Consider the following 56,586-nt stretch of genomic DNA (forward strand, 5'->3'; position numbering starts at 1 on the left):
ACCCCAGGAGCAGCACGCAGATACTCAGCAAACGGGCGGTGGCACCGGCCCAGAACCGGTAGTCGGCCACGGCCAGCCAAGGTCCGGCGAACCAGATGAACAGGGCCATGCCCAGCACCAACAAGAGGCTCCAGCACCAGGTCTGGCATAGCCCGGCGATCAGGCTCATCAACAACTTCTTCATTTCACGTCCTTGCGCAGATCGATCGGCGGGTTCTGGGGTGGGTAATGTTGCAGAACCAGCGTTCTCTGTTCCCCCAGTACCCAGGCAAACCCGGAATACATGACGCCCAGGCAGGTCAGGGTAAAGAGCGGCACCAGCCATCCGGGAACCGAGCGAACCCGTCTGGCCGGTTGCCGCCCCAATCCCTGCCAGCAAGGCGACAGCTCTCGGGCTGGCTCGCCGCGGACCTGGCGGATCTGTCGATACAGGCTATCCCGGGTAGCGTCCAGCGCCTGGGAGCCCCGGTTGGCGATGCGGTATTTGCCCTCGAAGCCCAGTGCCAGACAGAGGTACATGAGTTCCAGCAGGGAAAGGTGCTTGACCGGGTCCTGCAGCAAGCGCTCCAGCAACTGGAAGAACTTCTCGCCACCGAAGGTCTCGTTGTGAAAGCGGCTGAGCAGGCTCATCTTCGACCAATGACTCTCCTGGCCGGCGGCGGCGCTCATGACCGCCTCATCCAACGCGGTACAAAGCACGTAACGGGCGCTCATCACCTGGCTGGCCTCCAGTTCCAGCCGCAGGGCCTGCGCCTCGAAGGCCTCGAGCTTCAACACCAGGCGCTCATGCAGGGCGCCCAAGCCGCGGTCGCTTTCGTTACGGCTGATGGCCGCCAGTTCGCCCAGCAGGTCCGACGCTGCGATGACCAGGCAGTTGATGCCCTGAGTGACGGTCTCTTGCGGCCGGGCACGCGAGGCATGAATCATCCGCGCCTGCAACTGTTCGACCTTCGGCATGGGGCCGGCGTCCGTCAACGGCCCCTGGAACACGTTGCCCTCGTCAATCCCGACCAGTACCGTCAAGTCGTCCCGAGGAGCATGGGTTTCGCCCTTGTGCATGCTCAACTCCTGATAGCCCAGAAATGCAGTTCGAGCTCACCGAGCTCGCCCGACGGGTGAAAGGCGAACCCGCCTGAACGGGCCAACTGCGCCAGTTCCTGGGCATTGGGTTCCAGGCTGAAATAGGTCTGGCTTGAATCGAAGGGAATCTGTCGCGGCGCGACGGGCAGCGGCGTCACGCGTATACCGGGCAAATGCAGGTTGACCAGATCGCGAATCCCCTCGACGGTGCCGACCTTCAGGTGGGCGGGCAGACGCTGGCGCAATTGCTCGCGGCCACAACCGGCGCTGGCGGCGATAACGAAGGTGGCCGAACCGATGAGCTCCGAGTCCACCAGGGGAGAGACCAGGATGCCGTAATGACGGGGCTCCAGGATCAGTTCGATGGCGTGCTGCTCGAGGACCATGGACAGCAACTGACGCACCTCGACCATCAAGATGCGAAAACTGCCGCCCTGGTCGCCGTGCCGATAAGCGGGGACGAACTCGGGGCGTCGGAAACCGGCGGAGAACGTGGTCAATTCACCGAGCACTTCGAGCAGCAAGCGATACAGTCGCTCAGGGTGCAGGCCGGCCTGCTCCTGATAGTGCCGCAGCAGCAGCTCGGTGCGGTTGATCATCTGCAGCATGATGAACTCTCCCACCTCTGCCCCGCCCACCTTGCCGTTGGAACACATCCGCTCGGCAAGGCAGTGACCTCGGTTGCCCAGCAAGGCGATCACTTCTCTCAGGCAGGCGCTCAGAAACTCGCAAGACTGCACTTCGATCACCGTCGGCATGAACTCGGGGTCGAGGCTGATGGCCCGCTCGGCATTGCTGCCCTGTACCTGGCATAACGGCAGCTTTACCCAGGCCTGGTCGTTGCCCGCCTCGCCCGGCAGCAGGTGCAGATCGGGTTGAGCACAGAGGATCGAACTGCGGGTCTGTGCCCCGGCATTGGAGTCCATGACCTGGGCTTCATAGCTGCAGTAGCGCGCCAGTACCTCCTCCTGGCTCGCTGCCCTGGCCTCGATGTGATTGCCCGTGACCAGTGGCAATGCCAGGTAGACCGGCATCGGCCCACTGTTGGCGGGGACCTCCAGCATCAGTGGCTGGTGACTGCCCTCGCTGTCGAACAAGCTGCCGTCGGGCAGTACGCCGGCGGCCCGGTTGACCACGATCTGGCCGATGCGCAGAAACTGCGGGTCGATCTCCACCTGGGTGAACCCCCAGAAATGCGGGCCCAGCAAACGGGTCCGGGTCTTGAGCTGGTGGTCGTAGTAGCGATCGTTGTGCTGCAGGTGCTGAGGACGCAACAGCATCCCTTCCTGCCAGATGACCTTGTGTCTGTTCATGGGCGCTGCTCCGTTCCCTCGGGTAATCCGGAAGCCTGATGAATGCCGGTGTGATCAAGTACCAGTCGGCCCTCGCTGCGCTGGGCGGCGAGCAAGGTCAGGACATGACGCCAGCGCGTGTGAGGCAGATCGCGGTAGGCCGCCAACAGCCCCACGTAGCGACTGCCGGGGGCGACGCGCAGTTTCAGTGCCAAGTCTTCCCCGGGGCGCAACTCCAGCTCCTGGGTGGCGATCAGGTCCTGGGGAAGCGACTCCCTGGCGCGGTCGTAGAGACTGAAGAAGTCGGCGTTCTCGAAGGCAACCGGGTGCCTGAGCTCGAACAAGCGCAGCACGATGGGAGATGGCCGTCCATTGAGGTCGTGGTTCAACTGCTCACTGGCCGTCAGTTGCAGGTCCAGCTTGGTCACTGACGAGAAAGGCGATAATGCCGAACAGCCCGACAGCAGCCAGATACTCGTGCAAAGTAGCAATGAGCGAGCCTCAAACATGCTCGTCCCTCCGGCGCGCGGAGTGGGAGAAGCTGTCGGTCAGGCGAGCGATTTGCGAACTGGCCGCCAGGAACTCCGTAGCCCTCAGGTGCCGGGCCAGTCGGGCAGTCTGCAGTGCCAGGTCCTCGCGATCCTGTTCATTGAAATCGGTGAGGTCGACACCCAGTGCACAGCCGAAACGCGGCCAGAAATCGGCCAGTGGCTGCCCTGGCCGGTGTCCGCCGGCGATGACGGTCGACGTGTTCCACTCGGGCAGCGGCACACGCTCCCTGATGCCTGGAGCATGATCCGAATACATGGCGGCCCGGCCGTTGGCAACAGCGCTCAATTGGTCCAGTTCACTGTAGATGCGCTCCTGCTGATCCAGCGCACGCAAGGGGTCGAGATCGAGCAGGACCGCCTCCCCCAACTCCTGGCCGGGTTGGGGCAGTCGTCCAGCCGCCGCAGAAGGTTGACGCAGACTGGCACGTAGCTCGATGCCCGCCAGCACATATACATCGCCGTCCTCGATACGTTGCTCCCGCCCTCTGGCGAGGTAGGCGCCGCTGTGTTTGAGCTGGATGCCATTACGGCTGGTATCGGTCAGGTAGAAGGCCGCATCGTGATAGCTGACCAACCCGTGAAAACCAGAGAGATGTCGCGCGGGATCGACGAGGCTCAAATGGCATTCGGGGGCACGCCCTATGGTGCCGCCAGCACGCGTGAAAGGCCGGCTTTGCAAGGGGCTGCCTGCGTCCCCTGGTCCACCGGACACATAAAAAATCAGTTCCATGAAACAGCACTCCTTGAACTATGAGCGGCGCTTGACAGCCGTGGCCTCACCCAACGAGTGGTAGGCCTCATCGTCAAACCTGTAGTTGCCGTTACAACCGTAAAGCGCAGCGATAGTCATCAACAGACAAACACTCGATAACCAATGACGAACAGACATTGTTTTCTCCATGAACAAAAACGAATACGCAGGCAAAACCGCTCAGCTCGCACGCTGGGCAAGGTCGATGTTCAAACGCGCCATGCGATACAACAGGGTGCGACGAGGCAGTTCCAACTCACGGGCCACCCGGGATTTGTTGCCGTCATTCTCGCGAAGGGCCGTCAGCAGGAGATTGCGCTCTATCTGGTCCATCCGTTCGCGCAGGCTTTTGCGGCCAGGGGTGTGACGCCCGGGGTGCAAGGCAAAATGCCCGGCCAGCAGGACATCGCCCTCGCAGAGCAGGACGGCGCGCTCCACCAGCGCCTTGAGTTCGCGGACATTGCCGGGAAAGGCATAGGTGCAGAGTTGTTCGATAGCGGCGGGCGACCATTGCAACGGCGCTCGGCCCAGCCGCTGGCAGGTGCTTTGCGCAAAGTGCCGGGCCAGTTGCACGATGTCGCCGTCCCGTTCGCGCAAGGGCGGCAGCTCGATGGGGAACTGTGCCAGGCGGTAGTAGAGATCCTCGCGAAAGCGCCCGGCAGCCACCAGAGCCGCCAGGTCGTGGTGAGTCGCCGCGAGGATCCGCACATCAACACGATGGCTGTCGTTGCAGCCCAAGGGACGGATCTCGCCGTCCTGCAACACCCGTAGAAGCTTGGCCTGCAACGGCAACGCCAAGTCGCCGACCTCATCGAGCAGCAAGGTCCCGCCATCCGCCAGGTCGAACAGGCCGCGCCGATCCCGATCGGCACCCGTAAAGGCGCCCTTGCGAAAACCGAACAGCTCGCTTTCCAGCAGGTTGTCAGGAACAGCGGCGCAGTTCTGAACGACGAAGGCACGGTTACGCCGAGCGCCATGTTCGTGGATCGCCCGTGCCACCAGTTCCTTGCCGGTACCCGTCTCACCGCCCAGCAGGACGGTGAAATTGTTGTCCAGCACCTTCCCGATCAGCCGCCAGGTCCGCTGCATGGCCGCGCTGCTGCCGATCATCCCGAAGTAGCCGGCGCCCGGCACGGCAAAGCGCGTCGATGTGCGCGGCGCATGCTTCAACAGTGGCAGTTGGGCCAATACCAGCGTCCCCAGTGCGCCCAGCGCCTCCTCAAGTCCTGCCGGGTCGATGCTCCGGGCGCTCGCACAGACCAACACTCCCTGCACCTTGTGCAGGTGCCCAGGCAGCGCAATGCAAAGCAATGAGTGCCAGGGCTGTTCATTCCCCGGTAGAAAACCGGTGTCGTGGAGCCTGTCATCGAGTTCGGCCAGGTAGAGCGATCGACCCTGCTCAAGGACATAACGCAGCAACGGCGGCACTGCCTGCGGCTGCAACGCTATGGCAAGCGCACCGCTATTGGTCTGCGGGGTGTATTCATGACTCAGGTGCAATGTCGAGTCCTGTTCATCCAGCAGGTACAGTTGGCATAACTCGCAGAGACTCAGTTGACCCGCCATGCAAACGAACTCTTGCAATAGCAAGACGCTATCTTCTGCACGTGCCAGGTAAGCCAGTTTGGCCACCAGCGCCCTAGCCTCGTTAATCAACATAGTTGCCACGCTCAATAAAAGGTGTGATCAACAGTGACAGCACCGTCGGATTTTTCCGGCGCCAGCCAACTTGACCAGCCCAGACGACAACTGTTTTTGTCGCCCAGATGCAAGTCTCGCCGCTGCGTCTCGCACAAGACCAAACGAACATCGAAGTTCAAGGGATCGCGCAAGGTAAAACGCACCAATGCATTCAATATCGGGTGATTGGGACCACCGGGAAGAAAGTCATGAAAACCCAGCCAATCCAGGTTTCCGATATGAATACGAAACTTTCCACTGCAATCGGACACACAGGTTCCCAGCACCAGGTCATGTCCCAATGAACTGTTGGCAAGGCTCAAGCTATTCTGTTGGCCCTCCACAATAATCAGTGTTCGTTTGACACATTGCTCTATGGTTATTTCAACCCGCTTGAAGTAATAACGCAGCACCGCCTCGATCAGCGCCGCGCAATGGGCCCGCTGACTCAATAGCCCCAGATAAGGCAGCAGGCGCTTCCAGTCCAGTTCTTCGGCCTGGCGGATATCCTCTCCCCCCAGGCCGGCCAGGGCATAGAGTTGCTCGGAAACCGGATCCGTGGCGCCACGGCGGAAACGGGTGTAATAACGGTACTTCTGCCATACGGGCAATATCAGCCGTTGCAGGCGATGATGAAACACATCCAGAAAAGCACGGGTTGCCTGTCCGCTTTCTGTTTCCTGAAGTACCTGCTCGGCATAAAACACGGGCAATGGAGAACTGGCGCCGAACAAAGCAATCAGGTTGAAGCGTAAACAGGCACGTAACGAGCCGGCCTCTTCAAAAAACATCACCGTATCAACATCACTGCCGGGAAAAGCAAAACTCGGGTTGGCCTGAAACTCAAGTTTCTCGTACAGGCTGTCTTCATCCAGATCGGGGTAGGCTTCCCGTAGCCTGGCAATGACCGTCAAAACAGCTTGGAACAGCGTGTATTCACGAATCGTGCACGTCAGTGGATTCAAAACAGCGGTTGTTGTCCCAGGCGCGGTGTCCATTTATAAACCTCTCCCTTGACACTGAGAACGTTCAATTCGTGAAATGAATTGAGACCGACATACAGTGCAAAAAACTCATTGAGTACCGTGGCAAACAGGAACAGGTCCCCTTCTCCCCCAAAGTGTTGCGGGTCCATCGTCAACTCGGTGCTCAGGCCTCGGAGGGGAAGACCGCCATAGAGTCGATCGGCCGCTTGATGGCGGATGGATTTGAGACCGGCGAGTCGCTGTTGACTGACCTCCTGCGCTCGCGGGTCGTGGTGACTGGCAAAGTCATAGGTCTCGAGCACCTTGCGCAATGCCACGATATTGGCAAGCGACAGGTAATTCAGTGACATGTTGCTGATGAGTTTCCAGAGCATTCCCTGCCCCAGGGGCGGCGGATAAAAGCGGCTGGCCGGGATGATATTGCGAAAGCTCAACGACTCCGCAAGACCGCTGCCGGCCCGGCAGATATCGCCCACCGAAAGACGTTGGGGCAGGTTCTGATTGGTGCAGATGAGCTCGGTGGAAAGCGTTTCAGCCAGCAACGCCCCCTCGGTGGTAAAGCGGACATAGGTGTCCAGGCCGTCGTGCGCCAACGAAGGGCGCTGACGCATCGTGTAGTGCGCAACCGACTGCCCCTGGCCGCCATGGCTATCGTGCTCAAAGGATTCGAAAGGCACGAAATCACGATAACCCAACCCACCGGCGCGCCAGCCTGTCATGCGCTCCACCGAATAGACGCCGCACTGACCGGACTCATACTCGGCCGGCAACAACAGGTATTCGTCCTGCTTGCCGTCCAGTTGCAGGGGCAGCCCATCGTGCGGGAACAAATTGACGATGGGTGTGCAGTACAGCCTGATGTTCTCAAGCGTGGGCCGTAGCTCCCGCGTCTCATCCGCCGCCTTGATCGTGAAGCGGATCTCCAGCCCCCGCACGTTGGCCAGGATATCCTGAGGAAACTGCCTCAACGCTTCGAGGCCGAGCAGATCGACAAAGAGGAATTTATCCTTGAAGGAGAAATACTCCTGCAACAGGCGATAACCGCGGAAGGTGTTGAGCGGATACGGGATCAATGCCTCGTCTTCAGCGAAGCCCACGGGCACCATCGATTGAACCGGCAGGGGAAACGATTGGGGCAACCCGCCGTCATCCAGCAGTGCCTGCCGGTCGCGCCCCAGCAACACGAGGCTGATGCCTTCCAGATGACGTGAGAAGTTGAGGTACAGCATCTGGCTGATATAACGCTCGCCCGCCAGGTGCAGACGTAAACGCTTGAGGTCCAGTTGCCCCAGATGCCCCTCGCCCGTCATGTTCAACTGCACGCTCAACAGGCTCCGATCACCCTTTGTCGAATAGCTCAAGGCACTCAGTGCAAGCGGCAACACCTCGGTGGGATAGCAAGTGCGAAAACGACAGCGCACCCCTTCGACATTGCAGCTCTCGACCGGCGAATGGCGGGGCACCGCCAGTGCCGGCGCGGCCAACGACAACGGTTCGAATTCAAGCACGCTGAAAGCCGGCAACGGCCGCATGTAGTTGGGCCATAACAGGTGCATGAGTGAATGCGTCAGCTCCGGCAGGTCGTCATCCAAGCGCTCTCGCAAGCGTCCGGTCAAAAACGCGAACCCTTCGAACAAACGCTCGACATCCGGATCACTGCCACTTTCCCCGAGGAAAGGTGCGAGGGCCGGATTGCGCTCGGCAAAACGTCGGCCGAGGGTGCGCAAGGCACTCAACTCACTCTGGTAATATCGATTGAACGACGACACGCCTCATCCCTCGTCCGTTCTGACGGTCACTTCGCAGCGCTCATCCAGCGCCGCCAGAAAACGGACTCTGTGTTTTAGATTGCCCACCCCCAGCATCCCCTCGATGCTGAAAGACAGCCTGAGTGAGCCCGGCGCGCACGGCCTGGGCACCACGGAAACGGCAGACAGCCGCGGCTCATAGGTTTCGATGAATTGCCCTATGGCCCGGGCGGTTTCGACCAACGCGTCGTATTGGCTCAAGCGCATATCGTTGATATCCGGCAGGCCATAATCAGGCAGCGCCTGGACGCTGCCCCTTCGGCTGCCCAGCATCCGCGTCAAGTGGTTGGCCACCGACGCGTTGGCGGCGCTTTCCAGGCTCGAGCCTTGGCGATACCGGGTCTGACCACTCAACCGCTCGAACAGACTGCCATAGCCCATGGCCTCAGACCGGCTTGTCTATATCGAGCTTGCCGACCAGGGACAGCGTGAAGTCGGCCCCCATGTATTTGAAGTGCGGTCGAACGCTCAAGCCGATCCGGTACCAACCAGGTTCCCCCTCGACATCGCTGACCGTGATGTTGACCGCCCGCAAGGGTCGCCGCCCACGCACTTCCGCACTGGGGTTGTCCTGATCGGCCACATACTGGCGTATCCACTTGTTCAGTTCCGATTCCAGGTCCGTGCGTTCCTTCCAGGAGCCGAGTTGCTCACGCTGCAGGACCTTCAGGTAATGCGCCAGGCGGTTGACGATAAACAGATAAGGCAGCTGCGCACCCAGCTTGTAGTTCAGCTCGGCATCCTTGCCTTCTTCGCTATTGCCGAAGAACTTTGGCTGCTGGACGGAGTTGGCCGAAAAGAACGCGGCATTGTCACTGCCCTTGCGCATCGCCAATGAAATGAACCCTTGCTCGGCCAATTCATACTCACGCCGGTCCGACACCAGGATCTCGGTAGGGATCTTGGTCTCGATTTCGCCCATGCTTTCAAAATGGTGCAGAGGCAGGTCTTCCACCGCCCCGCCGCTTTGCGGCCCGATGATGTTCGGGCACCAGCGGTAGCGGGCAAAACTGTCGGTCAGTCGGGTGGCAAAGGTATAGGCGGTATTGCCCCACAGATAATGCTCGTGGTCGCCGCTCACGTTCTCCTTGTAGACGAAGGTCTTCACCGGGTTGTTTTCCGGATCGTAGGGACTGCGCAGCAGGAATCGCGGCAGCGTCAGGGCCAGGTGGCGAGCATTTTCCTCTTGCCGGAAGCTCTGCCATTTGGCGAATTGCGGCCCTTCGAAGTGGTCGCGCAGATCTTTTATGTCGGGTAGCCCGGTAAAGCTTTCCAGCCCGAAGAAACGCGGGCCGGCGGCGGCAATGAACGGTGCGTGGGCCATGGATGCGACGCTGGCGACATACTGCATCGTGCGCACATCGGGTGCGCTGGGCGAGAACGCATAGTTACCGATGATCGCCCCGACCGGCTCGCCACCGAACTGGCCGTACTCCGCTGTGTACACATGCTTGTAAAGACCCGACTGGGTCACTTCCGGGGAGTCTTCGAAGTCCTCCAGCAGATCCTGCTTGGAGACATTCATCAGTTCGATCTTGATATTTTCGCGGAAGTTCGTCCGGTCCACCAACAGGTGCAGGCCTCGCCAGGACGACTCCAACGACTGGAACTGTGCATGGTGCAGGATCTCATCCATCTGCCGGCTGAGCTTCATGTCGATTTGCGCGATCATGCGATCGACCAGGGCCTTTTTTACCGGCTCGCCACTGTTCTGTGGCTTGAGCAACTCCTCCACAAACGCGCAGATGCCGCGCTTGGCCACCTCATAGGCGTCGTCCTCGGGTGTCAGTTTCGTCTCGGCGATGATGCAATCGAGCACGCCATAGTCCGAGGTCAACTCACTGTGCTGCTGTACGGTATCGTTAATGATCACAATGGCTTCCTTGTTATCAGGCAGGTTCGGCGGGCGAATGATCCAGGCCGAGTTCAATCAGTGCTCGGTCACGCAGTTGCCCATCGGCAAGCACACCCTCTATGGCGCGCCTGAACGCCGGCGCATTCCCCAGTGGTCCCTTGAGGGCAACCAGTGCCTCGCGCAAGGCCATCAGTTCCTTGAGCTCGGGGATCTGTTCGACGAGATGGGCCGGGCCGAAATCCTTCATACCGCGCACACTCAGATCGACCGCCAGCTCTGAACTACCGTGGTTGTCCTTGAGTACATTGCGAACATTAAACTGAAGACGTAGTTGTTGCTTTTCCATGACATCGTCAAAGCTGTTCTTGTCGATGCTGATTGGCTTTCGATCCTCAACTTTCCGCTCATCCGGGCGTTGGACAAAATCGCCGACCACCAGAAGTTTCAAGGGAAGTTCCACGTCCTCCACGGCCCCGCCCTGGGCAGGCTTGAATGTAATGTTGATGCGTTCCTTCAAGGGTTGAGATGATTCTCGAGCCATGGGCTACTCTCTTTTCCATTTTAAATAATGACCGCATCAAGATTCAGATGACAAAGGCGGCGATACACCCGTGCCTTGTCCTCTAGCGTGGCGGTGGTTTCAGGCAGTGTTTCAAAACACCGATACAACAAAGTCAAAACTTCCGTGGCCAGATCCGGCTCCCAAGCCAACAGTCCGCCAGCCTGTAGTTGTTGATCCAGGGCATCGAGTTTCAGCCTGGCCAACTCGTACTGCCTGGCTTGAAAGCACAACTTGACCAGCGCCAGTTGCCAGAAAAACGCCGCACGCTCCCCCCGGGCCACCTGCATACCCTGGATCAGCAGCTGGACCGCGGACTTGAAACCGTCCTTGAGCAATACCGGCTGAACATCCCGCAGCGCCTGTTCCCAGGCAGCGTCGGCAGATGTTCCATCACTGGTACTCGGCGCTACAGCCGGCCGTAAATGCAATGAGATCTGGCTACTGATCCAGCTTCGGGTCACGCTATCCGCAAAGGGCGCACCATCGTGGAAGCGCAGTTCGGCAATACCGGGAAGTCGCTCGAGAAACAGCGCAAAGTGCAACTCCAGCTCCCGCATCGCCCGTGCAAGGCCCAGTGCCTGAAGGCATTCCCACAACATGCGCAGGCCATCGAACCAGAATGGCGCGCTCGCCAGCGTGGCTTCCAACTTGGGCAACAGCGCCTCATGGTCGCCCCGCGTCGACGCCTCGGCATAGACCCTGAGCGTGTCCGCGGGTGGCGCTCGCAAGGCCGTCACGCGCTCGCCGTCATGTTCCGGCAGCCGCTCTATGGGCAACCAGAGCAGCGTGCGGCTCAAGCCCAGGGCCTTGGCCGTCGCTACCTTCTGGCGCAACCACCAGGCACACAATGGACGGGCCAGTTCCTGTAGCTGGCGCAGGCTTTTCTGCGCATCCTTCTCGCTATCAATGCGAGTTGCGTGAGTGGATGAGCCGGAAGGTGCCAAGGGCGCCTGGGGGCTGATATTCGGTGCCTGCCCCGACTCAAGCCGACGGGAAGCGGGACGATTGGCCCAGGTCGACAGACGCCGTGCAATCGGGCTGATCGCCGGCGCTTCGCCAGCCAGCCGCTCATCAAGCAGCTTGTCCAGCTCGGCGAGACGTGCCGCCAGCGCAATAAAAACGGACGATTGCTCGACCTCCCCGCACTCACCTTCCAGCGCCTTTTCAACTTGAGCGATCAACCAGTTGATCGCCGCCGAACGAGTACGCGACTTGAGCGGATGCAGCACGTGCCAGTGGTGTTCACACAGGTGGCCGATCAACCCCAGCCCGGCCAGCAAGCCTGGGAACGATGCCTGCTTGTAGAGCGCCCAGGCCATCCAGCAGGCGACTCTCAGGTCCTTGGAGTGGCGACGCAGGATCACCTCGCTTTCGACCTTGACCTTGCCCCAATCCACTCCGGTCGAGGCATAAGGGGAAAGCGCCTTGCCCAGTTCTCGCTCCAGACTTTCGTACTCGTCGGAAAAGCGCACATCGTCGCCGGCAAAGTTATCGGCAAAGACCGGAACACTCGCCAACTCGAGACAATAAGATTGCAATACGTTCGAACAGGTCATCCTTGGCCCACATTAAATCAACAATTAAAAAAGCCGAATACTCAACAACCAAATATTACAAGCCCACAATAAAACGCGATTTTTCCTAACCGCCAAATAAGCTTAGAAGTTGATCGTTATGTTCACAATGGAAAAAACCACAGCGGAGTGTAGGAAATATCTACATGACAAATAAGATCTCGTGTAACGCTCAACCCCCTAAACCATCCACTTCAAACATCAAGGTCCTGTAATACAAAAAAATAAAATCAAACGCACATAGAGCAACCAGGCGTCCAGAGCGACAGTTTAAAAATCGGAGGCGCAGAAAACGGGGGGAATGACCACACGCGTCGCCACAATTGGACTACGCTGATGCCCGAAACGGTGCCACTCACCGCTCAGGGACCTCACTCAAGGAACAGACTATGTGCGACTGGGGGCTGCCATTCGGCCGCAAGGACATTCTCAAGGCCATCGACGTACAGGTCGATGGCTATTGTACGAGCGCCGGAAGGACAGGCACGTTGCTCTATCCCGGCTCCGGTGACGATATCGCCAACCCCTTGTTCGCAGCGGCCAGCCGGATCGAAACCTTCGTGTTCGTGGACAACTGGCAGGGGCCTGGTGCACAGGCGCCGACATACGAGATCGCCAACAGCCTGCGCGGCAAGTTTCCCGACAGCGCCACCCCCGAAGAGATAGCACCGGCCGAGCTTGCCAGGGATCTCGGCATCACCATGCAGTGCCCGATGCTGGCCTACCGATTCACGTTCGACGGATCGACCAAGCGCCTTCTGTTCCTGCGAACGTCACTGGAGGTATTCCTCGCTGGTAATGACGATTTCAAATGCCACGTATTTTTCGTGAAGGACCTGGCGGGTACCGACTCGAGCGTGAGTTACCAGAGCGCTTTACCGCACGTTTTCCCACAAGGATTGCTGATTTCCAATGCGCTCAACGACTACGATGTGCCGTTTCTCCCACTGTTCGGCCTCAGGCACCGGCTGACTTCAGCCGTAGTGGGCTTTGGCGAGATGATCGTGGCGCACAAGGTTCAGGAGTTGGACTGCAGCGGCTTGGTGCTGAAGCAACTACTCGTGAACGACCTGCAAATGTCTGCCGCGGCATTCTTCTCCGACTACGATGACGAGCACGACTTCCTGAGCAGTAGTTACGAAGACATCAGACCCAAGGAGGTGGATCTGCTCGCCGTCGCCATGGGGCAAGTGCTGGATATACTGAAAGGAGCCTTGGCACTCGAACCCCAGGAACAGTTCGAGATCTGCAGGGCCTGCGTGCAGAAACAGAGTTGGGTAGGAGCCTGGAAATACGACAGCGCCAACTATGAGGGCGCCTGGCAGAGACTGAACACACTGCGCTACACCCGGATCCTGCTGAGCCGCCCGAGTCCATCGGGCCGGCGCAAACCACGCTCGCGACCGATCTTCAAGCAATAGTGGAAACACCGTGAAAGGAGGCGTTTGAGATGCAACTCATCACGTTGAAAATCGATAAGCCGGATGTGACGAACTTCATCTTGGGTCAGACGCACTTCATCAAGTCCGTCGAGGATATCCATGAAGCGCTGGTCAATGCCGTGCCGGGCATCCCGTTTGGCGTGGCCTTTTGTGAAGCCTCCGGCAAATGCCTGGTGCGATGGTCTGGCACCGATACCTCAATGATCGAACTTGCACAGAAGAATGCGAAAGCCATCGGCGCAGGCCATAGCTTCATCATTTTCCTGGGCGAGGGTTTCTATCCACTGAACGTGTTGAACACCCTCAAAATGGTTCCAGAGGTGTGCCGTATTTTTTGTGCAACAGCCAATCCAACTGAAGTGATTCTCGCCGAGACGGAACAAGGGCGAGCGATCCTGGGCGTAGTGGATGGTTTCTGTGCCCATGACCTTGAAGACGACGCAGACATCCTGTGGCGCAAGAGCCTGTTGCGGCAGATCGGCTATAAACTGTGATAAGCCCATTCATCGGACAACCGGACGTCTGATACTTATGCAAAAAACCTTACTGTTCTGCCTAGTAGCCCTCTCCCCCCTGGCCCACGCCGACCTGGCCGGCGTCTGGAAAGGCACGCTGGGCAAAAGCCCCGTCACTGTCTGTTTCAACGCAGCGCCTAACCAGGGCGCCAGTTACTACTACCAGCGTTTCCTGACGCCCATTCAACTGACCCGGGACAAGGCTGATGAGCCATGGGTCGAAGAAGGCAAAACCGGTATCTGGCGGCTGGAAGCGCCACAGGGTGATGCGTTGACCGGGGCGTGGAGCAAGAACCAGGACAGCCAACCAGTCCCCCTGCACCTTGAGCGCATCGGCACCCCATCGAACACCGACGGCTGTGCCAGCGAGACCTACAACGCCCCCATCGAAGCCGTACCGCCGACAGCCAAGGTCGAGAAAAAAATCTTCCAGGACCACCCCTATCAGGTGAAGACCCAAGGTGCGCAAGTCACCTTGAAGCTCGAAGGGGATGGACCGGCAATGGCCAAGGTCAATAAAGACTTGGCACGCCTGGCGATCAGCCCTGAAGGCCAAAAGGATTTTTACCAGGAGCGGCGCAACGCCCTGGGTAACAACGGCGGTACCTCCACCAGTGAAATCCTTGTCGAGCCCATGTACTGGTCGTCGCAATGGATCACCGTCAGGTTCTACCGCTGGGCCGCCGGTTCCGGCCGTAACGGTATCAGCTGGGGCCTGCACACCTGGAACCTGCAAACCGGTGAAAGCGTTGATCCGTGGTCCTGGCTGGGCGGACGCTACGAGTGGGACAGTCCCTACTCCGGCTCTATCCAATTGCCCGCCAAGTTCAGCGCCTGGCTGACCAAGCAAGCTACCGTGGACGAGGGCTGCCCGGCCGTGACCAGCTACTCGGACTTCGACCTGACCTTCGATACCCAAGGCATGAAATTCTCCACACCCGCCACGGGTGACGGTTGCGACAATGAACTGAGCTTTACCTGGGACCAGTTACAGCCGGTTCTGACCGCCAAAGGCGAGGCAGCACTGCCCGGTTTGAAAATGCCCTGAATGTCCCCCCACCCGGGAGGCGTCACCCAGTACAGAGGCAGGGGAACAGCGGGGCTTACTCGCCGATGAAATCCAGGCGCTGGCTCATCCATTGCCGAACGATCTCCCGCGCAGCCTGTTGCGCCTCGCCCGCCGATAAACCGCGCTCGTGCTGCAACCAGGTGCTGGTCACCTGTCGGGCGGGCTCGACCGCAGCCAGGGCCTGCTGACGCTGCTTTTTCGGCCAGGACTTGTCGTCGGCCCAATCACGCACGATCTGTTCGGGATCATCCGCCTGTGCGGCCGGCGCCTTGAGAAAGTCTCGGGGAGACGTCGTAGCTCGCAGCGCCATCAAGTGCCAGTCGGCATAGCTGGCAAAGCGGATGGTGCCGGCATTCTCGCTCGCCGCAGACACCACCTCGTCAAAGCTGCTGCTCAGTTGCTTCCAGGGACGTTGCTCGAACAGGTTGCCCTGAGGGACGCAGATCGGTGCAAAAGTGTCGCGAGTAGAACCGTAGAGCGGGCCAAAGGCGTCGTAGGCGGCCTCGCCCTGGCGCGAGAAAATAAAGCAGTGGACATAGGCGCGCTGGTCAGCGAATAACGCGTACTCTGCCCGCTCGATCATCATGCGCAGCAACGTCAGTTCAACTCGGTCGCGACTCACCGACTGATCATTCTCCAGGTCGCTGAACACCGAGCGCGGAAAGTCGTCGTCAGCCAATACCTTGAGTACCTGTTGACGGTTCTTTTCGGCCTCCTCTTTCGTCACCCCGCTGGCCGGCTCAAAACGATGCAGATAAACCAGCCAGGCCGCGGCTAACTCACTGCTCGGATAATGCCTCAGCCCTTGTGCCGCCTCAGCCGGGTGGTAGGGAATGCTGGCGATAATCGCGTCCAGGGCCGCCGTGTCCGGCTGGGTCAGCTTGCCCACCTCGATCACCCGCTGGCTCAGCACCGGTTGCAGGCAAGCCGTCAGTTTGTCCAGGTCAGCGGCGCAGGCGTTGCGAGTTTGCAACCAGGCACGTTGGCCACTGCGCAAAGCATCGCGCTGATCAGGTGCCAGCTTCGCTATTGCCCTGCTGTAGTGTGCACCGAGAGTGCCGTCCAGCTCGCTCAATTCGGGACTGGCACAGATGGCCCGCTCCACCGTTGTCGACGCTTTCTGACAATCGAAGGATGCCGCCACTGCGGGTGTGCCCACACTCAACAGCAATCCGGCAAGCAACAATAGTGAACGCAGGGGCTGTACGGGGCGGGCCATGGGGTTCCTTGGGTGAGTTCCTTTCCAGGTGCGCATTGTGCCAAGACCGCTGATTCCAAGTCTATCGGCCGTTCAGCTCGCTGAAACTCAGCACACCTCTGCGCAACCGTCAGCGTTGCGAAAACTGAGCCATTAGCGCGGGATAATCTTGCGGCTCAGGAAAAGCCTCGTAACTGACGAGTGCCCCCGTATTAGCCCACGATAATTTTTCACGGGTCCAGGTTTCCATGAATGGGGCGTAATGCTCCGGGTTGTCCAGCAGGCTGCTGCGCACACCAATGTACGCCTCGTTTCCGGCAGGGCGAGTGAACAGCCAGGTCAGGCAATATGGGCAGAAGAAATGCCGGGTCGTGCCATGCAGGCCGCCGATGACCGGGATGCCCTGTGTGATCACGAAGCCTTCGGCCGGGAAAAGCGCGGTCAGGGAGAATGCGCTCGAGGACATTTTCTGGCAGCCCACGCAGTGGCATGCGCTGGTGATAACAGGTCCGCAATGGGTTTCAAAGGTCACTTGTCCGCAACGGCAGGTACCGGTGGCATGGGGTGTCTGGTTGTTCATGGAGACCTCGTTTCAGTGTCGGTCATCGAGCGATAAGATACGGCGCCACAGCGGCATCCACCGGCAAGGCTCATGAGTCAAGTCTCTTGTTGGCGCGACAGGGCACTTGATGGGGGTGTTGATTTCGGTAAAGCATGCGCGAGTGTCGACCTGATTAAAACTGATCAAACCTGCTTATCTGCTCATAGGAAATGTATGAACGCCCCACAGCTCCAATGGGAAACCCAGCGGGTTTTCCTGGCTGTCCTTCGAACCGGTAGTCTTTCTGCTGCCGCGCGCGCGTTGGGCATCGCGCAGGCCACTGCAAGGCGCCGTATAGATGCACTTGAGCACAGCGTCGGGATGAGCCTGTTTGTCCGCTCCCCGTCGGGATTGATGCCCACCGATACGGCTAGAGAGCTGATCGGCCACGTTGAATCCATGGCCTTGGCCGCCGAGGCGTTCACCCGTGCCGCGTCTGCCGAAGCGAGCGTGCCTGGGGGGACGGTGCGCGTCACCAGCAGCCAGTTGCTTGGCGTTGAGGTGCTTCCTTCGATGCTGCGCGAGATTCGCACGGCCCAGCCACAATTGACCCTTGAGCTCAGCGTCTCGAACCGCCTGGAGGCCCTGGCGTTGCAGGAGTCCGATGTGGCGGTGCGTATTCGTCGTCCTACCGAGGCGGCCGTGGTCACGCGCCATGTGGGGGATTTGCACATAGGCCTGTACGCGACTGCGGAACTGCTTGCGCAGAGCGGCGTACCCCACCATGCAAGCGAATTGAGTCACTATCCACTGATCGGCCCTGATCGCAACCTGGCGGAAGTGGCGTTTCTGGGGCAACAGGGTTTCCTCTGCACGTCGGAACACGCAGTCATTCGCACTGATGACCATCTGGCCCAGTTTGCGGCGCTCAGGGCCGGGTTGGGAATCGGCGTGTGTTCGAGCCAGTTGGCGCGCCGCCATGGGCTGGTGCGGGTGCTGCCGGAACAGGTCGATTTCCGTGTAGATGTCTGGATCGCCATGCACCACGACCTACGGCGAGTACGACGTATCGCGCTGGTGTTCGATGCGTTGGCGCAATCACTGTCGCGTTTTCTGGCGGATCGCTGATAAAGGTTACTGTTGAGCGGCGACTTTCGGCCGACTAGCCTCGCTCATACTGCAGCCCTGCCATACTGTTCAGCATGACCAGCGCAACCTTCCGCTTCTACGAGGAGCTTAACGATTTCCTGCCGGCCGAACGGCGGCGGCAGTCCTTCACTTGCGAGTGCGCGCGAGGGGCGACGGTCAAGCACATGATCGAGGCGCTCGGGATACCGCACACCGAGGTCGAGTTGGTGCTGCTCAACGGCGAGTCGGTGGGCTTCGAGCGGGTGATCTTCGACAATGACCGGCTGGCGGTGTATCCCAAGTTCGAAGCGCTGGACATCAGCCCACTGCTCAAGGTTCGTGCGCAACCTTTACGGGTGCTGCGCTTCGTCGCTGATGCGCACCTTGGCGGGCTGGCCAGCCTGCTGCGCATGAGCGGCTTCGACACCCTCTACGACAATGGCTTCGAGGATGGCCAGATCGCCGAGATCGCTTCGCAGCAAGGACGCATCGTGCTAACCCGCGACCGCGAACTGCTCAAGCGCAAGATCATCAGCCACGGCTGTTACGTGCATGCCCTGAAACCGTCGCTGCAGCTGCGCGAATTGTACGAGCGCCTCGACCTGGCACGTAGCGCGCGGCCCTTCAGCCTGTGCCTTCATTGCAACCTGCCGCTGCACGAGATCAGCCCGGAACTGGCCCGGCCGCTGGTGCCGCCGCGCGTCAGCGCCCTCTATTCGCACTTCCTGCGCTGCGACACCTGCCAACGGGTTTACTGGGAGGGTTCGCACTGGCGCGGCATGTGTGCACTGCTGGCACCTCTGCTGGACCGATAGCCGAGCGTTCAGCCCCCTGAAACTCTACGTCATGGCGTCCCGTTTCTTCCGTACAGGCGGTAGCCCGGTCGACGACTCAAGCGTTCGTAATAGTCGCTCACGGCCGGAAGATTCGGATGAGCAAGCGGTGTTTCGAACCACCGATTAACCGACAGGCCGATCGGCACGTCCGCCAGAGAAAACTCGTCGCCGCTGACGTAGGCCCCGGTTGAGTCCAGCTGTCGATCGAGGATCTCCATATGCCTCGACCAGTTGCTGCACGCGGCGGCCAATGCTTGGCTGTCCTGATGCTCAGGCGAATGCCTGACCAGCGACATGAAGGCATAACTCCACGACTTGTTGAGATCTGACGCTTGCCAATCGATCCATTGATCCACCCGCGCTTTGGCTCTCGCTTCAGTCGGGTAAAGGTGAGCGCCGTTGTAACGAGACGCCAGGTAGCGAATGATCGAGTTTGACTCCCAAAGAATGAAGTCATCGTCCTGAATGACCGGCACCATCGCGTTGGGATTCAGCGCCAGGAATTCAGGTGTCTGCGTCGACCTGAAACCCGTCCCCCAATCTTCCCGTTCAAAGGGAATGCCAATCTCGACGCAGGCCCAGAGTACCTTTCGTACGTTGATCGACGATGCCTTACCCAATATACGCAACATTCCATGTCCTCATCGCTCAGGAGGGTGGGTCTGATCGACTGACGCTATCGCCTTGTAGGGCGGGTTGTCCAGCTTCTGCTTTGGCCGATAGCAGTCCTTGGGACGCTGAACAAGAATACGTGTATTCATTGCCCGATACGTTGACTGTACCGATCCTGGATGCGCGCCAGTTCGCCCGAGTGGCGCAGTTGCTCCAGGGCGTCGGCCCAGGCGGCGACCAGTTTGTCATCACAGTCGCGACTGAAGGCGATGTACAGCGATGAGCGATAGATCTCGACGGGAATCTGCCGCAGCGTGCCGGGGGCGATGTTCAACTGTCGACTGTAGTAGGCCACCCCCGCCGCGGTGTCGCCTACGATGATGTCGGTGCGCCCGGCCAGCAGCAGGCGATAGAGCTGCCGGCTCTCGGTTGCAATTCTCTGGAGGTTGTTGAAGCCCCGCGCCTGCAGAATGTCGGGGATCAGGCCGGCCTGTCTCGTCGTGATCCGTGGGGCGTGCAGCAGTTGCTCCAGGGAATTCACCGGCGGCTGCGCATTGGCTAACTGATAGGGGTAAATGGACTCCTCAACGATCGGTCCGACCCACTTGTATAACGGTTCGCGCTCCGCCGTGCGGAATAGGGAATAAATGATGGTCTTGGGCCGGGTCTTCGATTCGCGGATGCCTCGCATACTGGGCAGCAGCACCACCTCGAAGTTATCCCCGGTCAGCGCCATGATGCCCCGAACGATCTCCGTGGACATGCCGGTGAGCTGATTGTTCTCCAGGTAGTTGTACGGTGCCCACTCTTCAGTAACGACCTGATACTGCTCGGCCCTGACGGGAGAGCCGAGCAATAGACAGAGCAGCGCTACAGTAAATATCGAATGCTTCACGTGTCCTGCCTGGTGGGCTGTGGTGATCAAGGGTGGATCTGATTGTGTCGTGAAATCAATCAGAACGGCACGCTATTTGATCTGCACAATGACCGGACCTTCCGTTACGATCGGCGGGTTCGCGCGGATATGCGAGGCATTCTTCTGAATCCAGTCGCGCGCGACTTTCAAGCTCGCATCGCTGCCGGTCTTGTCCGTGCAAACCGTCACCGACGTGCCGCCATCACCCGTATTGAGCAGTGTGTAGCTGACGAGGCCAGGCACTGTCCGCAGGGTCGCTTCGATGTCGGCATTGCGTTCTTCCAAAAACTCGAAAAGCTGCCGTGCTCCAACACCCAGGTAGGTTCTTATCACCGCATACATGGTCGTCTCCTTCGGGAGTACCGTCTTGATGCCAATCCAGATCCGCTGATGGCCGCTATCACTCAGGTTTCACTTCCCCCCGATCTATTCAGCTTAGCCAAACGCCGGCGACAAGCGAAATACAACGACCACCGGCCACTATTGGCCCCAGGCTAGCGGTAACCGAAACAACGGCAAGCGATACGCTACACTCCCTTGGCTGCGCCGCGGCACCTGAGGTGCCAGAACCCTGTCTCCTGACCTGGAGGTATCCAATGAGCGATAACACCGAACTCACTTCCTTCACCGGCTGGGCCGCAACGGCGGCCGGCGCTCCGCTGGAGCGCTATAGCTACGATCCCGGCCCTTTGGGTGAAGAGGAAGTGGAAGTCGCCGTGGAGTATTGCGGCGTCTGCCACTCCGACCAGTCGATGATCGATAACGAATGGGGACTCAGCCATTACCCCTTCATCCCCGGCCACGAGGTGGTCGGCAGTATCGTGCGGGTAGGCGCACAGGTACGCAATCTCGAAGTCGGGCAACGGGTCGGCATTGGTTGGTACAAGGGCAGCTGCATGCATTGCTCCTCGTGTGTCGAAGGCTCCCACCAGCTATGCGGCACCGCCCAACCCACCATAGTCGGCAGCAACGGAGGCTTCGCCGACCGACTGCGCTCGCACTGGGCCTGGGCTCTTCCGATACCCAACAGTCTCGATCCGGCCATGGCCGGACCACTGTTCTGCGCAGGCTCGACAGTGTTCAACCCACTGGTGGAGTTCGGCGTCAAGCCCACCGACCGGGTCGGTGTGGTGGGAATCGGCGGCCTCGGTCACCTGGCACTGCGCTTCCTCAACGCCTGGGGTTGCGAAGTCACGGCCTTTACTTCGTCGTTGAGCAAGGCGGACGAAGCCAGGAAACTGGGCGCACACAAGGTAGTCGCCTCTACCGACAGTCACGCCCTCAAGTCCATTGCCGGCACCCTGGATTTTCTCCTGGTGACTGCCAATGCCGACCTCGACTGGTCGGCCATGCTCGGTACACTGCGCGGCAAGGGCCGCCTGCACCTTGTGGGCGCCGTGCCTGGTGCTATTCCCGTGCACGTGTTCGACCTGCTTCTCCAACAGAAGAGTTTGTCCGCCTCGCCGGTGGGCTCACCCAGCACCACGGCGACCATGCTGGAATTTTGCGCCCGTCATCAGATTCTGCCGCAGGTCGAGCACTTTCCCATGAGCCGGGTCAACGAAGCCGTCGATCGCCTGCGCAGTGGCAAGGCCCGTTACCGCGTCGTGCTGGACGCCAGCAAATGACAGACTGGCGCGCCGGGTAACACCGCGCGCGCCTTCAACTGCTGCTATTACAGCCCCCTTGGATACGAATCGAGCCATGACCCCGGTCGCAGGCATTTGAAATGCACGCCGTAGCTCGATAGAGTCGCGCCCCGATCCGGCCAAAGGTGCCGGACGCTCGTGGTGAAAAGGGGCTGCAGTTGAACGAACAGACATTGTCCATGCGCCTGGAACGCGTGGCGGCGCATGTGCCAGCCGGTGCGCGCCTGGCCGATATCGGCTCGGATCACGGCTACCTGCCGGTGGCGTTGATGCGCCGTGGCGCCATCGCGGCGGCGGTGGCCGGCGAAGTGGCACTGACACCGTTCCGCTCGGCCGAACGCACCGTGCGCGAGAACGGCCTCGACCAGCGGATCAGCGTGCGCCTGGCCAACGGTCTGGCAGCGATCGAACCTGAAGACGGGATCACGGCGATCAGCCTCTGTGGCATGGGCGGCGAGACGATCCGCGACATCCTCGACAGCGGCAAGGCACGTCTGAGCGGCCAGGAGCGCCTGATCCTGCAGCCCAACGGCGGCGAGCAGCCACTGCGCCAATGGCTGATGGAAAACGGCTATCGCATCCTCTGCGAGGAAGTGCTGCGGGAAAACCGCTTCGACTACGAAATCATCATCGCCGAGCGCGCCGGGCCGGTGATGTACACCGCCGAGGAGCTGTACTTCGGCCCGCTGCAGATGCAGGCACGCAGCCCGGCGTTCCTGCTCAAGTGGCAACGCAGGCTGCGCCAGAAGCAGCGGACCCTGACCCACTTCGCCCGGGCGCGGCAGGCCGTGCCCGAGGAAAAGGTGCAGGACATCGCCCGGCAAGCACGCTGGATCAGCGAACTGTTGGCCTGAGCCCCTTGAGCCAGCGCTACGGTTCGGGGAATGGCAGTGGCGAGTCGGTATCTCGCCGAACCGCAAAGACATTGAGTGTCATCGCCACCAGTGCGTAGTAGCCGAAGACACCGATCAGCTCGACCACCGCAGCCTCGCCAAAGGCATCAACGGCTTCGGTGTACAACGTCTCATCAACACGACGGTGCTTATAGAGCGCCTTGCCGATGCGATAAACGATCCGTTCGTCGTCGTGCTGGAACTCAGGTACAACCTGTTTGCGCAGGGCCCTTATGACACTGTCGGAAATACCGGCCTCGCGGGCAATGGGCTCGTGGATCTGCCACTCGGCCTGGGACTGCCACCAAGCCGCAGTGACGAGGATCGCCAGCTCGGTCAAGCGCGGATCCAGGCGAGTGCCATAGCGACAGAATGCGCCGAGCTGCTGTGCACGACTGGCAAGTTCGGGACTGTGAATCCAGGCCAGGAATGGACCGTCGAGATTGCCGCGCGGGCCACTCAGAATGTCCTTGAGAACCGCCCGCTGAGCGTCGTCCATCTGATCTTCGGTCAGAGGGCCAAGGCGTGATTGGATGACCATATCTGAAACTCCTTAAAGCCCTGACAGCGTACGGTTGATAGCCTTGAGCAACTTGCTTGCGATCTCGTCCAGGTGGCTATCGTCGACAATGAATGGCGGCGCCAGAAGGATGTGATCGCCGTACTGCCCATCGACCGTGCCCCCCATCGGGTAGCACATGAGGCCTTCAGCCATGGCGGCTTGCTTGATTTTCGCGTGGAGTTTAAGTGCTGGATCGAAAGGTTGCTTGGTGGCTCGATCTGCCACCAGCTCAATGCCCTGGAACAGACCGCGCCCTCGGATATCACCGACATTCGAGTGCGTTCCCAGCAACTCGACCAGGCGATCTTGCAGACCACGGCCCAGCACATTGACCCGCGCCAGCAAGCCCTGCCCTTCGATGACTTTCTGCACGGCAAGTGCCGCGGCACACGCCGTGGCGTGACCGATATAGGTGTGTCCGTGCTGGAAAAAGCCCGAGCCCTGGGCAATCGCGTCACGGATTTTCTTGCTCACCAGCGTCGCACCAATGGGTTGGTAACCGGCGCCCAGGCCTTTGGCAATGATGATCAGATCGGCACTGATACCCTCCTGTTCAGCCGCAAACAAGGTACCGGTACGGCCCATGCCGCACATCACTTCATCAAGGATCAACAGCACACCGTACCGGTCGCACACCTCGCGAATGGCCTTGAAATAACCGGGCACCGCGGTCACTGCGCCCAGCGTCGCGCCGACCACCGGCTCGGCGACGAAGGCCATGACGTTTTCGGCGCCCAACCGCAGAATTTCCGCCTCAAGTTCTGCCGCCAGACGCAGGCCCATGGCTGGCGCAGTTTCGCCGGCAAGTTGTTCACGATAGGCATAACAAGGGCTGACATGGCTGACGTCGATCAGCAGCGGCTCGAACTGCTTGCGCCGCCCTTCATTGCCGCCCGTGGCCAGGGCGCCAAGGGTATTGCCGTGATAGCTCTGACGACGCGCGATCAGGTGTTTGCGCTGTGGTTGACCGATTTCGATGAAGTATTGCCGGGCCAGTTTCAGCGCCGCTTCCACTCCTTCCGAACCGCCTGAGACGAAATACACCGATTCGATGCCTTCCGGCGCGCGCGCCACCAGAAAATCGGCGAGCTCCTCCATGACATCCGTGGTGAAGAATGACGTGTGCGCATAGGCCAACTGTCCGACCTGCTGGCGAATAGCTTCAATCACGTGCGGATCACTGTGACCCAGACACGAAACGGCGGCGCCGCCACAGGCGTCCAGATAGCGGCGCCCGTTGCTATCGATCAGGTAGGGGCCATCACCTTTGACGGCCGTCGGGTAACGCTGCGTAAGGCTGCGGTGAAATACGTGGCTCATGATCCCTCCTGATTTTTTGCAAATAATAATTGCACAAAATTCAAATGCAACGCTTATTTGCCAATTTTTTTGCAGCCTTCGGCTAGATCCATGGGGGGAAACGGAGGATTGCCCAATAAACAGGGCATTCTACTGAAAACCAGAAATGCATTTTTTTATTGCACAATTCAAATATGCAGGTGTATTTTGCACAAAGGCGTCATTTTCGTGCACCCTCGTTCCTCGTGGGTAGCCGGGTTTCTAATAAAAACAGATGTAGGTACGGGTTTCCCTGTCGCAAAAACTGCCGGTATCCACGCGCTCAGCCTCTGCGGCCAGCGCATCACAGTGAAATGAGGAAAAACCAATGAAAAGACTGCTAAAGGCCTCTCTGGCTGCCCTGCTGCTCACTTGCGCCTCCCATTCCTTCGCCGCCGGCAAAGAGCTGCTGGTCGCGACCGACACCGCCTTCGTGCCGTTCGAGTTCAAGCAGGGCAATGAATACGTCGGCTTCGACATCGACCTGTGGGCGGCAATCGCCAAGGAAATGGGTCTGAGCTATCAGCTCAAGCCCATGGATTTCAATGGGATCATTCCTGCCCTGCAAACCCACAACGTCGACGTTGCGCTGGCCGGTATCACCATCAAGGAAGAACGCAAGAAAGCCATCGATTTCTCGGATGGCTACTACAACAGCGGTTTCCTGCTGATGGTCAAAAGCGACAATGACAGCATCAAGGGTGAGGCGGACATTGCGGGCAAAACCCTAGCGGTCAAGAGCGGCACCTCCGCCGCGGATTATGCAAAGGCCAATCTGAAGGCCCAGGACCTCCGTCAGTTCCCGAACATCGACAACGCCTACCTGGAACTCAGGACCGGTCGTGTGGACGCTGCGATGCACGACACGCCAAACGTCCTGTACTACATCAAGACCGCAGGCGAGGGCCAGGTCAAAGCCGTCGGCCAGCAAATGATGGCCCAGCAGTACGGCATCGCCTTTCCCAAAGGCAGCGAGCTGCGTGAACCGGTGAATGCCGCGCTGAAGAAAATCAGCGAGAACGGCACCTACGCGCAGATCTATCGCAAATGGTTCGGCACCGATCCTCAGTAATCACCCTCGCCTTCAGACAGAGAGTTCTTGACCATGGATTTCCAATGGAGCGCTATCTGGGATGCGCTGCCTGTTCTGCTGGAAGGTGCCAAGCTGACACTGTGGATTTCGGTCCTGGGGTTGTTGGGTGGCGCAGTCATCGGCGTAGTCGCGGGCTTTGCCCGCGCCTACGGCGACTTTATCAGCAGCCGGCTCGCACTGGTTTTCATCGAACTGATTCGTGGCACCCCGATCATGGTGCAGGTCATGTTCATCTACTTCGCCCTGCCCCTGATGATCCCGGTGCGCATCGATCCGTTCAGCGCCGCAGTGGTCACCATCATGTTCAACTCCGGTGCCTATATCGCAGAGATCACCCGTGGCGCCGTGCTTTCGATCAATCGCGGCTTCCGTGAAGCCGGCCTCGCGCTGGGCCTGTCAAAACGCGACACCTTGCGCTACGTCATCGCACCGCTGGCCTTCCGCCGAATGATCCCGGCCCTGGGCAACCAGTGGATCGTCAGCATCAAGGACACCTCACTGTTTATCGTGATCGGCGTTGCCGAGCTGACTCGCCAAGGCCAGGAAATCATTGCCGGCAACTTCAGGGCCATGGAAATCTGGTCGGCGGTGGCCATCATCTATTTGATCATTACCCTGGTACTGAGCCATGTCCTGCGACGCATGGAATCGAGGTTGAAAATCCTATGATCGAGTTCAAAGGCGTTTCCAAGCACTTTGGCAGCACCCAGGTACTGCATGACATCAACCTGAACATTGCCTGCGGTGAGGTGGTGGTCATCATCGGCCCCTCGGGGTCGGGAAAATCCACCCTGTTGCGCTGTATCAACAAGCTCGAGGACGTCACCTCCGGCCAGCTGACCGTGGACGGCCTGGTGGTCAACGATCCGAAGGTGGATGAACGACTGATTCGCCAGGAAGCGGGCATGGTGTTTCAGCAGTTCCATCTTTTTCCGCAGATGACCGCGCTGCAAAATGTCGCATTCGGTCCGATCCGGGTCCGCGGCGCCAGCAAGGCCGAGGCCGAAAGACTCGCCCGCGAGTTGCTCGCCAAGGTCGGGCTGGCAGATCGCGCCAACCATTTCCCTTCCGAACTGTCCGGAGGTCAGCAGCAACGCGTTGCGATCGCCCGGGCGCTGGCAGTCAAACCGAAAATGATGCTGTTCGACGAGCCGACCTCAGCGCTCGACCCGGAGTTGCGCCACGAGGTACTGACGGTGATGAAAGCCCTGGCCGAAGAAGGCATGACCATGGTGATCGTGACCCATGAAGTGGACTTCGCGCGCAAGGTGGCCACCCGGCTGATCTTCATCGACAAGGGGCGGATAGCAGAGGACGGCCCGCCTGCCGAACTCATCGCCAATCCACCCAGCTCTCGCCTGCGAGAGTTTCTCCAGCACGTATCCTGAAGAGGCCACCATGTCTTTAGCTCGACTGAATCTTGCCGGCAGCAACTACGAAATCGGATACGGCCTGGGTGTGTTCGGCAGGACCGCGGTAGAGAATCACCTGCGCCCCCATGCACTTTGGCGCCACCTGGCCGATCTGGTCGGCACCCCCACTGCAATCCGGATGCGCGGCCTGGTGCAGACAGCGTTCCCGAGCTATTGGCAGGAAATCGAGGGGCTGGCCGCCGGCCTGCAATTACCGGTGGAGGAAGTCTTTCTCTGGAATTGTCGTGGCGATTTCGTCAACCCGTCCAGCGTGGATGGCTGTACCACCGTCTTTTGCCCTACCCCAGGTGGCAGCCTGATCGCCCACAACGAAGACGGCTTGCCACAACTGCGAGGCCATTGCGCAATCCTCAGTACGAGCCCCGACACGGGCCTGGCATTTACAAGCTTCGTGTATCCCGGTTCGATACCGGGCCACACATTCGCAGTGAACGAAAGAGGCCTGGTCGCGACGGTCAACAACATCCGCCCCGCCACTATTCCAGTGGGTATGCCCAGGCAGATTCTTGGACGCGCGACACTCGATGCAACCACCCTCGACGAGGCACTGGCGGTGGTATCGCAGCCGGGGCGCGCGGGGGCCTTCCATCATACGTTCGGGCAGTTGGGCAGTACCCGCCTGGTGAGCGTGGAAGCAACAGCCGAAGGGGTCGCTGTCATCGAGATCGAGCAGCCAGCAGGTCATTCGAACCATCTGATCGGCGAACCACTCAGTCAGGTCCCGCAGCGCATCACAGGCAGCTCATCGGCACGCCAACACCGCGTCGACCAGTACTTGAACCGATCAACCACCGCCCTCTCGCCTGAAAAGGCCTTGGCCATCCTGCGCGATGAGTCGGACAGGGATCTACCGGTCTACCGCTGTGCCGCCGACGATCCCGACGATGAAAATACCTTGGCGACGGCCCTCTTCTCCATAGGGGCAAGCACTGTAGAATGGCGGGTTTACATCCGTCGGGAAACCGACGCCCCGGACGTCGAGGGCGTGGTTCCCGCTTTCCACTCGTGAATGGACTTTCTCAATGACCAAGCCCAATGAAGTATTGCCCGATACCGTCACCGGCTTGAAGCAACTGCTGGATGCCATTGAGCGTCGCGAAGTGGACATCGCCTTGGGCAGCAGCTCCCGGCGTGTACTGATGGCACTGATCGAATCACCGCAACGGACGGCAGTCTCCTCCATCAGCGAGTTGGCGCAGCAATTGGCCGTCAATGCCTCCACCCTGTCAAGGCTGGCACAGCGCCTTGGGTATGGCGGCTTCAGCAAGCTGCAGGATGTCTTTCGTCGCGAGATCACTGAAGGCAAGCACTTCTACAGCGACCAGGCTTCGCGCCTGGTCGTGAATACCAGCGACATGGACACCATGAACCAGCTGACCCGACTGGGCCGACAGGAAAGCGCCAATATCGCCAGCATGATCGAGCAGGTTGATCCAACGGTCTTTTTAAAAACGATCGACTTGCTATCGACCGCAAAGAGGGTTCGCGTACACGGCATGCGCCAGTTCAACTCCCTGGCGCTGTTCATGTCCTACGGCCTGGGCATGTTGCGTCCCGACGTTTCGGCGCTGGACAGCAGTCGACAGGGGGTTGCCGATGCCCTGGCGCAACTGGATGAGGGCGATGTGCTGGTGGTTGCAAGCTGCTTCCCCTATACCCCCAGTGTGATAGCCACCGCCGAAGTGGCCGCCCGACATGGTGTGAAAGTCATTGCCCTGACGGATTCGGCAAGCTCGCCGCTGGCGAAGGCAGCACTCCATAGTTTCTATGTTCCCAATCACAGCCTGTTCTACAGCAACAGCATGTGCGCGTTCATGTTGTTGGCCCAAGGACTCCTGAGCGCTGTCGCCAGTCATCTGGGCGAAGATTCGGTCTCGGCCCTGAAATATCGGGAAACCCTTATCAGCGAGCTTAACGCCTCGCTCTGACACCTCCCGTCATACCCCCACTGGTGAAGCACAAAACGGCCGGCCCAACTCATTACATCACGTCATCAATGATGTTCTCCACCCCATCTTTATCCCTCAAGACCGGCCTGATACATTGACTCCACTGTCTGCCCACCATGCCGATGGGCAAGCCACTGGAGAGTTGTCATGCCTTTTGTCAGCGTACGCATTACCCGCGATGGCGTTACCTCGGAGCAGAAAGCCCAGGTCATTGCCGAAATCACCGAAACCCTGCAACGGGTCCTCAACAAACGCCCGGACCAGACCCACATCGTGATCGAGGAAGTCGATACCGATAACTGGGGTTACTCCGGCATCACCACGACCCAATACCGCAAGCAGTTGGCGGAAAAGCCATCATGAGCGCGCCCGTCAAGCTCGACTTCATCTCCGATGTGGTCTGCCCCTGGTGCGCCTGGGCGTAACGGCCCTGGAGCAGGCGATCGCCAACCTGGCCGGGGAAGTCGCCACCGGCAAGCAGATGTTGATGGGTCGTGGTCGGGCCATTGGTTTTCAGTTCGACCTGGAAAAGCGCAGCCATTTCTACAACACCTTTGATGCCCATCGGCTGTTGCTCTGAGCCTTGCAGGAAGGCAGGCAGATCGAGCTGAAGAAAGCCTTGCTGCGCGCCTACTTCAGCGACGGCCAGAACCCGAGCGACCGCGAAACCCTGGTACGTCTGGCGGCCGAAGCGGGACTGGAGGCTGCCCGGGCCCGTGAAGTGCTGGCGTCTGGTGCGTTTGCCGAGGAGGTCCGTGAACTTGAAGGGTTCTACCGCGAACGTGGGATCAACTCGGTACCGGCCATGATCCTCAACGACCGCCACCTGGTGTCCGGTTCGCAATCGGTCGAATACTACGAACAGATGCTGCGGGAAATAGCCGCGGCTTGATTGATCGCGCCCTACTCCCCTTACTTTCCGTAGAGGTTTCATCATGAGCAATGCAAAAAAAGTCGTTGTGATCACCGGCGCTTCCCAAGGTATCGGCGCGGCGGTGGTCAAGGCCTTCCGCGACCTCGATTACCGGGTGGTCGCCACCTCCCGCTCGATCCAGGCGTCCAGCGACCCGGACATCCTCACCGTCGCCGGCGACATCGCCGACCCGGCCACCGCCGAGCGCGTCATCCGTGAAGGCGTGGCCCGTTTCGGTCGCATCGACAGCCTGATCAACAACGCCGGCGTGTTCCTCGCCAAGCCGTTCACCGCCTACACCCATGAGGACTACACCAACGTGCTGGCGGTGAACCTGAATGGTTTCTTCTATATCACCCAGCTGGCGATTACCGAGATGGAGAAACATGGCAAAGGCCATATCGTCAACGTCACCACCAGCCTGGTGGATCATGCGGTGGAAGGCGTGCCATCGGTGCTGGCATCGCTGACCAAGGGTGGGCTCAATTCGGCGACCAAGTCCCTGGCCATCGAGTACGCCAAGCGTGGGATCCGGGTCAATGCGGTCAGCCCCGGGATCATCAAGACGCCGATGCACGCTGAAGAAACCCATGAGGCACTGGGGCGCTTGCATCCGGTTGGGCGGATGGGGGAAATCAGCGATATCGCCCAGGCCATTGTCTACCTAGAGTCCGCCGGATTCGTGACCGGTGAGATCCTGCATGTGGACGGCGGGCAGAGCGCCGGGCACTAAACGCTTCAGCTGAAGAGCAACGCCCCGGCCTTGATGGTTCGGGGCGTTTTCGCCTGCGCGGTCAACACCCGCGGATCCAACTGCATCATGGCGTGGGGTGGGTACGGTTTGTGGTCTATAGTTTCCAGCGGATCGGTTGATCCTCTCTTTCGCAGGGACGCCACAAGGAGCGGCAGCCGCTCTCTTGAGCCATCACCCCGGCGGATGCCCGCCAACCTAGAGTATTGCTACAACGCAGGGAGCACAGTATGTCGATCCACGGGGCAAATGGACTGAGATCGGCTCCCGGTATCGCAAAGTCCGTAGACGCCACTGCCGAGGCCACGGGCAGCCTCTTTCGCTATGTGCGCGAGCATATAAAGGAAGCCTACCTCTTATTCCCGCTATCGGCCGTTCTGCTGTTGCTGGCCATCTGGTCGGCCACCCTCTACTTCATCAGACTCGAACAGACTCGGGCTCAACGCAACGCCGCCACGGTCAGCCTGGAGATCGGTGCCACCTACGAAGCACAGATGCTGCGCGCCGTTCGTGAAATCGATCAAACCCTCAAGCTGGTCAAATACGCCTATGAGGCCGAGGGTGAGCGCAATCCCCTCCCCCGGCTCAAGGAACGCGCGTTATTGCCGCCACCGCTGCTGTTTGACGTCAGCGTGGTCAGCCCGGACGGAGGACTGGTGGCAAGCACCCGGGCAAGCGAGACGGGCAATATCAGCGACCCGGATGAACTGCAGACGCTGCGACACAACGATACGCTGTCGATCAGTCGCCCCTGGAAAGACCCGCTCACGGGGGAATGGCGATTGCGCTTCAGTCGTCGCCTCAATGCGGCGAATGGCACGTTTTCGGGCATCGTCAGGGTCGAGGTCGATGCGGCCTATTTCGTCAGCAGTTACGACGCCTCGAAACTCGGCGACCAGGGTGTACTCGGACTGTTGGGAACCGATGGCCTCTTCCGGGTACAGCGCACCGGGGAGTCGGTGCTGGCTGGCGACTCCGTCGATTACGCGGCCTTGGTGCCTGACACCGAGGACACCCAGGCGCTGCTGTTGACCAATAGCTGGGATGGCGTGCGCCGCTACACCAGCGCCCGCCAGCTCTATGACTTCCCCCTCGCGGTGATTGTCGGGTTATCCGAAGAGGAACAACTGGCCGCCGTGACCCGGCAAGCGCATACCTACCTGTGGCGGGCCGCAACGGGCAGCCTGCTGCTGGTGTTGCTGGTCGGCCTGCTGAGCCGGATGAGCTGGCAGCTGGCGCAAAGCCGCTTGCAGGCCGCCGAAGCCAAAGTGGCCTATGCCGAGCGCGTTGAGTATCTCGCCTATCACGACGGTCTCACGGCGCTGCCCAATCGAAGCCTGTTCAGCAAGCTGTTGATCCAGAACATCCAGGAAGCCAGCCGTTATCACCGGCAACTGGCGGTGCTTTTCCTCGACCTCGACCGCTTCAAACAAATCAACGACACCCTTGGTCACGATGCCGGCGACCAGTTGCTGCAAGAGGTCGCGGTCCGCCTCAAGGCGTGCGTGCGGGCCAGTGATACCGTCGCCCGACTGGGCGGCGACGAATTCGTGATATTGCTGCCGGAGCTGTCCGAGGACACGTATGTCGCGACCACCGCCCAGAAAATCCTTTCCGCGGTGGCCAGGCCGTTCAACCTGCGCGGGAAAGAATTCCGGGTCACCGCCAGCATCGGCATCAGCATCTTTGCGCAGGATGGCCTGGACGAACAGACACTGAAGAAAAACGCCGATATCGCGATGTACCAGGCCAAGCAGCGCGGTAAAAACAACTTCCAGTTCTACTCCGAGAAACTGAACGCCGAGTCGCTGGAACGGCAGACGCTGGAAATCGGCTTGCGCCATGCGTTGGAACGCAATGAGTTCCGGCTGCACTATCAGGCCAAGCGAGATATCCGCAGCGGCCAGATCACCGGCATGGAAGCCCTCTTGCGCTGGGAACACCCCGACCTGGGGCTGGTGGCCCCCATGCAATTCATCCCCGTCGCCGAGGAAACCGGCTTGATCGTGCCCATCGGCAAGTGGGTACTCAGGACGGCCTGCCTGCAGAACGTCGCCTGGCAGCAGCAGGGGCTGCCGCACCTGGGTATCGCGGTGAACCTGACGGCTCGTCAGTTTGTCGATGAGCATCTACTGACCGACCTCGCCACGATACTGGCGGACACCGGCATGGATGCCCGTTTGCTGGAACTGGAGATCGCCGAGAGCCTGCTCATGCAAGACGTCAAAAAAGCGCTACAGGTGTTGACCGGGCTGAAAAAACTGAACGTCCGGATTGCCATCGACGATTTCGGTACGGGTTACTCTTCGCTCTCGGCACTCAAGCAGTTCCCGCTCGATGCAATCAAGATCGATCGCTCGTTCATCCGTGATGTCGCCAACGCGACGGAGGATAAAGCCTTGACCGAGGCCATCATTACGATGGGCAGGACCCTCAGCCTGACCGTGGTCGCCCAGGGCGTGGAAACCAAGGAGCAAGCCGATTTCCTGCGTGACAACGCCTGTGACGAATTCCAGGGGTTTTACTTCAACAAGCCGGTCCCGGCCGATCAGTTCAAGGTATTGCTGCAAGCGCAGACGGCCCGTCCAACCAGGGACAGCTAACTCATTGCGGGTCGGCGGGGACCACCCTGACGCTGCCATCCACTTCTCGCGCCTCGATATAGCCGATGGTATTGGGGTTCTCGGCGATATGTCTTTTGACTTCCGCGCTATTTGAAACCGTTTCCGGAGGCTGGCCCCTGCCGGTGAAAATGATCTTCGACCAGTGAGCCTTGAGTTGCGCGGCGGATTTGCCGGTGAACTTGGTATAGAACTCATCGCGGGTCACGGAGCCTTCGGGCTGATCGATCGGAACGGCCTGTGCACCGCTGGGAAAGCGATTGGCCTTGCCCAGGAAAATATCCGCCACCTGATTGCTCGCCAGCGCCTTCACCGGACTGGCAGTGGCGACGACCACCACCACATCAGCCATGACGAGCGTGCTGCCGACGTACAGAACGACCCCTGCCATCGCGCATCCAGTACGTTTGAGAAACCGCATGATCGGCCTCATCAGAAGACAAAATCGACAGCGAGACTAAGCAGGCTGAAGGTGCCGCCCGGCTCGAAGCCCGGCTGAAGGTTGATCAACGGGCCGCTTGCGCTGCTGCCTAAACGAGTGTGGTCATACTGCAGCTTGGCGTCCATATTTTTCGTGAAATCCCAACGTACGCCCACGGACAGGGTTTGCTGGCTGCTACTCGATGCCAGGATGGTATTGAGTGCGCCGTTGAGGCCTGTCGCCGCCCCCACCAAGTCTGGCGGTAAAGCCGATGTGGTCAAACCCGCGGAGGACGTTTCGCTGAGCGTCCTGGACCGCGCATAGGTGACATAAGGCGTGAACGCATCCATCCTGTAGCCGGCGCTGAGATACCAGGCGCTTAGCGTGCCGATGACCGAATGGCTGTCGAGACGCCCCCATTCGCCCATGGCGAACCACTTGCCCGGGTCATAGATAGCCCCCACACCGACGAACTCAAAGCGCTTGCCATTACTGTCGTAGCGATCCGCGATGGCATTGCCCTCCTCGCCGAACGCTCTGAAGCTGTCGAACAGTGGGTTGAAGGACTCTACGGTCAAGCGGGTCTGCTGGTAGGTGACGCGGGTGGTCAGGGCGCCGTATTCGGTCAGGTTGGATACGCCCCACGAGTCCCTGGCCAGCGTTTTCCCCGTGTTATGGGGCAGCCGCGGCTCGCTCTGACCGTAATTGCCCTGCACGGTGTTGGTGAGATCGCCAAAGTGCAACCGGTAGCTGAGGTCCATGCCATCGGTACTGGTGACGGGCACCATGCTATAGACCTCCCCCGGCGGACGTACCCATGGCAGGGTGTAACCCACCTTGCGGCTATCGGAGAACAGGAAAGCCGGCTGCACCGTGCGCCCGACACGCATACTGAAATCGGGGGTGAACTGATACTTGAAGTTCGCCCATTCGAGGCCGGGACGGTAGCTGTCGTCATAACGCTGCTCCGAGATGACCTGCACCACGGCCGAGAGCTGCGAGGTGAAATTGGCCGTCAGCTGTGCACCGACCAGACTGTCGACATCGGCATCCCAGTTGCGGGTGTGGCCGGCACCGTTGGGCTTATAGATGCTGGAGGTGAAGTCGGCATTTTTCTCGCTGGAATGAACGATACCTACGGTGCCAAAACTGCTCAGTGAAAACATGGACGGGGTGGAATCGTCGGCGTCGACGGCGCCGGCATACAAGGTCATCACCGCCAGCGCCAGCCTGTTGAGTCTTGGCGTCATAGGATCAACAGTCCTTGATGGGCAGTTCCAGGGTGAAGATCGCACCCTGTCCCGGTCCGTCGCTTTGGGCCTTCAACGCACCGCCCATCTCCATGGCGGCCAGGACGCAACTGTGCAAACCGAAGCCATGGCCATCCTTGCGCGTGGTGAAGCCATGGGCAAAGATTCGCGTCAGGTTCTCCGCGGCAATACCCTCGCCATTGTCGATCACCCTGATCACCAAGGTATGCTCCGGCATCATCTCGGTATGCAGAGTGATCAGCGGCTGGCGATCCGGCTTGTTGTCCATCGCACTGCCGGCATTTTTAATCAGGTTGACCAGGATCATCAGCACACGGTGCTTGTCCAGTTGCAACAAGGGCGTGTCGGCAAACTCCTTCACCACGGTGATCTGACGGGCCGCAATGAGGCTGGCGTTCATACGCACCGCATCCTCTATCAACTGCTGGACCTGCACGGCCTCGCAGAGACTGGAGGCGCCTGAATAGGACTGCTGCGCCGCAACGATTTCCTTGATGTGATCGACGCTTTTGGTCAATTGCTCAAGTTCGTCGACCATGCTCTTCTGTTCGACCGCCAAAGCATCCACCAACTGACTCAGATAGGCCGGCAGCAGCTTGCCTTTCTCGTCAAGGGAGATGAAGTGGCCCAGGTCCGCGGCATGCTGGTTCATCAGCTGCACCGCTTTACCGAGTCCCAGGGCCTTGCTGTTGCGCAGTTTGCGGGTAATGACTTCGGCGGAGACATTCACGCTATTGAGGACATTGCCCACGTTATGCAGCACGTTGGTCGCGATTTCGGCCATGCCGGCCTGACGGGCGATCGCGACGAGCTGGGCCTGGGCTTCGGCGGTGCGCAAGCGACTTTGCGCCAGTTGCCAGCTCATCCGGCTCAGCAGGCCGACCAGCAGCACCAACAGCAGGCTGCCCGCCGCGGCCCGCCACAGGTAGGTGTGCGCTTGCCGGGTCACGGCGGCCAGTTGCTCTTCTTCGGATAACCCGACAATCACCGCCAGGGGCAGGTCATAGAGCTGACGGGCACTGGTGTAGCGGCGCACGCCGTCCCAGCCGTTGGCCGAGAGCAGCGCCCGGGTGTCCTCGGTATCGGGAACCAGGGCCGCGTAGTCGACGGAATCGCCGGCCAGCACCGACTCCCCGGTGCGCCGCACCCGGAAGATGCCATCGGTTCCCAGGAGTGCGAGTACGCCCTGGTCGCCGAGTTTCGAGGCGTCATAACTGCTGACGAAATAGGCGGCATCGACCTCGACCCTGGCGATGCCCGAAAACGTGCCATTCGCCGCATTGAGGCGACGACTGAAACGCAATCGCCATTCCCCTGTCAGCGGATTTTTCCAGGGGCGACTGATCGACAGCGTATCGTCGTGCCGCAGCGTCTGCAGTTCATCCGAGTCAGAGGCGTTTCCCGTCGCCCGGATGCCCGCCACAAGTCCGCCCTCCGGGTTGACCACACTCACGTCAAACAGCAGGGCCGGCGGCAACAACGCCCGCTCCTTGAGCCGGGGGAGCGGATTGGGCTCACCCTCGGCCTCATAGATGTATTTGACCAGCTTGAGGGTTTGATCGATTTCGTGAACGGCGCGCAGCATCTGCGCTTCGTAGGTGGCGCCGATCTCCAGGCTGGCCATGGCGGCACTGTGCTGCGCACGGGTCAGTTCGCTGTTGATGAGGTACAGCGTCGTCGTCCAGATGACCAGCAGCAGGAGCGCGGCCAACAAGGGAAACAGGATGTAGGCTTCCTTGACCTGCTCCAGTCCATGCCGAAAGAGACCGCTCGTGGCCTTGGAAAGGACCTCCGCGGACTTTGCGATAGCCGGGGCCGACCTCAGTCCATCTGGCCGTTGGATCGACATCGTGTGCTCCCTGCGTTGTACCAACACTCTAGGCTAGCGGGCATCCGCCGGATGTCATGGCCCAAGGAGACGACTGGTTCTCCTTGTAGCGTCCGTGCGAAAGAGATAATCAACAGGTCCGCTAAGGAATATAGATCACAAACGATAGGAACGAGCCAGCATGTCGAGTCAGTCAGAAAGCCCCGCTCAAGCGGGGCTCTGGCCAAATGATCGGTAGAATTGGTCGAAAACCGGCCGGGGTCATTTCCCCGCGTGCTTGGCCTGCGTCTCCGGCATCGCCGAAGAGTGGTGGTTGAGGATCTTCCACTGCCCCTCGACCTGTTCGTAGACGAAGGTGTAACGCGCCTGCACCTGGCGGGTCTTGCCGTTCGCTTCGGTCAGGGTGAAGGTGTAGACGCCGCTGTCCATGGCAACGTTGCTGCCCAGTTGGTGGATATCGCGGTAGTTGATCTGGCCCACCGGCTTGAGTGCCAGGAAGTGTTCGAAGTAGTCCTTGATCTCCGCCGGCGTGGTGCGCACCTTGTTGGACACCGTCGGTTGCAGCACCGCGTCCGGGGCATACAGGTCGACCACGGCCTGGGCATTACCCGTCTGCAACGCCGTGTTCCAGCGGTCGAACAGCCCGGCAATTTCACGATCCTTCACATTCTCCGGCTGTGCGGCCACGCCGGTGTAGACATACGGCTCCGTCTCTGCCGCCTGTACAAACGGGGCACTCAGGGCAACAAACAGGACGATGGCCAAGGTCTTCAGTTTCATCACAACGCTCCAGTGGTGTTCGATAAGCCCACTTTGCCGATCAGGAAGCCGTCCGCCATCGGCCAACCGGAGCCATCGACCTATGCCATTCGGCAGATAGCCCCTGCCCCGTTTACAAGGTTTAATGACGCCCTCGCCCGCACGGGCGCGCCACTCGTAAGCGCCGGAGCCGTAGCATGCAGAACCCGCCCCATGACCCCGGCAGTGCCCTGGCCATTCGGACCCAGTATCGACAATCGCAAGGTCGCGCGGCGCGCCTGCGGCTGTTGGTGGATACCGGGCAGGAGCTGACCCAGCTGACCCCTGCTGCCATGCGCGAGCGCGTGCTGGCCCGAGCCTGCGCCTTCCTGGCGATGGACCATGGGATCCTGCTGGAACGGGACGCCGACGCACAGGTCAGGACCACCGCCAGCCAGGGCAGCCATGAACGCCTGAGCAGCCTGGACTGCCGCGTGGACACCTCGATGCACGCGCCGTGCTGGCATGAACAGCCGGGAGCGCTCCTGTCCAATGTGCTGCGGGTGCCGTTGCGCGGCGGTGATGGCGATACCTTCGGCACCTTGGTGTTGGCCAACAGCGTCGGCATCAACGCGCCGGACAACGAGGACATCGAGTCCCTGCAACTGCTCGCCACCCTGCTGGCCGCGCACCTGGAAAACGACCGCCTGCTGACCGCGCTGATCGCGCGGGATCGCACCCTGTCGGACCTGGTCAATCGGTTGTTCAGGGCACAGGAAGATGAACGCAAACGCATGGCCTATGACCTGCACGACGGCCTGGCCCAGACCCTCGCCGGACTGCATCAGCGCCTGCAGGGTTTTGCCGGCCGCTGCCCGCCACTGCCCGATGCGCTGGACGCGGACTTGCAGGCCATCCTGACCCTGGCCCAGCATTGCGTGGGTGAAGGCCGGCAATTGATCGGCGGCCTGCGCCCGACCGTACTCGACGATTTCGGCTTGCTGACGGCGCTCGACAAGGAAGCCGATCGCCTGCGGGAGGCCGGGATCGTCGTGCACTGGACGGAGCGTTGCGAAACCCGCTTGCCCCACTCGGTGGAGATCGCCTTGTTCCGGATTGCCCAGGAAGGGATCAACAACATTCTCAAGCATGCCCAGGCCAGCCAGGTCCGGCTTGCACTGGCGCTGCACGAAGGCCAGGCCTCGTTGCGGGTGGACGATAACGGCAAAGGTTTTGCCATGGAGCAACCGCTCGACACCGGCGGCAGCCGGCACCTGGGCCTGGCGGCGATGCAGGAACGCGCCAGCCTGCTGGGCGGACGGCTCACTTGCGCCAGCCGCGCAGGATGCGGAACGCAACTGCATGTCAGCGTACCTTTCGACCTGGAGCAAGCCACCCAATGACTCAAGCCCTGCGCCTGGTGCTGGCCGACGACCACGAGGTCACCCGCACCGGCTTCGTTTCATTGCTGGCCGGCCATCCGCAGTTCGACGTGGTCGGCCAGGCCTGCAATGGTCAGGAAGCCGTGGAGCTGTGTGAACAGTTGCTGCCCGACCTTGTCATCCTCGACATTCGCATGCCGGTGCTTAACGGCTTGGGCGCGGCACGGCTGCTTCAGCAGCGCCTGCCCGCCTTGAAAGTGGTGATCTTCACCATGGACGACAGCCCGGATCACCTGGAGGCGGCGATGAATGCCGGCGCCGTGGGCTATCTGCTCAAGGACGCCAGCCGCGCTGAAGTGATCGACGCCCTGCAGCGCGTCGCCGCAGGCGAGGAAGCCCTCAATAACGCCGTCAGTACCCGCTTGCTACGGCGCATGACCGAACGCAATGCCAACGGTGCAACAACATCCTGCACAAACCTGACCGCCCGCGAATGCCAGGTGCTCGGGCTGGTGGCCAACGGCATGAGTAACCGTGAAATCGGCGAGACACTGGGCATTACCACCGGCACGGCCAAGGCCCATGTCGAACGGGTCATCGGCAAACTCGGTGCGGCCGACCGAACCCAGGCCGCGGTCCGGGGCATTGCACTGGGGCTGGTGACGCAACCATGAAAGTGTTCTACGCCAGACGCTGGGCCGACCTGCCGCTACGGGGCAAGGCCCTGGTGGTGATTTCCCTGCCCCTGGTGATCCTGTTGCTGTCGCTGGTGTTGATCTACATCACCGAACGCCAGACCGCACACGCTGAAGAAGACGTACGCCGGGTATTGCGGGTGCAAGGCGATATCCAGACCGTACACACCTTGCTCGCCGAGGCCGCCGCCAGCGTGCGCGGCTATCTGTTGACCCACCGGGAGGATTTCCTGCCGGGCTATCTGAAGGCCAAGCCGCTGATCGAATCGGCCCTGCGCCGGCTGGACGGCAACGTGCGCGATGAACGGGTGCGCGAGCAACTGAAAGCCATTACGCCGCTGATCAACAGCAAAATCGGTGGCCTGGAGGAAATGCTCGCTGACCGTGAGGCGAGTCCCGAGTCGATCACGAGCATCCTGATCAACAACAAATACATCCTCGACGAACTGCGCGAGCACATCGGCAGCATCCTGACCCTTGAGGACACGCTGCTGGCCGAACGCACCGCCGCCGCTGCCGCGACCCGCCAGCGCCTGCTGCTCTCGACCTTGCTGGCCGCCCTCTGCGGGCTGTTCGGCGCCGTCGTTGCGGTGCTGCTCCTGTCCAAAGGCATCGTCGCCCGGGTACAGCACGTACAGGGCAACGCCCAACGCCTGGCCCTCGGCCAGCCGTTACTGCCGCAACCGCCGGAGAACGATGAGATCGGCCAACTGGGCAGCCGCCTGGTGGAGGCCGGGCTGCTGCTGGCCGAACGCGAGCGGGCGCTGCGCGACAATGAAGAGCGTTTGCGGCTGATCATCGACGGCGTGAAGGACTATGGGATCTTCGCCCTCGATACCCGGGGCTTCGTCACCAGCTGGAACGCCGGCGCCGAGCGGATCAAGGGCTACACGGAACAGGAAATCATCGGCCAACACTTCTCGGTGTTCTACCTGGCGCAGGAGTGCCCGCAGCATCCCGAACTGGCACTGCGCGAGGCCACTCGCGACGGTCACTACATGGAGGAGGCCTGGCGCAGGCGCAAGGATGGCAGCCGCTTCTGGGCCAGCGTGGTGATCACCGCGCAATACGACAACAGCGGTGCCTTGCGCGGTTTTTCCAAGATCACCCGGGACATTACCGATCGCCGCGCGGCCGAGATTGAGCTGAGCACCGCTCGCGAGGAAGCGGAGCGTGCCAGCCGGGCGAAAAGCGAGTTCCTATCGCGCATGAGCCACGAACTGCGCACACCGCTCAATTCGATCCTGGGCTTTGCACAACTGCTGGAAATGGACTCGACCCAAGGGCAAAAGGCGCAGATCGGACATATTCTGCGGGCCGGCAAACACCTGCTGACCCTGATCAACGAAGTGCTGGACATCGCCAGGATCGAATCCGGGAACCTGCCGCTGAACATCGAGTCCGTGCCCTTGGCGATCGCCCTGCAGGAAGCCCTGACACTGGTCTCGCCGATGGCCGCCGACGCCGGCATCCACCTGCTGCCATTGCCGACGCTGACCGTCGACAGCGGGATCGTCGCGGATCGACAACGCCTGACCCAGGTGCTGCTGAACCTGCTGTCCAACGCCATCAAGTACAACCGGCCCCAGGGTCAAGTCAGCATCGACGTCAAGCTGGAGCAACAGCGCATCGCCGTGTCGGTCAGCGATACCGGCAAGGGCATTGCCGCCGATCGCCTCGATCAACTGTTCAAGCCGTTCGAACGCCTGGAAATCGACCCGAACGTGGAAGGCAGCGGCCTTGGCCTGGCGCTGAGCAAGAATCTGCTGGAAATGATGCAAGGCAGCCTGACCGTGCAAAGCCAGGCTGGCGTCGGCTCCAGATTCACCCTGGAGCTGCCTTTTGTACGCTTGCAGCAAAGCGTCGCGCCGACCGCCCCGCCCGTTGACAACCGCCCGGGAATCCCCGCCCTCGCCGGCCCGGACTTCCGTGGCCAGGTCTTGTACATCGAGGACAATCTCTCCAGCCTGGCGCTGATCGAAACACTGTTGCAACGCCGACCCGGGATCAAACTGCTGTCCAGCATGCAAGGGCAACTGGGACTCGACCTCGCGGCGCAACACGCGCCACAACTGATTCTGCTGGATGTTTCCTTGCCGGATATCGACGGATTGAACGTCCTGCAGCGCTTGCGCCAGTCATCGATCACCCGAACCACCCCGGTGCTGATGATCACCGCCGACGCCAGCGAGCTCACTCGCCAGGCCCTGTGCGAAGCGGGCGCCACGGCGGTGCTGAGCAAACCGATTCACATTCCCTCATTCCTTGCCCACCTCGACCAGCACCTTCCGGAGCGCGCGTGAACACCGACCTACGCATTCTGATCATCGATGACCAACGCCCCAATCTCGATCTGATGGAGCAACTGCTGGTGCGCGAGGGGCTGACCAACGTGCTGAGCAGCACCCAACCGCTGCGCACCCTGGACCTGTTCAACAGCTTCGAGCCGGACCTGGTGATTCTCGACCTGCACATGCCCGAGTTCGACGGGTTCGCCATCCTTGAACAGCTCAATCGCCGCATCCCGAGCGGCGAATACCTGCCGATCCTCGTGCTCACCGCCGATGCCACCCGCGACACCCGCCTGCGGGCACTGTCGCTGGGGGCCAAGGACTTCATCAGCAAGCCACTGGATGCAGTGGAAACCATGCTGCGGGTGTGGAACCTTTTGGAAACCCGCGCGCTCTACAAGACCCTGCGCACGCTGGTGCCGGCGCATCAGATAGATCTGCTGCGCCAGTCACCCACCCTGGAACCCTTGCTCTGAGATTGTGTTGATTTCACTGATCGAGACGAAAATTTGCTCAAGCATTGTGCCGCTGATTCGAGTCACCTCAAGTGTGCTGGATGCCCGTTCGCTGTTTAGCTGAATCGAATCGACCGCGATGCCAGTGCTGCTCTGGATATTGGCAATCATTTTTTCGATTTCCAGCGTCGACTGCTGAGTACGGTGGGCCAGTGTTCGCACCTCATCGGCAACCACTGCAAAACCACGACCGGCCTCACCGGCACGCACGGCTTCAATGGCCGCATTAAGTGCAAGCAGATTGGTCTGTTCAGAAACCGACCGGAGCACCTGTTCGCGGCTGGCAGGCGTTGCTGCAGGATCAACTGGATTTGGTGCTCGGCAGGATTCCGCCCGGCGCACGGGCTGAGGAGTTGGTCTTCGACAGCCTGGGTGAAGAAGCCCTGTGTGTCATCGCCGGGGCGCAGAACCCCTTGGCCCAGGACACGCAATTGACCTGGGGCGAACTGCGGAACATGACCTGGGTGCTGCAACAACAGCCCAGTCCGATGCGCACCATCATCAACCAGGTCTTTCATAATGCGCGGATCGATGTCCCGAGCAGCATCGTCGAAACCACGTCGATCATGACCCTGCTGTCGCTGGTCCAGCAGACCGACATGCTCGGCGTGACGCCGCTCTCGGTCGTCAACGACTATCCCGGTCGCCATCTGCTCGCGGCACTGCCGATCAATTTCGAACCGCGTCTGCCACCCTTCGGGCTGATCACCCGGCACCATCGGATCATGTCATCGGCGATGCAAGCCTTCATCAACACCGTGAAGACAGAACATCAGTTGCAAGTCGGCGCCAGGTAATAGGCCTGGGCCAGACTGTCGCCGGCGCCCTCACCGAGGATGAACAAGCCGCCAACGACCAGTTCCCCCCTTGCTGCTCGCGCTCGAAAACGCCAGTGCTGGTACTTGACCTCTAGTGATCAGTCAATCAAGCCATGAGCGTCATAGAACGGATACGGCCCTGGGTATTCACCAAATACGGCGTTATGGGTCACCAACGCCTGCTCATGCCAGTGATGCAGCAGATACCCCGGCGGTTCCAGATTGAAATGCGCCGGGGCGGTTGGCTGCAGATCCAGCACGATCTGATGTGAGGTACCGGGGCACACACAAATCAGGCTGGCGCCGAAACGCCGCTGCATCGGCCGATGCAAGTGCCCGCACAACAAGCGCTCCACCTGCGGGTGACGGCCGATAAGCCGTTCCAGTGCCGCCGCGTTGATGAACGGCTCGCGGTCCATATGACCGATGCCGCTGGTAAAGGGCGGATGATGCAGAATCAAGAGCGTCGGGGCATCGGGACGACAGGCCAGTTGTTCATCGAGCCAGCGCAACTGACTGTCCAGCAACTGGCCGCCATGAGCACCGGGGATGGTGGTGTCCAGGCCGATCAGGCGCAGCGGATGCTCCTCGACCACCCAATCCAGCGGTTCACCGGCCGATCTCGGCAAGTAGGTGTGATCGGCAAATGCCGCCAACAGATGTTCTCGATGGTCGTGGTTACCGGGCACCAGGTAGCAAGACATGTGCAGGCGTGCCAGTTCGGGGTGCAGCACGGCATACTCATCAGGACGACCGAAGTCGACCAGGTCGCCACTGACCAGCACGATGTCAGGGCGCGGCTGAAGTGCATTCAGATGATCGACCGCACGCCGCAATGCACCCAGGGTATCGACGACGCCATAACTCAGTCGTTGAGCGGCTTTGAGATGCAGATCGCTGATCTGCGCAATGAGAAATGAACGATTCAAAATAAGCTCTCTGGAAATCAGGACATCAGGATTGCAGGGTGAACAGCACCTGTGGCTCGACGGCCAAGGCAATCGGCGCGCCTGCGGCATGGATGACGCCATCGGTGCTGTCCACCAACAATGGCTGGGCGGCGCCGACATCCACCAGGAGGCGGCTTTGGGCTCCCTGGAAAAACTGACCGACAAGACGTCCGCGTAGATGCCCCTGGCACGCCATCACCCGTAGATGTTCAGGGCGGCAATACACGGTGGCGGGCAGACTGGCGCCGTTCCATGGCAGTTCGCCGCCGTTGACTTTCAAACCCTCGGTCGTGCGCTCGATCACCGAAAAGGCATTGAGGTTGCCGACAAAACTGGCGACGAAAGCATTGGCCGGCTGCTGATAGATTTCCCGCGGGCTGGCCAATTGCGCGACGCGGCCCTGCTCCATCACCAGAATGCGATTCCCCAGCGCCATGGCTTCTCCCTGGTCGTGGGTGACGAACACGGCGGTAATTCCCAGGCTGCGCAACAGCTGATCCAACTCGCCGCGCAAGCGCTCGCGCAACTGCGCATCCAGCGCCGCCAAGGGCTCGTCGAGCAGCAACACCCGAGGCCGGGGGGCCAGGGCCCGGGCCAGGGCGACTCGTTGGCGTTGACCGCCGGACAACTCGTGAATGCTGCGTTTGCCGTGGTCATGCAGGCCGACCAGCTCCAGCAGCTCCGCACAACGCTTGTTGCGCTCGGCGGGCGACAGGCCGCGAATCTTCAAGCCGTAAACGATGTTGCCGGCCACATCCAGGTTCGGAAACAAGGCGTAGTTCTGGAACACCATGCCCACATTGCGGCGCTCGATGGGCAGGTGCGTGACCTCGTTGTCGCCAAAAAATATCTGCCCCACATCCGGACGTTCCAGACCGGCGATCAGGCGTAGGGTCGTGGTTTTACCGCAGCCGGACGGGCCGAGAACCGCCAGGGTCTCCCCCGCCGCTATGGTCAGGTCCAGGTCATGCACGGCGACTGTGCCGTCAGCGAACGCCTTGCGGCACCCCTGTAGGCGAATGGTGGTCCCGGTCATCGATGTTCTCCACGGGAAAGACGGGCGCTGATGGCCTGCAACGCAATCAGCAGCGGTACGATCATCATCAGGAAAATGAGGGTGTAGGCGCTGGCGACTTCCAGCCTGGCCGAGGCATAGCTGTCGGCGAGTCCCACCGGCAAGGTCTTGGTCATCGGGGTGTGGAGCATCCAGGTCAGGTTGAACTCACCCAACGACAGGGTGACGACCATCAACACGCCGGCGAGGATCCCCGCTCGGCAGTTGGGTAGCACCACACTGAAGAAACGCCGGATCGGCCCGGCGCCAAGGCTGGCCGCCGCCTCTTCCAGGACCGGCAGATGCTGGCGTTGCATCACCGCCATCACCGGGCGCACCAGAAACGGCAGGGTGAACAGCACATGGCCGACCAGAATGAACACCCAGCTGCCGCGAAACTCGCCAAACTGGCCATAGGTCAACAACAATGCCAGGGCGCTGGCCAGACCGGGCATGGCGACCGGTAGCACCATCAGCTCCTCGAAGGCGCGGCTGAAGCGATTGTTCATCCGTACCAACGCATAAGCCGCCGGCACGCCCAGCACACAGACACATAGCGCACAGGCTAGCGCCAGTTGCAGGGAGAGCCAGACGGTCGGAGAGTAGGCCTGCCAGACTTGCCCCAGCCAATCGAGCGTCAGGCCGCTGGACAGCCCCTGGAAATAATTACGGGTCAACCCGGCCAATAGCGACATCAGCACGGGCACCAGCATGAAGGCGCAAACCAGCAGGGTAAAAGCCAGTTGCCCGATAAACAACGCCGAGCGCTTCACAGGACTGCCCCCGATTCCTTGACCAGCCGACGGACCAGCAACAGCACAGCCCAGGTCACCGCGCCCAGCACCACCGACAGGGCAGCGGCCAGCGCGAAATTGGCGTAGTTGGTGAACACGTTATAAATCGCTACCGGGGTCACGTTCAGCCGTGTGCCCAGGGTGAAGGCCGTGCCAAAGGCGCCCATGGACGTCGCAAAGCAGATCGCCCCGCAAGAAACCAGCGCAGGCGCCAAACCGGGAACGATGACATCACAGACCACTCGCCAATGACCCGCCCCCAGTGAATGGGCAGCTTCTTCCAGGCTGCGATCCAGGCTTTCACACGCCGCCATCACCGTGAGAATCACCCGCGGAATCGAGAAGTACAGGTAGCCGATGAACAATCCCACCAGCGAGTAGGCAAAAATCCAGCGCTCACCCGCCAGCTCAAGGCCAAGGGTGGCGAACAATCCTTGGCGGCCGGCCAGCAGGATCACCAGGAAGCCGACCACCACGCCGGGAAACGCCAGTGGGAAGGTCAACAAGGCGACCAACGCCGAACGGCCGAAGAAGCGCTGGCGAGCAAGAAACACCCCGCTGAAGCCGCCCACCAACAGCGCCGCTAGGGTCACCACCAGCGCAAGCATGCAGGTCTGCGCCAGGCTGCCCAGGTATTGCGCGCTGGTCAGCACCTGCCAATAGCCACTGTCGCTGCCATCGCGACCTTGCCCACCCAGCACGATCAGGTGCGCCAGTGGCAATAACCAGAACGCCGACAGCACGGTTGCTGCCGGCGCCAGCGCCCAGGCAGCGGTCGGTCGCAAGCGTGGCACGAGGGTCCGACCCGAACGGCCTTCCTGAGCGTTTACCTGCGAAGCCATCACTTACTTGACCTCGCTCAGATAACGCGCGGAGAAGGCTTCCTGCACCGCCGCCATGTGTTCGTAATTGACCACGCCGGCCCGGGCGTAGTCGCTGTCCGGCAGGAACTGCGCGGCGACGTCCGCAGGCATCTTTATGGCCCGAACCGGCCGCAGGTACGCCTTGGCCCACAGGGCCTGGCCTTGATCGGACAGGACGAAATCCAACACTTTCTCGGCGTTGGCCCGATGCGGGGCCTTACCGACCATGCTCATCACATAGGGCACGCTGATGCTGCCCTCCCTGGGAATCACGAACGCGACGTTGGCATGGTCCTTGTACCGCGCCCGATAGGCGTTGAAGTCGTAATCGACCAGAATCGGCAATTCACCGGACAACACCCGGGCGTAGGCGGTCTGCTTGGGCACGATGGGCGCGTTTTTCGCCAGTTTCTGGAAGTAATCGATGGCTGGCGCGAAGTTATCCAGGTTGCCACCCATGGCCTGGTTGATGGCCACCGCCGTAACGTAACCGACAAAGGCGCTGGATGGATCGAGGTAGCCCACCATGCCTTTATATTCCGGCTTGAGCAGGTCGCTCCAGCTTTGTGGCGCGGGCAAGCCGCCCAGCGCATCGACGTTGACCATGATGCCCAAGGTGCCGGAATGAATCGCAAACCAGTGACCTTCCGGGTCTTTCAGGCCGGCGGGAATCTGTTCCCAGTCCTTGGGTTTATAGGTACCGACCACGCCGGCCTTTTGCGCCTGCAAGCCGAAGGTGACGCCGTAATACACCACGTCAGCCACCGGTGCGGCTTGTTCGGCGACCAACTGCGCCAGTGACTGACCGGAGTTCTTGTTGTCCTGCGGGACCTGCACGCCGGTCGTATCGGCAATCGCCTTGAGTTGCGTGCCCCAGTCCGCCCACTCCGGCGGGCAGTTGTAGCAAATGGCCGTTTCCACGGCTTGCGCCAGGTTGACCACGCCGCATAGCAGCAACGCTGTCAGGGTTTTACTGATGCGGATCATCACATGTCTCCTCGTAGGGTCGAGTACTTTCGCCTGGCCGGATATGGCAAGGCAGGCAATGGGAAGCCGGTGCGGCACCGGCGATCTGCGCCAGCAATTGATCGATCACGGTATTAGCCAGCGTCGCGATGGGTTGAACGACGCTGCACAGCGTCGGGTGTATCTGGGTGCCGAGGGCGATGCCGTCGAAGCCAATGACCGAGAGCTGCCGGGGTACGCTCCAGCCGTTGCGGCGCAGTTGCGCAATCAGGCTGATCGCCAGCAAATCGTTGGAACAGACCAGCGCACTGAGTGCCTGCGGGCCGTGCAGTAACGGCTCGAGAGCGGCGAAGTCGGCCTGGGTGTGGGCGGGCATTTCGATCACCGGCAGGCTGTCGAGGCCCGCCTCACGCATCGCCTCGCAATAACCGGCGTAACGCAGGCGAGCGCGGTCGGACTGCAAGGCGGGACCTGCGACCATGCCGATCCGCCGATGCCCTGCGTCCAGCAGATAACGGGTGGCAAGCGCCATGCCCGCGCGGTTATCCACGGACACGGTGCTGTAGTCGGGATTACCGGGCTGGTGATAGGCCAGGACAAAAGGCGTGTCTTCGCCGGCAAGGCTTTGCAGCACCCGGCTCCGATCAGCATCGGTCACCGTCAGGACCAGGCCATCGACGCGCTGACGCAACAGTTCCTCGACCACCGCGCTTTCGCGCTCGCTGCTGTAGTCGGTGGTTGCCAGCAACAGGTTGTAACCACGCAGGCGTGCAGCGCGTTCCATCGACTGGAATTGCTCGGCGAACACCGGGTTGAGCAGATTGGGAACCACGACACCAATCAGGTTGGTGGTTTGCAGGCGCAGTTGGCGGCCGAGACGATTGGGCCGAAAACCCAGTTGCCGCGCCGCGGCGAACACTTGTTCCCGAGTGGTCGGACGCACCACATCAGGGGAGGCAAAGACTCGCGCCGCGGTCGCCCGCGAAACCCCTGCCAGTCGTGCAACCTCTTTCAAATCAGTCATTTTTGCTCGCTTGAGATCGATCTCATTGGAGAGATGCTACTCAGGGAACATGGCGTTCCCGCGATCAAAAAATGACGATTCGATGTCAGCCCGCCTCAACTGTAGGAGCAGCCGGTCGACGCTCGATTGCTCGCAATGGACTCAAGAACGCCGCGTTTACCTGATAAACACGCGCCATCGTTAACGACCATCGCGAGCAAGCTCGCTCCTACAGACCGGTATGGGGCAACGTTGAAGTCCGCGGGGTTGCATGCGCGGTGCTGATCCTCACGACTGCGCATCCATCTCCTCCCAGACCGCTTCGGCCAGATGGAAGGTGGCATTGGCCGCTGGAATGCCGCAATAGATCGCGCTCTGCATCAACACTTCCTTGATCTCGTCGCGGGTCACGCCGTTGTTTTTCGCGGCGCGCAGGTGCAGGCGCAACTCACCCTCGCGGTTCATGCCGATCAACATGGCGATGGTGATCAGGCTGCGGGTGTGGCGTGGCAAGCCGGGACGAGTCCAGATGTCACCCCAGGCATGCCGGGTGATCATCTCCTGGAACTCGCCATTGAACGGGGTCAGATTTTCGAGACTGCGGTCCACGTGGGCATCGCCGAGCACTTCGCGGCGCACTTTCATGCCCGCTTCGTAACGTTGTTGTTCGTCCATTTCCGGATCCTTTTCTAAGGTTTCAAGGCGTGATGTTCGGCCACCGCACGCTGCACCCAGCGCTGCGACTGTCCCAGGTAATGGGCCGGGTCCAGCAGGCGGTCCAGCTCCTCGGCGGACAGTTGAGCGGTCACTTGCGCTTCGGCACCGAGCACCTGGCGCAGGTGCGCGCCCTGCTCCACCGCACGGCGGCAGCATTGTTCGACCAGATGGTGCGCCGCATCACGGCCGATACGCTGGGACAAGGCGATGTTCACGGCTTCCGCCAGCACCAGCCCCTTGGTCAACTCCAGGTTGTGCAGCATGCGGCCCGCGTCGACTTGCAACCCAGGGATCACCTGCAACGCCTGCTGCAGCGCGCCGGAGACCAGGCAGCACAGCTCCGGCAGGGTTTCCCATTCGGCATGCCACAGGCCGAGGCTGCGCTCATGTTCTTGCGGCATTGCGCTGAACATCGTCGACACCAGCCCCGGCGCCCGGGTCGCCGCACCGATCATGACCGCCGCGCCGACCGGATTGCGCTTGTGCGGCATGGTCGAGGAACCGCCTTTACCGGGTGCGGCGGGCTCGAACACCTCACCGGCCTCGGTCTGCATCAGCAAGCTGAGATCGCGGCCCACCTTGCCCAGGCTGCCGGCGATCATGCCCAGCAGGCCGGCGAACTCCACCAGACGATCACGCTGGGTGTGCCACGGCTGGTCGGGCAGGTTCAGGTTCAATTCAGCGGCCAGGGCTTCGGCCACCGCAAAAGCCGGCTCGCCCAAGGCGGCCAGGCTGCCGGACGCCCCGCCGAATTGCAGGCACAGCAAACGCGGCCTGATTTCAGCCAGGCGCCGGCGATGACGGGTGACAGCGCCCAGCCAACCGGCGATTTTCATGCCCAGGGTGACGGGAGTCGCCTGTTGCAGCCAGGTGCGCCCGGCCAGCGGCGTGCTCGCATGGCCCGTGGCCTGATCGGCCAGCGCATCGGCCAGTCGCGCCAGATCGCGCTCCAGCAGGTCGACGGCCGAACGCAGTTGCAGCACCAGGCCGCTGTCCATCACGTCCTGGCTGGTGGCGCCCAGGTGCACGTAACGCTCGGCGGTCGGGTTGGCCACGGCAATCTGCTTGCCCAACGCCTTGACCAGCGGGATCGCCGAATTACCGGCATTGCCGATGGCGACGGCCAATTCGTCGACATCGAACAGCTCTGCGCGACAGGCCGCTGCGATATCGCCGACCACCTCCCCGGGAATCAGCCCGGTGCTGGCTTCGGCACGCGCCAGGGCGGCCTCGAAATCGAGCATGCCCTGCAAACGGCCCTGATCGGAAAAAATCGCCCGCATCGCCGGCTGCGTGAAATAGGCATCGAAAAGTTGATTCGTCGGTCTGTTCAAACCACAGCTCCAGGATTCGAAAAAATCAGTGAGGGACTCTCAGGTGGCGTCCGCATGGCTGACCAGCCCCTTGATCACCACCGCGAAGGTCGCCAGCGTCGCCGGAACCACCAGAGCCGTCAGCACCTGCTCGAAGTTCCAGCCCAGTCCCAACAGCGTCGCTCCGGCCCAGGCCCCAAGGATCGCGCCGAAACGGCCAATGCCGAGCATCCACGACACACCGGTGGCGCGGCCCTGGGTGGGGTAAAAGCGCGCGGCCAGCGATGGCATCGCCGATTGCGCGCCGTTGATGCACATGCCCGCCAACAGCACCAGGGTGGCCAGTACGCCGACATGGCCGAGGCTCTGCCCCACCAGCCAGGCGAATACGCCCGCCAACAGGTAGGCGCTGCCGATGACCTTGTGCGGATTGAATCTGTCCATCGCCCAGCCCACCCCCACCGCGCTGAGCACGCCGCCGAACTGAAACAGCGCGCCGATGAAGGCCGATTGCTCCAGGCTTGCACCGCTGTCACGCATCAGGGTCGGCAACCAGCTGGTCAGCAGGTAAACGATCACCAGGCCCATGAAGTAGGTCAGCCACAGCAACAAGGTACCGGCGCTATAGCTGCCGGAGAAAATCACCTTCAACACGTTGCGGCTCTGTACCACCTTCTGTTCCGGCACGCTGAAGCCCGTGGCCGCCGCGACCTCCAGCGGCGCAATCGGTGCCAGCAACTGGCGAATCCGCTCCACGCCCCGATGGCGTACCACCAGAAAGCGCGCCGACTCCGGCAGCCAGAACAACAGCACCACGGCCAGCGCCAGGGGCAGGATCCCGCCGAGCATCAGCAGGCTGTGCCAGCCCAGCACGGGAATCATCTTCGCCGAGACGAACCCGCCGCAGGCCATGCCCAGGTTGAAGCCGCAGAACATGCTGGTCACCAACAGCGACTTGAGCCGCTCCGGGGTGTATTCGGACAACAGCGTGGTAGCGTTGGGCATCGCCGCCCCCAGCCCCAGTCCGGTCAGCAAACGCAAGGCCAGCAGTTGGTCGATGTTGCTGCTGTAGGCCGACAGCAGACTGAACACGCCGAACAGGAACACCGCCACCACCAGCACCACCTTGCGCCCGAATCGGTCGGCCAGGGGGCCGGATCCCAGCGCCCCGAAGACCATGCCGATCAGCGCGGCGCTCATCACCGGCCCCAGGCTCGCGCGATCGATGCCCCAGTCCTGGCTCAAGGCCGGGGCGATGAAGCCCATGGCCGCCGTGTCCAGGCCGTCGAGAAACACGATCAGAAAACACAGCAGCACCACCCGCCATTGATAGCCTGACAGGGGCTTGGCGTTGATCAACGCCTGAACATCCAGCGTGCCGACCACGGGCACGGGGGCTAATAACGACATGGGAATTTCCTTCTTATTTTTATAGGGTCGCTTGCCTTGGCAAACGCCATGAACCGCACGCACGCCAGACCGTCAGAAGTCGAAGAACACCGTTTCCGCTTCGCCTTGAACCCGAATGTCAAAACGATAGGCCAGCTTGCCGTCCACCGTGCACCGCTTGGCAATCAGGGTCTCGCGGCGCTGCGGCTGCTCGATCAGGTTGAGTACCGGGTCGAGCGCATTGGCCTCGGCCTCGTCGTCGAAGTACAGGCGGGTCTGCAAGTGAATGTTGATGCCCCGGGCAAACAGCGACACATTGATGTGCGCCGCCATGGGCACTCCGGCGGCGTTATTCAGCGTGCCGGGCTTGATGGTTTTCAGCGTCCACTCGCCGACATCCGTGGTCGCGGTACGGCCAAAGCTGTTGAAGGGCTTGTCCAGATCGTAGTCGCTGTCGTAGACGCCTTCGTGGTTGGCCTGCCAGAACTCCAGGAACGAATCGCGAATCAGGTGGCCATTGCCGTCGTAGACATGGCCCATCAGCAGGATATGTTCGCCCGGCGCACCGGGCTTGGCCATCTCGTTCCAGATTTCCTGCTCGCGGGGCGGGTTGCCCGCCGCCTCCAGCGCCAGGCCGATATGCACGTAGGGACCGGCGGTCTGCGAAGGGGTTTCAGGCAGAAGTTGAACGGGCATGCGCGTGCCTCCTCAGCGGTTTTCGAAGTGGGTCTTGCGCTGGCCGCGCAGGACGATATCAAAGCGATAAGCCAGGCAATCCATGGGATTGGCCATGCTCATGTCGAGCCTGGCGATCAGGCTCTGCACCGCTTCCGGATCGGCGATCGACTTGACGATCGGGCACATCGGGATGAGCGGGTCACCTTCGAAATACAGCTGGGTGATCAATCGCGTGGCAATCGACGGGCCGCTGATGGAGAAATGGATATGCGCCGGACGCCAGTCGTTGGGACCGTTGCGCCACGGGTACGGACCGGGTTTGACGGTGCGGAAACTGTAGTTGCCATCGCGGTCGGTCAAGGCACGGCCGACACCGCCGAAATTCGGGTCGATGGGCGCCAGGTAGCTGTCTTTCTTGTGCCGATAACGGCCACCGGCGTTGGCTTGCCACATCTCCACCAGCGTATGGGGGATCGGCTTGCCGTACTGGTCGCAGACCCGACCGGCAACGATGATCCGCTCGCCGATGGGCAGGCCGCCGCGATTGAAGTTCAACAGCAGATCGTTATCGTGCTGGCCCATCTTCAGGTGGGAGAAGTCCGGGCCGCTGGTTTCCGACAAGGACTGGGGAATGCTCACCAGGGCCTGGCGCGGGGAACGCAGGATCGAGGTCTTGTAGTCGGGCGTCAGGGCTTTGGGGTGCCAATTACGGTCACGAATGACGAAGCGGCTGTTGTCCGCATCAGACATGTCGGTCTCCTTGTTGTTAGAGGTAAAGGCTGCGTGGAGGGCAGCCCGTGGCCCCAGTCTCCCCTGATAGCGCCTCCTCCAAAACTGAAAAAACCGACCCTATCCATATCCAGATGGTTATGGATAACGGCCTTCGCGATAGTCCTGCCCCACCTCGCGCAGCACCTCCACACACCATTGCGCCGCCAGTGGCATCGGCAGCGCCGGATTGCTGCACAGTCCCACCGAACCACCCGGTTCGCGAATGCCCAACTCCAGCTCCACCAGCTCACCTCGACTCAGGTCCTGCCTGACCGCGTCGAAAGGCGCGACCCAGATCGCCTGGCTGCATTGCACGTAACGCCGGCTCAGGGTCAAGGACAGGGTCTCCAGGCGCTGGCGCGGGGGGCTGATGCCGTGCTGCACGAACAGGCTGTCGGCGAATTGGCGAATCGTCGTCCCCGCCAGCGGCAGCACCAGCGGGTAGTTCTCGAGGTTCTTATGGGCCTGCGGATCGGTCAACAAAGGATGGCCGCTGCGCACCACCAGGGTCATGGACTCACTGTACAGGTGCTCGAAGGCCAGCCCGAGGATCTGCGGACTGTCGGTCATGCGCCCGACCACCAGATCCAGCTCCCCCACCCGCAGCCGGGACAGCAGGTACGCGCTCGGCCCGGTCACCACGCTGACCACCAGCGCGGGATGCCGGGCGTGCAACCGGCAGACGACTTCGGGCACCAGCAGGCTTTCCACGGTCGACAGGACCCCGAGCCTCGCGGTGATCGGCTCGTGCTCGCCGGAGCGCAGGCTGTTGACCCCTTCACGCAGCGCCTGGACGCTGGGACCGGCGTAACGCAGAAAGGCCACCCCGGCCTCGGTCAGCGCCGCACCGCTTTTACTGCGCACGAAGAGGATGGCGGCCAGCAGGGTTTCCAGCTCCTTGAGGGTCTTGGACAGCGCCGGCTGGCTGATCGCCAGTTTGTCCGCGGCACGCGCCAGGCTGCCCTGACGCGCCACTTCGAGAAAACACACCAGGTGGCGGAATTTGATTCGGGTATCGATATTCACCGCGGTTCACTGCCTTCGAGGTCTGGCATCCGCTAACGCTGGATACGGAATTGTTTCGGCGACTGCCCCGTGCCGCGCTTGAAAAAGCGCGAGAAGTAGGCCGGTTCGGAAAAGCCCAGGCGGTCGGACACCTGGTTGATGGTCATGGCGGTGTAGACCAGGTCGCGCTTGGCTTCCAGCAGCAGTCGCTGGTTGATCATCTGCAGCGCCGATTGCCCGCAGAGTCGCCGGCACAGGGCATTGAGGTGAGCGGTACTGATCCCCAACGTCGCCGCATAGTGCTCAATGGGCAGGTGCTCCCGAAAGTGTCGTTCCAAAGTCCGGGTGAACACCTGCAAATGCTCGCGACCTCGTTCGAGCGGCAGCGCGTCCGGCGACGCCCGCTCCAGGCTACGGCGACTGAGCCAGATGGTCAGCACCGTGATCAAGGATTGCAGCATCGGATCACGGCCGGGTCGGTGCTGGCTGTATTCCTGGGTGATGGCGGAAAACAGCGTGTCCAGATACTGCTGCGCGGAACCGATCGGGTAACAGGCCGCCGTGCTCAACACCGGACTGTTGAGCGAGGCGCCGAGCTGTTCGGCCAAGGGCTGCGCGAGGCTGAGCACGTGGCCTTGAATGTCCTCGGAGAACTTGAAGGTGTGCACGCTCAGCGCAGGCACGACTTGCAGCGAGGCGCAATCGATGGGGTGGATTTCGTCTTCGACTTTCAGCGTCGCCTGCCCCGCCTGCACATAGAGAAGCTGCACCAGGTCGCTGTGCCGATGGGGTTTTATTTCCCAGCCGTGCAGTTGGCTGCGCTCGGGGATCGACTCGCAATGAATCAGGTCGGGGGTCGGCCAGGCACCGGTCTCGCCGTAGAGCTTGAACACCGGAACAGGCACCGCGAATGATTTCGACATCTCCCTCCCCCTTGCGACGACCCACGAAAAGTCCATGGAATGCGTCGGATATTGCCTTCATATCCGCCTTTTAGCCACTAAAAATACAGGAGACAAAAACAACAGTGCCCGGCAAGGCCTCATGCCTTCAGCGGCACCCGACAGGAATATCCTCCATGAAAACCCAAGTCGCCATCATCGGCGCCGGCCCCTCCGGCCTTCTGCTCGGTCAACTGCTACACCGCGCAGGCATCGACAACGTTATCGTCGAACGCAAGGATCCCGAATACATCCTCTCCCGAATTCGTGCGGGTGTGCTGGAACAAGGCATGGTCGATCTGTTGCGCGAAGCGGGGGTCAACGAGCGCATGGACGCCCACGGCCTGGTGCACGACGGCTTCGAACTGGCCTTCGACGGACGCTGCGAACGCATCGACCTCAAGGCCCTGACCGGCGGCAGGACGGTCATGGTCTACGGCCAGACCGAAGTCACCCGTGACTTGATGGAGGCCCGTGCCGCCGCGGGTGCAGTGACGCTTTATGACGCCGAGAACGTGCAGCCCCACGGCATGCAGAGCGACAGTCCTTACCTGACCTTCGAGCGCAACGGCGAGACCGTCCGCC

General features: G+C 61.0%; 56 protein-coding genes and 3 pseudogenes (2 of these 59 running past the window's edge). 22 read left to right on the plus strand and 37 right to left on the minus strand.

Annotated elements, in window-relative coordinates:
- The 12 genes from tssM to tssA all read right to left on the minus strand — a co-directional run.
- A protein-coding gene (gene tssM / locus UCMB321_RS16570) for a type VI secretion system membrane subunit TssM (protein WP_040068757.1) crosses the window boundary here: on the minus strand, window positions 1-184 show its start. 3,239 nt of this gene lie to the left of the window's left edge; 184 of the gene's 3,423 nt are visible here — the first part of the coding sequence; it begins with the start codon at window positions 182-184; the stop codon falls past the left edge of the window.
- Window positions 181-1,059 carry a type IVB secretion system protein IcmH/DotU gene (icmH, locus tag UCMB321_RS16575; RefSeq protein WP_040068758.1) on the minus strand — a complete coding sequence of 293 codons (879 nt, stop codon included), beginning with the start codon at window positions 1,057-1,059 and terminating at the stop codon, window positions 181-183. Before icmH ends, tssM begins: the two co-directional genes overlap by 4 nt.
- Before the next feature lie 2 nt (window positions 1,060-1,061).
- The gene (tssK, locus tag UCMB321_RS16580; protein ID WP_040068763.1) at window positions 1,062-2,393 is read right to left on the minus strand and encodes a type VI secretion system baseplate subunit TssK; all 1,332 of its coding nucleotides are present in this window, start codon (window positions 2,391-2,393) and stop codon (window positions 1,062-1,064) included.
- A complete protein-coding gene (gene tssJ, locus UCMB321_RS30175; RefSeq protein ID WP_084615076.1) occupies window positions 2,390-2,881 on the minus strand; it encodes a type VI secretion system lipoprotein TssJ in 492 nt (163 codons plus the stop codon). Before tssJ ends, tssK begins: the two co-directional genes overlap by 4 nt.
- On the minus strand, window positions 2,874-3,653 hold the full coding sequence (locus tag UCMB321_RS16590) for an FHA domain-containing protein (protein ID WP_084615077.1): 780 nt from the start codon (window positions 3,651-3,653) through the stop codon (window positions 2,874-2,876). The genes tssJ and UCMB321_RS16590 overlap by 8 nt, the downstream gene beginning before the upstream one ends.
- A 201-nt stretch (window positions 3,654-3,854) precedes the next feature.
- Entirely contained in the window at window positions 3,855-5,333 is a 1,479-nt protein-coding gene (locus tag UCMB321_RS16595; protein WP_040068768.1) for a sigma-54 interaction domain-containing protein, read from the minus strand.
- Between the two features lie 11 nt (window positions 5,334-5,344).
- On the minus strand, window positions 5,345-6,352 hold the full coding sequence (gene tssG / locus UCMB321_RS16600; RefSeq protein ID WP_040068770.1) for a type VI secretion system baseplate subunit TssG: 1,008 nt from the start codon (window positions 6,350-6,352) through the stop codon (window positions 5,345-5,347).
- Entirely contained in the window at window positions 6,316-8,109 is a 1,794-nt protein-coding gene (gene tssF / locus UCMB321_RS16605) for a type VI secretion system baseplate subunit TssF (RefSeq protein WP_040068773.1), read from the minus strand. The genes tssG and tssF overlap by 37 nt, the downstream gene beginning before the upstream one ends.
- Before the next feature lie 3 nt (window positions 8,110-8,112).
- Entirely contained in the window at window positions 8,113-8,529 is a 417-nt protein-coding gene (gene tssE / locus UCMB321_RS16610; RefSeq protein ID WP_040068775.1) for a type VI secretion system baseplate subunit TssE, read from the minus strand.
- A gap of 4 nt (window positions 8,530-8,533) precedes the next feature.
- Window positions 8,534-10,018 (minus strand): type VI secretion system contractile sheath large subunit, encoded by a 1,485-nt coding sequence (tssC, locus tag UCMB321_RS16615; protein WP_052451283.1) that lies wholly within the window; start codon window positions 10,016-10,018, stop codon window positions 8,534-8,536.
- A gap of 19 nt (window positions 10,019-10,037) precedes the next feature.
- Window positions 10,038-10,544: a type VI secretion system contractile sheath small subunit gene (gene tssB, locus UCMB321_RS16620; protein ID WP_040068776.1), complete on the minus strand. Its 507-nt coding sequence runs from the start codon at window positions 10,542-10,544 to the stop codon at window positions 10,038-10,040.
- 20 nt (window positions 10,545-10,564) lie between these two features.
- A complete protein-coding gene (tssA, locus tag UCMB321_RS16625; RefSeq protein ID WP_040068781.1) occupies window positions 10,565-12,121 on the minus strand; it encodes a type VI secretion system protein TssA in 1,557 nt (518 codons plus the stop codon).
- A 407-nt stretch (window positions 12,122-12,528) separates the two neighbouring features.
- Between tssA and UCMB321_RS16630 the strand changes: the two genes are divergently transcribed.
- Genes UCMB321_RS16630 through UCMB321_RS16640 form a run of 3 tightly spaced genes read left to right on the plus strand, consistent with a single transcriptional unit; the run spans window position 12,529 to window position 15,144 of the window.
- Window positions 12,529-13,560, plus strand: a complete 1,032-nt coding sequence (locus UCMB321_RS16630) for a hypothetical protein (RefSeq protein WP_040068783.1) — start codon at window positions 12,529-12,531, stop codon at window positions 13,558-13,560.
- Between the two features lie 29 nt (window positions 13,561-13,589).
- A complete protein-coding gene (locus tag UCMB321_RS16635; protein WP_040068789.1) occupies window positions 13,590-14,075 on the plus strand; it encodes an adenosine-specific kinase in 486 nt (161 codons plus the stop codon).
- Window positions 14,076-14,112: 37 nt separating this feature from the next.
- On the plus strand, window positions 14,113-15,144 hold the full coding sequence (locus tag UCMB321_RS16640) for a hypothetical protein (protein WP_040068791.1): 1,032 nt from the start codon (window positions 14,113-14,115) through the stop codon (window positions 15,142-15,144).
- 55 nt (window positions 15,145-15,199) lie between these two features.
- Here UCMB321_RS16640 and UCMB321_RS16645 read toward each other — a convergent pair whose 3' ends face one another.
- Both UCMB321_RS16645 and UCMB321_RS16650 read right to left on the minus strand, forming a co-directional pair.
- Entirely contained in the window at window positions 15,200-16,384 is a 1,185-nt protein-coding gene (locus UCMB321_RS16645) for a lysozyme inhibitor LprI family protein (RefSeq protein WP_040068793.1), read from the minus strand.
- Between the two features lie 109 nt (window positions 16,385-16,493).
- Window positions 16,494-16,943: a GFA family protein gene (locus UCMB321_RS16650; RefSeq protein ID WP_040068795.1), complete on the minus strand. Its 450-nt coding sequence runs from the start codon at window positions 16,941-16,943 to the stop codon at window positions 16,494-16,496.
- A 195-nt stretch (window positions 16,944-17,138) separates the two neighbouring features.
- On the opposite strand from UCMB321_RS16650, the gene UCMB321_RS16655 reads away from it, so the two are divergent.
- Together UCMB321_RS16655 and UCMB321_RS16660 are read left to right on the plus strand one after the other, a co-directional pair.
- A complete protein-coding gene (locus tag UCMB321_RS16655; protein WP_052451276.1) occupies window positions 17,139-18,032 on the plus strand; it encodes a LysR family transcriptional regulator in 894 nt (297 codons plus the stop codon).
- Window positions 18,033-18,106: 74 nt separating this feature from the next.
- Window positions 18,107-18,847 carry a Mut7-C RNAse domain-containing protein gene (locus tag UCMB321_RS16660; RefSeq protein WP_040068797.1) on the plus strand — a complete coding sequence of 247 codons (741 nt, stop codon included), beginning with the start codon at window positions 18,107-18,109 and terminating at the stop codon, window positions 18,845-18,847.
- A gap of 29 nt (window positions 18,848-18,876) precedes the next feature.
- Here UCMB321_RS16660 and UCMB321_RS16665 read toward each other — a convergent pair whose 3' ends face one another.
- The 3 genes from UCMB321_RS16665 to UCMB321_RS16675 all read right to left on the minus strand — a co-directional run bounded on the left by UCMB321_RS16665 (window position 18,877) and on the right by UCMB321_RS16675 (window position 20,738).
- On the minus strand, window positions 18,877-19,500 hold the full coding sequence (locus tag UCMB321_RS16665; protein ID WP_040068800.1) for a glutathione S-transferase family protein: 624 nt from the start codon (window positions 19,498-19,500) through the stop codon (window positions 18,877-18,879).
- A 125-nt stretch (window positions 19,501-19,625) separates the two neighbouring features.
- Window positions 19,626-20,375: a substrate-binding periplasmic protein gene (locus UCMB321_RS16670; RefSeq protein WP_040068802.1), complete on the minus strand. Its 750-nt coding sequence runs from the start codon at window positions 20,373-20,375 to the stop codon at window positions 19,626-19,628.
- Window positions 20,376-20,447: 72 nt separating this feature from the next.
- Window positions 20,448-20,738 carry a hypothetical protein gene (locus UCMB321_RS16675; RefSeq protein ID WP_040068806.1) on the minus strand — a complete coding sequence of 97 codons (291 nt, stop codon included), beginning with the start codon at window positions 20,736-20,738 and terminating at the stop codon, window positions 20,448-20,450.
- A gap of 254 nt (window positions 20,739-20,992) precedes the next feature.
- Here UCMB321_RS16675 and ahr point away from each other — a divergent pair, with 254 nt between their 5' ends.
- Complete coding sequence (ahr, locus tag UCMB321_RS16680; RefSeq protein ID WP_040068808.1) at window positions 20,993-22,024, plus strand: NADPH-dependent aldehyde reductase Ahr; 1,032 nt, start codon at window positions 20,993-20,995, stop codon at window positions 22,022-22,024.
- A gap of 179 nt (window positions 22,025-22,203) precedes the next feature.
- Window positions 22,204-22,899, plus strand: a complete 696-nt coding sequence (locus tag UCMB321_RS16685; RefSeq protein ID WP_040069026.1) for a tRNA (adenine(22)-N(1))-methyltransferase — start codon at window positions 22,204-22,206, stop codon at window positions 22,897-22,899.
- 16 nt (window positions 22,900-22,915) lie between these two features.
- Here UCMB321_RS16685 and UCMB321_RS16690 read toward each other — a convergent pair whose 3' ends face one another.
- Complete coding sequence (locus tag UCMB321_RS16690; RefSeq protein ID WP_040068809.1) at window positions 22,916-23,479, minus strand: carboxymuconolactone decarboxylase family protein; 564 nt, start codon at window positions 23,477-23,479, stop codon at window positions 22,916-22,918.
- Window positions 23,480-23,491: 12 nt separating this feature from the next.
- Entirely contained in the window at window positions 23,492-24,820 is a 1,329-nt protein-coding gene (locus tag UCMB321_RS16695) for an aspartate aminotransferase family protein (RefSeq protein WP_040068811.1), read from the minus strand.
- Window positions 24,821-25,166: 346 nt separating this feature from the next.
- On the opposite strand from UCMB321_RS16695, the gene glnH reads away from it, so the two are divergent.
- From glnH to UCMB321_RS16740, 9 genes and pseudogenes are all read left to right on the plus strand, one after another.
- Complete coding sequence (gene glnH / locus UCMB321_RS16700; RefSeq protein ID WP_040068813.1) at window positions 25,167-25,910, plus strand: glutamine ABC transporter substrate-binding protein GlnH; 744 nt, start codon at window positions 25,167-25,169, stop codon at window positions 25,908-25,910.
- A gap of 33 nt (window positions 25,911-25,943) precedes the next feature.
- On the plus strand, window positions 25,944-26,600 hold the full coding sequence (gene glnP / locus UCMB321_RS16705; protein ID WP_040068815.1) for a glutamine ABC transporter permease GlnP: 657 nt from the start codon (window positions 25,944-25,946) through the stop codon (window positions 26,598-26,600).
- Complete coding sequence (gene glnQ, locus UCMB321_RS16710; RefSeq protein WP_040068819.1) at window positions 26,597-27,319, plus strand: glutamine ABC transporter ATP-binding protein GlnQ; 723 nt, start codon at window positions 26,597-26,599, stop codon at window positions 27,317-27,319. The genes glnP and glnQ overlap by 4 nt, the downstream gene beginning before the upstream one ends.
- 10 nt (window positions 27,320-27,329) lie before the next feature.
- Window positions 27,330-28,373: an acyl-CoA--6-aminopenicillanic acid acyl-transferase gene (locus UCMB321_RS16715; RefSeq protein WP_040068820.1), complete on the plus strand. Its 1,044-nt coding sequence runs from the start codon at window positions 27,330-27,332 to the stop codon at window positions 28,371-28,373.
- A gap of 13 nt (window positions 28,374-28,386) precedes the next feature.
- The gene (locus UCMB321_RS16720) at window positions 28,387-29,292 is read left to right on the plus strand and encodes a MurR/RpiR family transcriptional regulator (RefSeq protein WP_040068821.1); all 906 of its coding nucleotides are present in this window, start codon (window positions 28,387-28,389) and stop codon (window positions 29,290-29,292) included.
- 168 nt (window positions 29,293-29,460) lie between these two features.
- Entirely contained in the window at window positions 29,461-29,676 is a 216-nt protein-coding gene (locus UCMB321_RS16725) for a tautomerase family protein (protein WP_040068822.1), read from the plus strand.
- A pseudogene (locus tag UCMB321_RS16730) lies at window positions 29,673-30,205 on the plus strand (DsbA family oxidoreductase). The gene UCMB321_RS16725 and the pseudogene UCMB321_RS16730 overlap by 4 nt, the downstream one beginning before the upstream one ends.
- Window positions 30,206-30,248: 43 nt before the next feature.
- Entirely contained in the window at window positions 30,249-30,959 is a 711-nt protein-coding gene (locus tag UCMB321_RS16735; protein ID WP_040068824.1) for an SDR family NAD(P)-dependent oxidoreductase, read from the plus strand.
- A gap of 248 nt (window positions 30,960-31,207) precedes the next feature.
- Window positions 31,208-33,580 carry a bifunctional diguanylate cyclase/phosphodiesterase gene (locus UCMB321_RS16740; RefSeq protein ID WP_040068826.1) on the plus strand — a complete coding sequence of 791 codons (2,373 nt, stop codon included), beginning with the start codon at window positions 31,208-31,210 and terminating at the stop codon, window positions 33,578-33,580.
- Between the two features lies 1 nt (window position 33,581).
- Here UCMB321_RS16740 and UCMB321_RS16745 read toward each other — a convergent pair whose 3' ends face one another.
- From UCMB321_RS16745 to UCMB321_RS16760, 4 genes are all read right to left on the minus strand, one after another.
- Window positions 33,582-34,019, minus strand: coding sequence for a type 2 periplasmic-binding domain-containing protein (locus UCMB321_RS16745; protein ID WP_084615079.1), 438 nt, complete (start codon window positions 34,017-34,019; stop codon window positions 33,582-33,584).
- Window positions 34,020-34,030: 11 nt separating this feature from the next.
- A complete protein-coding gene (locus UCMB321_RS16750) occupies window positions 34,031-35,269 on the minus strand; it encodes a porin (protein ID WP_040068830.1) in 1,239 nt (412 codons plus the stop codon).
- 4 nt (window positions 35,270-35,273) lie between these two features.
- A complete protein-coding gene (locus UCMB321_RS16755) occupies window positions 35,274-37,139 on the minus strand; it encodes a sensor histidine kinase (RefSeq protein WP_040068832.1) in 1,866 nt (621 codons plus the stop codon).
- A 240-nt stretch (window positions 37,140-37,379) separates the two neighbouring features.
- Entirely contained in the window at window positions 37,380-37,898 is a 519-nt protein-coding gene (locus tag UCMB321_RS16760; protein WP_040068834.1) for an SgcJ/EcaC family oxidoreductase, read from the minus strand.
- A 176-nt stretch (window positions 37,899-38,074) separates the two neighbouring features.
- Here UCMB321_RS16760 and UCMB321_RS16765 point away from each other — a divergent pair, with 176 nt between their 5' ends.
- From UCMB321_RS16765 to UCMB321_RS16780, 4 genes are read left to right on the plus strand one after another with little or no spacing between them, the layout of a single operon-like run.
- On the plus strand, window positions 38,075-39,259 hold the full coding sequence (locus UCMB321_RS16765; protein WP_040068837.1) for a sensor histidine kinase: 1,185 nt from the start codon (window positions 38,075-38,077) through the stop codon (window positions 39,257-39,259).
- On the plus strand, window positions 39,256-39,912 hold the full coding sequence (locus tag UCMB321_RS16770) for a response regulator (RefSeq protein ID WP_040068839.1): 657 nt from the start codon (window positions 39,256-39,258) through the stop codon (window positions 39,910-39,912). Before UCMB321_RS16765 ends, UCMB321_RS16770 begins: the two co-directional genes overlap by 4 nt.
- Window positions 39,909-42,236, plus strand: a complete 2,328-nt coding sequence (locus tag UCMB321_RS16775) for an ATP-binding protein (RefSeq protein WP_040068841.1) — start codon at window positions 39,909-39,911, stop codon at window positions 42,234-42,236. Before UCMB321_RS16770 ends, UCMB321_RS16775 begins: the two co-directional genes overlap by 4 nt.
- Window positions 42,233-42,700 (plus strand): response regulator, encoded by a 468-nt coding sequence (locus UCMB321_RS16780; RefSeq protein ID WP_040068843.1) that lies wholly within the window; start codon window positions 42,233-42,235, stop codon window positions 42,698-42,700. The genes UCMB321_RS16775 and UCMB321_RS16780 overlap by 4 nt, the downstream gene beginning before the upstream one ends.
- Before the next feature lie 6 nt (window positions 42,701-42,706).
- Here UCMB321_RS16780 and UCMB321_RS30180 read toward each other — a convergent pair.
- A pseudogene (locus tag UCMB321_RS30180) lies at window positions 42,707-43,000 on the minus strand (methyl-accepting chemotaxis protein); the annotation flags it as partial.
- Between the two features lie 23 nt (window positions 43,001-43,023).
- Between UCMB321_RS30180 and UCMB321_RS16785 the strand changes: the two are divergent.
- Window positions 43,024-43,536, plus strand: a pseudogene (locus UCMB321_RS16785) (LysR substrate-binding domain-containing protein); the annotation flags it as partial.
- Between the two features lie 119 nt (window positions 43,537-43,655).
- Here UCMB321_RS16785 and UCMB321_RS16790 read toward each other — a convergent pair.
- The 13 genes from UCMB321_RS16790 to UCMB321_RS16850 all read right to left on the minus strand — a co-directional run bounded on the left by UCMB321_RS16790 (window position 43,656) and on the right by UCMB321_RS16850 (window position 55,983).
- A complete protein-coding gene (locus UCMB321_RS16790) occupies window positions 43,656-44,486 on the minus strand; it encodes a phosphodiesterase (protein WP_040068845.1) in 831 nt (276 codons plus the stop codon).
- A 25-nt stretch (window positions 44,487-44,511) separates the two neighbouring features.
- Window positions 44,512-45,543, minus strand: coding sequence for an ABC transporter ATP-binding protein (locus tag UCMB321_RS16795; protein ID WP_040068848.1), 1,032 nt, complete (start codon window positions 45,541-45,543; stop codon window positions 44,512-44,514).
- Window positions 45,540-46,334, minus strand: coding sequence for an ABC transporter permease (locus UCMB321_RS16800; protein WP_040068850.1), 795 nt, complete (start codon window positions 46,332-46,334; stop codon window positions 45,540-45,542). Before UCMB321_RS16800 ends, UCMB321_RS16795 begins: the two co-directional genes overlap by 4 nt.
- Entirely contained in the window at window positions 46,331-47,197 is an 867-nt protein-coding gene (locus UCMB321_RS16805; RefSeq protein WP_052451284.1) for an ABC transporter permease, read from the minus strand. The genes UCMB321_RS16800 and UCMB321_RS16805 overlap by 4 nt, the downstream gene beginning before the upstream one ends.
- Window positions 47,198-47,200: 3 nt before the next feature.
- The gene (locus tag UCMB321_RS16810; protein ID WP_040068853.1) at window positions 47,201-48,205 is read right to left on the minus strand and encodes an ABC transporter substrate-binding protein; all 1,005 of its coding nucleotides are present in this window, start codon (window positions 48,203-48,205) and stop codon (window positions 47,201-47,203) included.
- Entirely contained in the window at window positions 48,189-49,208 is a 1,020-nt protein-coding gene (locus UCMB321_RS16815) for a LacI family DNA-binding transcriptional regulator (RefSeq protein WP_040068855.1), read from the minus strand. The genes UCMB321_RS16810 and UCMB321_RS16815 overlap by 17 nt, the downstream gene beginning before the upstream one ends.
- 267 nt (window positions 49,209-49,475) lie before the next feature.
- Complete coding sequence (pcaC, locus tag UCMB321_RS16820) at window positions 49,476-49,862, minus strand: 4-carboxymuconolactone decarboxylase (RefSeq protein WP_040068858.1); 387 nt, start codon at window positions 49,860-49,862, stop codon at window positions 49,476-49,478.
- A gap of 14 nt (window positions 49,863-49,876) precedes the next feature.
- Window positions 49,877-51,238 carry a 3-carboxy-cis,cis-muconate cycloisomerase gene (locus UCMB321_RS16825; protein ID WP_040068860.1) on the minus strand — a complete coding sequence of 454 codons (1,362 nt, stop codon included), beginning with the start codon at window positions 51,236-51,238 and terminating at the stop codon, window positions 49,877-49,879.
- Between the two features lie 39 nt (window positions 51,239-51,277).
- Window positions 51,278-52,627, minus strand: coding sequence for a 4-hydroxybenzoate transporter PcaK (gene pcaK, locus UCMB321_RS16830; RefSeq protein ID WP_040068862.1), 1,350 nt, complete (start codon window positions 52,625-52,627; stop codon window positions 51,278-51,280).
- Between the two features lie 72 nt (window positions 52,628-52,699).
- On the minus strand, window positions 52,700-53,302 hold the full coding sequence (pcaG, locus tag UCMB321_RS16835) for a protocatechuate 3,4-dioxygenase subunit alpha (RefSeq protein ID WP_040068865.1): 603 nt from the start codon (window positions 53,300-53,302) through the stop codon (window positions 52,700-52,702).
- Window positions 53,303-53,314: 12 nt separating this feature from the next.
- Entirely contained in the window at window positions 53,315-54,034 is a 720-nt protein-coding gene (pcaH, locus tag UCMB321_RS16840) for a protocatechuate 3,4-dioxygenase subunit beta (RefSeq protein ID WP_040068867.1), read from the minus strand.
- 117 nt (window positions 54,035-54,151) lie between these two features.
- Window positions 54,152-55,081 (minus strand): pca operon transcription factor PcaQ, encoded by a 930-nt coding sequence (gene pcaQ / locus UCMB321_RS16845; RefSeq protein ID WP_040068870.1) that lies wholly within the window; start codon window positions 55,079-55,081, stop codon window positions 54,152-54,154.
- Window positions 55,082-55,113: 32 nt separating this feature from the next.
- Entirely contained in the window at window positions 55,114-55,983 is an 870-nt protein-coding gene (locus UCMB321_RS16850) for a helix-turn-helix domain-containing protein (RefSeq protein WP_040068872.1), read from the minus strand.
- 155 nt (window positions 55,984-56,138) lie between these two features.
- On the opposite strand from UCMB321_RS16850, the gene pobA reads away from it, so the two are divergent.
- Window positions 56,139-56,586 carry the beginning of a 4-hydroxybenzoate 3-monooxygenase gene (pobA, locus tag UCMB321_RS16855; RefSeq protein ID WP_040068874.1) on the plus strand. The gene runs 737 nt beyond the window's last position, so only the first 448 of its 1,185 coding nucleotides appear in the window; its start codon is at window positions 56,139-56,141; its stop codon lies beyond the right edge, outside the window.

Origin of the sequence: Pseudomonas batumici (genome assembly GCF_000820515.1) — a bacterium.
Classification (GTDB): Bacteria; Pseudomonadota; Gammaproteobacteria; order Pseudomonadales; family Pseudomonadaceae; genus Aquipseudomonas; species Aquipseudomonas batumici.

Coding starts and splice junctions, on each gene's coding strand:
- icmH (WP_040068758.1), bottom strand. CDS start 1,059: ATGCACAAGGGCGAAACCCATGCTCCTCGGGACGACTTGACGGTACTG.
- tssK (WP_040068763.1), bottom strand. CDS start 2,393: ATGAACAGACACAAGGTCATCTGGCAGGAAGGGATGCTGTTGCGTCCT.
- tssJ (WP_084615076.1), bottom strand. CDS start 2,881: ATGTTTGAGGCTCGCTCATTGCTACTTTGCACGAGTATCTGGCTGCTG.
- UCMB321_RS16590 (WP_084615077.1), bottom strand. CDS start 3,653: ATGGAACTGATTTTTTATGTGTCCGGTGGACCAGGGGACGCAGGCAGC.
- UCMB321_RS16595 (WP_040068768.1), bottom strand. CDS start 5,333: ATGTTGATTAACGAGGCTAGGGCGCTGGTGGCCAAACTGGCTTACCTG.
- tssG (WP_040068770.1), bottom strand. CDS start 6,352: ATGGACACCGCGCCTGGGACAACAACCGCTGTTTTGAATCCACTGACG.
- tssE (WP_040068775.1), bottom strand. CDS start 8,529: ATGGGCTATGGCAGTCTGTTCGAGCGGTTGAGTGGTCAGACCCGGTAT.
- tssB (WP_040068776.1), bottom strand. CDS start 10,544: ATGGCTCGAGAATCATCTCAACCCTTGAAGGAACGCATCAACATTACA.
- tssA (WP_040068781.1), bottom strand. CDS start 12,121: ATGACCTGTTCGAACGTATTGCAATCTTATTGTCTCGAGTTGGCGAGT.
- UCMB321_RS16630 (WP_040068783.1), top strand. CDS start 12,529: ATGTGCGACTGGGGGCTGCCATTCGGCCGCAAGGACATTCTCAAGGCC.
- UCMB321_RS16635 (WP_040068789.1), top strand. CDS start 13,590: ATGCAACTCATCACGTTGAAAATCGATAAGCCGGATGTGACGAACTTC.
- UCMB321_RS16640 (WP_040068791.1), top strand. CDS start 14,113: ATGCAAAAAACCTTACTGTTCTGCCTAGTAGCCCTCTCCCCCCTGGCC.
- UCMB321_RS16645 (WP_040068793.1), bottom strand. CDS start 16,384: ATGGCCCGCCCCGTACAGCCCCTGCGTTCACTATTGTTGCTTGCCGGA.
- UCMB321_RS16650 (WP_040068795.1), bottom strand. CDS start 16,943: ATGAACAACCAGACACCCCATGCCACCGGTACCTGCCGTTGCGGACAA.
- UCMB321_RS16655 (WP_052451276.1), top strand. CDS start 17,139: ATGAACGCCCCACAGCTCCAATGGGAAACCCAGCGGGTTTTCCTGGCT.
- UCMB321_RS16660 (WP_040068797.1), top strand. CDS start 18,107: ATGACCAGCGCAACCTTCCGCTTCTACGAGGAGCTTAACGATTTCCTG.
- UCMB321_RS16665 (WP_040068800.1), bottom strand. CDS start 19,500: ATGTTGCGTATATTGGGTAAGGCATCGTCGATCAACGTACGAAAGGTA.
- UCMB321_RS16675 (WP_040068806.1), bottom strand. CDS start 20,738: ATGTATGCGGTGATAAGAACCTACCTGGGTGTTGGAGCACGGCAGCTT.
- ahr (WP_040068808.1), top strand. CDS start 20,993: ATGAGCGATAACACCGAACTCACTTCCTTCACCGGCTGGGCCGCAACG.
- UCMB321_RS16690 (WP_040068809.1), bottom strand. CDS start 23,479: ATGGTCATCCAATCACGCCTTGGCCCTCTGACCGAAGATCAGATGGAC.
- UCMB321_RS16695 (WP_040068811.1), bottom strand. CDS start 24,820: ATGAGCCACGTATTTCACCGCAGCCTTACGCAGCGTTACCCGACGGCC.
- glnH (WP_040068813.1), top strand. CDS start 25,167: ATGAAAAGACTGCTAAAGGCCTCTCTGGCTGCCCTGCTGCTCACTTGC.
- glnP (WP_040068815.1), top strand. CDS start 25,944: ATGGATTTCCAATGGAGCGCTATCTGGGATGCGCTGCCTGTTCTGCTG.
- glnQ (WP_040068819.1), top strand. CDS start 26,597: ATGATCGAGTTCAAAGGCGTTTCCAAGCACTTTGGCAGCACCCAGGTA.
- UCMB321_RS16715 (WP_040068820.1), top strand. CDS start 27,330: ATGTCTTTAGCTCGACTGAATCTTGCCGGCAGCAACTACGAAATCGGA.
- UCMB321_RS16720 (WP_040068821.1), top strand. CDS start 28,387: ATGACCAAGCCCAATGAAGTATTGCCCGATACCGTCACCGGCTTGAAG.
- UCMB321_RS16725 (WP_040068822.1), top strand. CDS start 29,461: ATGCCTTTTGTCAGCGTACGCATTACCCGCGATGGCGTTACCTCGGAG.
- UCMB321_RS16735 (WP_040068824.1), top strand. CDS start 30,249: ATGAGCAATGCAAAAAAAGTCGTTGTGATCACCGGCGCTTCCCAAGGT.
- UCMB321_RS16740 (WP_040068826.1), top strand. CDS start 31,208: ATGTCGATCCACGGGGCAAATGGACTGAGATCGGCTCCCGGTATCGCA.
- UCMB321_RS16745 (WP_084615079.1), bottom strand. CDS start 34,019: ATGCGGTTTCTCAAACGTACTGGATGCGCGATGGCAGGGGTCGTTCTG.
- UCMB321_RS16750 (WP_040068830.1), bottom strand. CDS start 35,269: ATGACGCCAAGACTCAACAGGCTGGCGCTGGCGGTGATGACCTTGTAT.
- UCMB321_RS16755 (WP_040068832.1), bottom strand. CDS start 37,139: ATGTCGATCCAACGGCCAGATGGACTGAGGTCGGCCCCGGCTATCGCA.
- UCMB321_RS16760 (WP_040068834.1), bottom strand. CDS start 37,898: ATGAAACTGAAGACCTTGGCCATCGTCCTGTTTGTTGCCCTGAGTGCC.
- UCMB321_RS16765 (WP_040068837.1), top strand. CDS start 38,075: ATGCAGAACCCGCCCCATGACCCCGGCAGTGCCCTGGCCATTCGGACC.
- UCMB321_RS16770 (WP_040068839.1), top strand. CDS start 39,256: ATGACTCAAGCCCTGCGCCTGGTGCTGGCCGACGACCACGAGGTCACC.
- UCMB321_RS16775 (WP_040068841.1), top strand. CDS start 39,909: ATGAAAGTGTTCTACGCCAGACGCTGGGCCGACCTGCCGCTACGGGGC.
- UCMB321_RS16795 (WP_040068848.1), bottom strand. CDS start 45,543: ATGACCGGGACCACCATTCGCCTACAGGGGTGCCGCAAGGCGTTCGCT.
- UCMB321_RS16805 (WP_052451284.1), bottom strand. CDS start 47,197: ATGGCTTCGCAGGTAAACGCTCAGGAAGGCCGTTCGGGTCGGACCCTC.
- UCMB321_RS16810 (WP_040068853.1), bottom strand. CDS start 48,205: ATGATCCGCATCAGTAAAACCCTGACAGCGTTGCTGCTATGCGGCGTG.
- UCMB321_RS16815 (WP_040068855.1), bottom strand. CDS start 49,208: ATGACTGATTTGAAAGAGGTTGCACGACTGGCAGGGGTTTCGCGGGCG.
- pcaC (WP_040068858.1), bottom strand. CDS start 49,862: ATGGACGAACAACAACGTTACGAAGCGGGCATGAAAGTGCGCCGCGAA.
- pcaK (WP_040068862.1), bottom strand. CDS start 52,627: ATGTCGTTATTAGCCCCCGTGCCCGTGGTCGGCACGCTGGATGTTCAG.
- pcaG (WP_040068865.1), bottom strand. CDS start 53,302: ATGCCCGTTCAACTTCTGCCTGAAACCCCTTCGCAGACCGCCGGTCCC.
- pcaH (WP_040068867.1), bottom strand. CDS start 54,034: ATGTCTGATGCGGACAACAGCCGCTTCGTCATTCGTGACCGTAATTGG.
- UCMB321_RS16850 (WP_040068872.1), bottom strand. CDS start 55,983: ATGTCGAAATCATTCGCGGTGCCTGTTCCGGTGTTCAAGCTCTACGGC.